Genomic DNA, 57,671 nt, shown 5'->3' with positions numbered 1-57,671 from the left:
CCTGGGGCTGACACCAGCCGAGGCGGTATTTGAAGGCACCTCCGGCATAACGACCACTGGCGCAACCGTGCTCACCGGCCTCGACACCATGGACCAGGATCTCCTGCTGTGGCGTTCGATACTGCAGTGGATTGGTGGTATCGGAATTATCGGCATGTTCGTTGCCGTGATGCCGTTCTTGCGCGTAGGGGGCATGCGGTTGTTCGCAACAGAGTCGTCCGAATGGACAGACAAGGCTCTGCCTCGAATGAAAACACTCAGTCGCGGCCTGCTTTTTGTCTACGTCGGGTTTACGGTGATTGCCGTAACCACATACTCGTTCTCCGGAATGAGCCTTTTTGACGCCTTCAACCATGGCCTGACCAGCATAGCCACCGGGGGGTTCTCCACCTCGGATTTGTCCATGGGCAAGTTTGATTCAAACCTGATCCTGCTGCAGGCAACGCTGTTCATGATGATTGGCAGCCTGCCTTTTTTCCTGTTTGTACGCGAGTTGCACGGCCAGCATGGGGTGCTTTTTCGTGACCAACAGGTACGCCTGTTTCTGACCATTTTGCTGGTTATTCCTGCACTGCTAACCGTTTATCGCTGGTATGTGTCCCCTGCGGAATTTGATCTGATAAACGGCTACGTATCTACCCTGTTCAATGTGACTTCGGTGGTCACAACAACCGGCTATGCTTCCGAGGATTACTCCGCCTGGGGCCCCCTGGCTTTCGTTCTGTTCTTCTTCCTTATGTTTGTGGGCGGGTGTTCCGGATCTACGGCCGGCGGGATGAAGATTTTCCGGTTTCAGCTTTCGCTCATCGTATTGCGGGAACAGCTGATGCGGCTGCTGCACCCCAGGGCCGTATTCACCCGGAACTATAACGGCCGCGCAGTGAGTGATGAAATCATCTCCTCAATGATCGCTTACACATTCATTTTTTTGCTGTGCCTGCTCATTATTACGATCTCTCTGGCAGCGCTGCAGCTCGACTTCATCACCAGCCTGTCAGGAGCTCTGACGGTTCTCACTAACGTGGGGCCCGCCCTCGGTGGCACCATTGGCCCGGCCGGCACGTTCGCGCCACTGCCCGAAACTGCCAAATGGATTCTGTCTGTGGGTATGTTGATGGGGCGTCTGGAGATTCTCAGTGTGGTGATTGTGCTTTCACCGGCGTTCTGGCGCAGCTGATACTTATTTCAGCCACAGTACGGCGGAATTTTCCAGCGGCAGATTCAGGCGCTCATCCCTGACCCGCAGGCGCGGAGTGTAGTGCCCGTCAGGGCGTGACGGTACCCTGCACTCATACAGGTAACTGTGGGCTGATCCGGCGAGAGGGTGCTTCATGGCCATTTCGGTGACCATTCCCGGCCCATATGTGGAAGCCTCCGCCACTAGTTCCACGGTAACACGCTGCTCATCAACACCATCCAGATAGACTTCTACGGTGTAGGTCTGGCCGCCCTCCGACTCACTGGCATTGATGGCGCTGAACCTCAGTCTTGGCCAATGCCTGAGGATTTCCCGGTACTCGGACACGATGGCTGCCGCTGTTTCCGGGGTACGCTGCTTCCCCTGCTCCATCATCGGCAAATAGAACCCTTCAACATACTCGCGCACCATCCGGTTGGCCGAATAAGTCGCGGTCAGCTGGTCCATGCTGGCCCGGATTCGCTGCAACCATTGTCGGGGGATGCCCTCGTTGTCGACACCGTAGAAAGCGGGGATAACCTCAAGCTCCAGCAGATCAAAGAGTTCGTCGGCATCTGACAGATCGTGTTCGCCTGAGTTGCCAAGCTCCTCGAAGGTGGCTCCGGGGCGGATGGCCCAGCCAACATCGCTATTCCATGCCTCGGCCCACCAGCCATCGTACTGGGAAAGATTCAGCCCGCCGTTGACTAGCACCTTCATACCACTGGTGCCACAAGCCTCCCAGGGATGCCGCGGGCAGTTCAGCCATACGTCCACGCCCTGTATCAGTTGGCTGGCAACGCCAAGATCGTAGTCTTCGATAAAAACCACCTTGCCTTCCACATCCGGGCGGCGGGAAAACGCCTTCCATTGTCGGATCATGTCCTTGCCACGGTGGTCATAGGGGTGGGCCTTGCCTGCCAGCACAATCTGCAAGGGTCTGTCCCGGCTGGCCAGCAATCCCAGGAGCCTTTGCTGGTCTTTGAGCAGCAGGTCTGGCCGCTTGTATTCGGTGAATCGTCTGGCAAACCCCAGGGTCAGGGTTTCATTATCCAGTAACAGTCCGCAGGCCGATGCGTGATTATTGCCAGGGTTCTGCTCGCAATGCTGGCCCGCCAGACGACGTCGCAGGTAACGAACCAGACGGCTCCGCTGTAGGCGCCGCATTTGCCAAAGCTCCTCGTCCGACACGTCATTCATCGGGCATGAAAGCTGTAACGGGCGCCGCCACCGGTCTTTGCCGCACGCTCGTGTCCAGAGCGCATCGGCTTCCGGAGAATCCCAACTGGGCGTGTGGACACCGTTGGTGACGAATTCTGCCGGAATATCCTCGGCCGGCCACCGGGGAAAAAGCGATTGGAGGATGTTCTGAGAGACTTTCTGATGGATTCGGCTGACGCCGTTGACTCGCCCGCTCATGCTCAACGCCAGAAACGCCATATTCAGGCTGTGATCGCTGTTTTCAGTCCCGGGTGCTGCACTTGAAGTGCCAAGCTTTACCAGTTCTTCAACGGTGAGATCTCTGGTTTCGAGCCAGGGGCCCAGGTAAAGCCGAAGGAGAGATGCGGAAAAGTGGTCGAATCCAGAGGCCACTGAGGTGTGGGTAGTGAACAGATTGGTCGCCCTGGTGGCCGTGCGGGCGGTCTGAAAATCCGTGTTCTGCTGCTCCTGCCAGCTGAAGGCACGCTCAATCAGCGCCAGAGCGCAGTGGCCTTCGTTGAGATGACAAAGCGCAGGCTGAATATCCAGTTGCCTGAGCAGGCGCCACCCGCCGATCCCGAGTACCATCTCCTGCTGCAGGCGCTTTTCCGGATCACCGGTATAGAGCTCGCTGGTAATCCCCCGGTCCCCGGGTTCGTTTCGCGGGTCGTTACTGTCAAGCAGCAGCAACTGGCACCGGCCCACTTGCGCCTTCCAGGCCCGCAGCCGCACAGGTCTGCCCGGAAAGGGAACAACCACCCTCACCCACTGGCCGTCTTCGTCCCTCAGCGGCGAAACAGGAAGCATGGTGGGATCGTTGTACGGATAGAACTCCAGCTGCTCGCCATCGGTGCTGATGGCCTGGCGGAAATACCCCTGCTGATACAGCAATCCAACAGCGGTCACGGGTATGCCGAGATCACTGGCCGCTTTGAGATAGTCGCCGGCGAGAACGCCAAGCCCGCCACTATAAAGTGGAAGGGACTCACAGAGCCCGTATTCCATGCAGAAATAGGCAATCCCCTGATCGAGATCACCGGGGCAGTCGTCGGAATACCAGGTATTGGCGTGTACGAATTCGTGGTGGGCGTTAATCTGCTCTTCGTAGCGGTTCTGGAACGCCGGGTCCTCGGCCAACTCCTGCAGCCTGTCATCGGAAACACTGTTCAGTACCAGCCAGGCGTTGCGGGTGGCTTCCCAGGTTTCTTCGTCCAGAGCACACCACAGCTCGTCACTGCCGTGGTGCCAGGTCCACCGGAGATCCAGGGCGAGCGCAAACAGCCCGCTCAGGGATTCCGGCAAAGATCGCGGCGAGTAGGCTGCCAGAGGCATAAATGAGGCCCAATCAGGTCTGAGAGACTATCTTATCTTTCAGTCTGTCCATGGACCTCTTCTCCTTGATGTGTCAGTAGGCTTGCTGACGAACGGGAAAGTAGTTCACCGGCCTATGGTGTTTGTTCAACCATTGAATGAGTGACGATACGGTGAAGCTGTCGTTTTCAACCCCCTCGAAATCGACACCGATGCCCTTGTCTGACTTGCGGACAACATGGGCCGTAAGCCGGCGAAACTGCTTTTCATGTTTGTCCGGAAAGCGGAATTCGAGCTCCAGAGTCTGGTTCAATTGAACGTCGGTGTAGTCTGTGGCAATGAAAAGCCCTCGTCTTGACGCATCCCGGATTTGACCGGTCGCCACGGGCATTCCACGTTTGTAAACCAGCAGGCCTAGCTTTCCATGTATGCGTTTACTGAGTCTGTGTTCCATGTTCCCCCCCGAGTGACTCATAAAGAACGCTGATTGTTGAAACTGCCTGTTACTTATAGCGGAGTATTGCTTACACCTATTTGATGTTGGTCAAAAAACGACCAGACTTCACGGCAAGCGGCGATGCCGCTGCACCAATTCACCAATTCTGTTTGACAGGCCCTGGCTGCAAAGTTTCCACTCCAGCTGCCATATCCAGTTGTTTACTACGGTTCCCGGTGTGTTGAATCTGGCCTCTGTTCCCAGCCCCAGAAAATCCTGCATGGGAACAATAGCCAGCGAGCAGACGGACCGGAAAGCGGCTTCTATCACCGGCCAGGGCATGTCGTCGCCCGAGACGCTCAGGTACGCATTAACGTAGCGCCGCGTGTGATCATCAAGGCTCTGGTACCAGCCAAGCGTGGTGTCATTATCGTGGGTTCCTGTGTAAACAAGATCCCGTGGGTGGTGATTGTGCAACAGGTGCGGGTTATCTGCGCTGCCGTCAAAGCCAAATTGCATGACCGTCATCCCCGGCAACTGGAACCGTTTACGCAGCTGTTCCACATCATCGCTGATAATGCCCAGGTTCTCGGCAACCAACGGCAAATCCGGAAAACGGTTGAAACAGGCTTGAAGGAAGTGTTCGGCCGGCCCGGGCACCCAGTATCCGAACCGCGGTTCCGGTGTCTTTGCCGGGATCTCCCAGTAGGCCTGTAGTCCACGGAAGTGATCGATGCGAATCAGATCGAACAGCTGGCGCTGGCTTTCAAGCCGCTGTAACCACCACCGGTAGCCTTCCAGGGCCATGGCTTCCCAGTTATAAAGTGGATTTCCCCAGTGCTGACCTTCGGGAGAGAAATAATCCGGGGGAACCCCGGCGATCACCGTGGGCTCGCCTCGGTCATCAAGCTTGAACAGGCGCCGGTTGGCCCAGACGTCGGCACTGTCGTGGGCCACGAAAATGGGGATGTCGCCAAACAGCAATACGCCTCTTCGTCGGGCATAGCCCCGCAGGGACTGCCATTGGTGGTGGAACAGAAACTGCTCGAAGCGGAGCCTGGCAAGCCGGGACTGGCTTTGGTCAATAAAGTCCTGCAGCGCGCCGACATCACGGTCTCTCAGGGGTTCCGGCCACTGAAGCCAGCTCTGAGACGACTGGACTTCGCGAATGCCACAAAAAAGGCAGAAATCGTCCAGCCAGTAACCATTGGTTTCGCGGAAACGTTGGTAGCCAGCCAGGTCAAACCCGTTGACCCCCTTCCCTTCATTGTTAAAGAAACGTTGTGCTGCCAGGACAAACAGCTGGTGCCGGGTAAGGGTAGCTGGCAGCACCAGTTCCTCCTCAGTCAGCAGGCCATCGTCCACAAGTTCAGACAGGTCAATAAAGTGCGGATTGCCAGCGTGGGCACTGAGGGACTGGTAGGGAGAGAGATCCGGGTGCGTTGGCCCGATAGGCAGTGTTTGCCAGATGCTCAGGCCGCTGTCCGCGAGAAAATCGACAAAGGTGCGGGCGCTTGCACCGAGCACGCCCCAGGCACCTGGCAGACAGGTCGGGTGTAACAAAACGCCGGCCCGGCGGGTACTGAATAGATCCTCGGTGCTGCTGGAAGTCATGCCGGTTTATCCGCTTCGTGCCCGGGCCGCATGGCCCCGCCGCGCGCCGGTTCTCCGCTGCCCTGGCTCAGCTGCTGGAATACGGACGGCGGTGCCGGAAAACCAATCATCTCGTAAAGGTTGACCAGATGCCGGCGGTACAGGTGCTCGAAATCGCTGACAATCTGGGCCGGGTTATAATCCCCGAACCACCAGAACCAGTCTGAGCCCTCGCAGATGGCCAGCTGTTTTCTCGCGGACTCTTTCTGCTCTGCATTGAGGCCACCGCTATCCATCACCCGGTCGTAATGGATCTTGGCCTCACAGAGCAGGTCCCAGGCGCGGTTTTTATCCGGGTCTCCAATCCAGGTGGAGAAGGTGCCGTAAATCCAGCTTCCGGCCACCAGGTGAGGCAAGCGGATCGGTTCGGATACCGTGTGCCCGATCAGATCGCTGTAGGTGGTCAGTTTCAGCTGCGGGTGGTGCGCAAGTACCCGGTACAACTCATTCAGAAAATGAAAGCCGTTCTCCGGGTAGTATTCCCAGGCGTTTTCGCCATCCATAATGACGGAGATAACCGGGCTGGAGTGGCCCCTGGCCTGCCGGGTGATGTTCTCCATGTGATGCACCAGGTCGCCAACCGCATCCTCGGCATGCCAGTCCGCGTAGTTAAAGCCGATCAGGTCAGACAGACCATCGTCCCGAAAGAACACCGTCACCGGGGATTCACCGAAGGCGTATGGCTGATGGATGCCCGTATCTGGCAGCTCGGGGTTCTGTTCCCTGGCCAGATTGAGGCTATTGTGGACCACGGAATCACCGCTGGCGGTCCAGCGGAAGTTGTATTCACCAAGCAGATCCAGGGTGGCTTGACTCAAGCCTCCTTCGGAAGCCCAGCAACCGTCGGGTTCAATGCCGAAAAATCGCTGGAAAACCGCTTTTGCCTGTTGCAGCTGCCAGCCAGTGCGTTCGCTTCCGCCAGGGTAATCTTTGTGAACGGGTAAGATGATCTCCGGCATTGCTTCCCGGGCCGATTCCAGTTCCAGCAGCAACGGCAGCATCGCGTGTGTATAGGGGCTCATGGAGAGCTCTACCTGTCCTTTTTCGGCCAGGCGGCGGTATCTTGGCCCAATGCCGGACAATACATCGAAAATCACATCCAGCAGGGCCCTGCGGTCGTCCATGGTGAAGTTATAGCCTTTCTCCTGAAGGCTCTGAATGCAATGGTTGTCACGGCGGATGGTTTCACCCATCCAGCCCAGGTGATACCAGACCAGCAGGTCCGACAGGAACCGGCCGGAGATGTACCTCTGCAATTCCGGTTTTTCCCGGTAGACATCGGCCAGCTCTGCCAGTTGCGTGAAAGCCGGGTAGCGCCCGATAATCCGGTCGGCATTGGCGCGCAGGCATTTCTCCATCAGTCCCAGAAAGGCGGGCGTACCTGGCTGCGGCAGTTCCTCTGCGACCAGAGCGGCCAACAGTGGGTCACCGATGCCCCCCGCACCATGGCGCCATCGCTCAATCTGAATCAGGTAGGTTTCGATCTGCTCAAGCAGGATCGGCGCAAAGTTGACCACTGCCCTTGCCTCAGGCTCATGTTCCAGGTGCGCAGCCATGTCGCTGTAATCCTTGATGGTGTGCAGGTACACCCAGGGAAACAGAAACTGACCTGTATGCATGTCCTGATAGGATGGCTGGTGCATGTGCCAGCACAGCACGACCGGAGTTCGGGTATCAGAGGCCATGGGGGTAATCCTGCCCGAGCATCTCGGGCGTGATCAGCACAATACCTTTTGGAGAAACGTGAAACCGCTTTCGGTCTTCTGCTTCATCGAAACCGATGCGTGTACCTTCCGGAATGCGGCAGCCACGATCAATCAGGGCATTACGGATGTGGCAGTGGCGACCAACGTCCACGTCCGGGTAGATTACCGAATCTAAGATATCACTGTAAGAATGCACTCTAACCTGTGAGAAAAGCAGAGAATGTTTCACAACGGCACCGGAAACAATGCAGCCGCCTGCGACCATCGAATCCACCGCCATTCCCCGGCGATTTTCGTCATCAAATATGAACTTGGCGGGAGGTAACTGTTCCTGGTAGGTCCATATCGGCCAGTGGGAATCGTAGAGATTCAGTTCGGGGCTGATGCCGATCAGTTCCAGATTGGCTTGCCAGAGCGCATCAATGGTACCTACATCCCGCCAGTAGGCAGGCTTGTTATGCACCGGGTCGCGGAATGGGAATGCCACCACCCGCAGACGCCTGATCACTGAGGGAATAATATCCTTACCAAAATCGTGGGAAGTGTCGCCGGCCATCTCGTGATCGCGCATCAGTTCATCGAACAGCACCTGGGTGCTGAACACATAGATACCCATCGAAGCCAGTGCCTTACCGGGTTGGCCGGGCATGGGTTTCGGGTTCTCCGGCTTTTCAATGAACTCGGTGATTCTGAGCTCGTCGTCTACGGACATGACTCCGAACGCCGAGGCCTCAGCAATAGGGACTTCAATACAGCCGACGGTGATATCGGCGTCGTTTTCGACATGGGCGGCCAGCATGGTGCCATAGTCCATCTTGTAGATATGGTCGCCAGCGAGAATCAGGACATATTCCGGCTTATGGCTGCGGATGATGTCGAGGTTTTGCAGAACCGCATCTGCGGTGCCCTCGTACCAGGAGGTTTCGATGCGCTGTTGTGCCGGTAACAGTTCAACAAATTCATCAAGCTCACCGCGAAGAAATCCCCAGCCCCGCTGAATGTGCCGAATCAGGGAATGAGATTTGTACTGGGTGACTACCCCGACCTGGCCGATGCCGGAATTGATGCAGTTCGAGAGTGGAAAATCGATGATCCGGAACTTGCCGCCAAAAGGGACTGCCGGCTTGGCACGCCACTTGGTGAGGTCGTGGAGACGTGAACCCCGACCTCCGGCAAGTACCAGCGCAAGAGTTTGACGAGTAAGACGACTGACGAAACGTTTGGCCGTATGCATAGCTGCTTCCCTGAAAAAAACCGCGCGCATGAGTTGCACTCGAAACGCAAGGCTCTGCCATGTATTTGACGCCTGTGATGATATTAGAACACTATCACGGAATTATGACGTAAAATTGCTGTGAGTCATTTTTAAAACAGGCTCTGTAACGTCCAATGGAGTTCCACCTGGTCAGGGGAAAGCAAGGTCTATGGACAGCCCAACGCTCAGCGAGTTCGACCTCCATCTGTTTGCCGAAGGCCGGCATTGGCACATCTATAACGTACTGGGCGCCCATGTTTGCAAAAGCCGTGGGGTTGAAGGCGTAAGATTTGCGGTCTGGGCCCCACACGCCCAGGCAGTCAGCGTCGTCGGAGAGTTCAATCACTGGGATTCCGGCACCCACCCGATGAGCCTGCATGACAGCACGGGTGTCTGGTCCTGTTTTATCCCGGGCATCAGTACCGGGACCCTTTACAAGTTCTCCATTACTACCGAGGACGGCCGTCAGCTGTTAAAAACCGATCCCTACGGCCAGGCCTTCGAATTGAGGCCCGCTACCGCAGCGATTGTGACCGAACGCGGCCATTTCCGCTGGGGTGATGGCGACTGGCTGGCCCGGCGTGCCCAATGGAACTGGCAGGACTCCCCCATTTCAATTTACGAAGTTCACGCTGCTTCCTGGCGCCATCACGGCTCCGGACGATGGCTGACCTATCGCGAGCTTGCCGACCAGCTGATTCCTTACGCGGTCGAACTGGGCTTCACTCACATTGAGCTGTTGCCGGTCACCGAGCACCCGCTGGACGAATCCTGGGGATATCAGACCACCGGTTACTACGCGCCTACGAGTCGCTTTGGCACACCGGATGACATGCGCTATCTGGTTGACCAGTGCCACCGGAACAACCTTGGCGTGATTCTGGACTGGGTTCCGGGGCACTTCCCCACCGACGAGCACGCTCTCGCGCTGTTCGATGGCAGTGCCCTGTACGAGCATGAAGACCCGCGCCAGGGCCGGCACCAGGACTGGGGAACACTGATCTACAACTACGGCCGGCATGAAGTCAGGAACTTTCTCATCGGCAGTGCCCTGTTCTGGCTGGATGCCTTTCATATTGATGGATTACGAGTGGATGCCGTGGCCTCAATGCTCTACCTCAACTATTCCCGCAAGGAAGGCGAGTGGCTGCCGAACGTCCATGGCGGCCATGAGAATCTCGAGGCAATCGAGTTTTTGCGCGAACTGAACCGTGTCTGCCAGAGCCGGTTTCCGGGAACCCTGGTATGCGCTGAGGAATCCACCTCCTGGCCGCGGGTTACCCGCCCGCCGGAAATTGGCGGCCTTGGCTTTAACCTGAAATGGAACATGGGCTGGATGCACGACACCCTGGATTACCTGCAGCAGGATCCTGTGTTCCGTCAATACCACCACGACAAACTGACCTTTGGCCTGGTCTATGCGTTTACAGAGAATTTTCTGCTACCACTGTCCCACGACGAGGTCGTGCACGGTAAAAGCAGCCTGATCAATAAAATGACCGGGGACGAGTGGCAGCAGCGCGCTTCATTACGCTTGTTGCTTACCTACATGTACAGCTACCCCGGCGCCAAGCTGCTGTTCATGGGCGGCGAATTCGGCCAGCGCCGGGAATGGAGCGAATCCAGGGAGCTTGATTGGTCATTGCTGGCCTATCCGGAACATCAGGGTCTCAAGCGTCTGGTGCAGGACCTGAACGGCCTTTACCGTCGAGAGGTATCACTACACGGTGAGTGTTTCCGGCCAGAAGGGTTTGACTGGATTGATTGCCATGACTCGCCCCAGTCCGTGATCAGCTTTCTGCGCACAGCCAAGGGTGAAACCTCGGTCATTGTGGTCAATTTCACGCCGATGCCACGGCACCATTACCGCATAGGGCTGCCTCAGGGTGGCACCTGGCAGGAGATTTTCAGTTCCGATTCCGAGTATTACGGTGGCAGCAACCTGGGCAACCCCTTGCCCATGCCTGCGGACGAAAAGCCCTGGATGAACCGGAACTGGTCGCTGGAGCTGACCTTGCCACCACTGGGCGCGATCATTCTGAGGCCGGCGGTATGACCCGGGTTCTGTTCGCCACCAGTGAAGTCTACCCACTGGTGAAAACTGGCGGACTTGCAGATGTGTCTGCCAGCCTGCCCGAAGCACTCTGTAAGCTTGGATACGATGTCCATATTCTTTTGCCGGGTTATCCGGCCGCTATCAAAGCTGCCAGAGAAGCGGGTTCTCGCAGGAAAACCCGCTTCCGGATCGGGCAATACGAAGTCAGCCTGTGGCAGACCCGGCTTCCGGGAACGGCGGTCACGCTCTGGCTGGTGGACTGCCCGCCATTGTTCGACCGCCCCGGCAACCCCTATCAAAATGAAAACGGCCAGGACTGGTGGGACAACGCCCATCGGTTCGAGCTGTTTGGCCGGGTCGGTGCCATGATGGCCGTTGGCGAAGCCGGGGTGAACTGGCGGCCGGACCTGGTGCACTGCAACGACTGGCAGGCAGGGCTGATTCCGGTATTTCTCGAGCATTACCCCCATCGGCCGGGCACGGTATTCACCATCCACAACCTCGCTTATCAGGGCATTTTCTCACACGAAACCTTTCGGGCCCTGGGTTTGCCCGATTCACTCTGGCGCTGGGACCAGCTGGAATTTTACGGCCAGCTGTCCTTTATTAAAGGTGGCCTTGTTTTCAGCGATCGCATTACCACCGTCAGCCCGGAATATGCAAGGGAGATCCAGTCGGCGGAATTCGGTCATGGTCTTGACGGGGTTCTCAGACACCGGGCCCACAGGCTGACCGGGATACTCAATGGTATTGATACCCGCGTCTGGAACCCCGAGGAGGATCCGGAACTTGCGTTCCATTACGGCCGCGATCACCTTAAAAACAAAACCCAGTGCCAGGCCCAGCTGCAACAGGAACTTGGCCTGGAGGTCAACGGCGGCCCCCTGCTGGGATTTATTGGCCGCCTGGTGGAACAGAAGGGCGTGGATTGGCTGATTGCAGTCATGCCCGAGTTACTGAGTCGCGGCTGCCAGTTCGTAGTGCTCGGCTCGGGCGAGGCGCGTTATGAGGAACCGTTAAGACGGCTGGCCCGGCAATGGCCCGGCCAGATGTCCCTGACACTGGGTTACGACGAAGGGCTTTCCCACCGCATAACCGCCGGATGCGATATTTTCCTGATGCCCTCCCGGTTCGAGCCTTGCGGTCTGAACCAGATGTACAGCCTGCGCTACGGCACCATTCCGGTGGTACACGCCGTTGGAGGGCTATCTGACACCGTGAATGACCCTCTGGAGGCAGGCATCGGTAAAGCCAACGGTTTCCGGTTCATCAAGGCCGATGAGCAGGCCCTGTTGGCGACGATAAACCGGGCACTGGAGAGTTTCAGGAACCGGAAGTCGTGGCGCCGGCTCCAGGAGAATGGTATGGCAGCAGACTACTCCTGGAAACAACGCGCCCGGAGCTACGGCGACCTGTATCAGAGCATTCTCAAAGAACGTGACATCTAACGGCTGGATCAGCGCGAACGTGTGCCCGCCCGGAGGCAATTGATATGCATAAAGCGACGGAATTCCGCCTTGAGGCCCACCCACTTATCCCCGAGGTCCTTGAGCGTCTTGAAGAGCTGGCCAACGATCTGTTCTACAGCTGGGATCACGGGGTTCGTAGTCTGTTTGCCAGGATTGACCTGCGGCTATGGCAGAAGGTTGAGCATAACCCGAAACTGTTTCTCAGACGGGTCGCCCAGGACCAGCTTGATGAGGCGGCGGAAGACCGGGCTTTTCTGGCCGAATACCGACGGGTACTGAGCAGTTACGATGCCTATCTGGAGGCGGGCCCCGGGCCTGAGGTGACGGAAATACTGGATCCGGAAACGGCACTGGTGGCCTATTTCTGCGCCGAATTCGGCTTTCACGAAAGTTTTCCGATCTACTCCGGGGGGCTTGGCATTCTCGCTGGGGATCACTGCAAGGCCGCCAGTGACCTCGCACTGCCCTTCGTGGCCGTCGGCCTGCTGTACCAACAGGGCTACTTCGTACAGAGCATCGACGCCCTGGGCCAGCAGATCGCCCGGTATCAGTCCCATTCGAGTGACGAACTGCCAATAACGCCCGTTGAAAAGGATGGCGAGATACTCAAGGTCTCGGTGCCCTTCCCCGGCCGTGACGTCGTTGCGCGGGTCTGGGAGGCGCGGATCGGCCATATCCGCTTGTACCTGCTGGACAGTCACACCGAGGAAAACAGCCCTGAAGACCGGGAGCTGACACTACAGCTTTATGGCGGGGACGAGACCACACGGATCAGTCAGGAGATGCTGCTGGGCATCGGCGGGACACGAGTGCTTGAAGCTCTGGGGCTAAAACCGACAGCCTGGCACATCAACGAAGGCCACGCCGCGTTTCAGATACTGGAGCGATGCCGACAGGTTATGGCGACCGGGCTCGGCTTCGAAGCCGCCCTGGAGGCGGTTGCCGGCGCAACCCTGTTTACCACCCATACGCCGGTAGCCGCCGGCCACGATATCTTTCCGAGAAGCCTGGTTCACCATGAACTGGGGCGGTACCTGGAAGAGTCCGGCCTGGACTTCGAGAAAGTATTTGCCCTGGGCGCCAAGGACGATGACGACACCTTCAACATGACTGGCCTTGGCCTGCGCGGCTCCCGCTTCCACAACGGTGTCAGCAGGATTCACGGCGGTGTGGCGTCCCGGATGGAGGGCGATATCTGGCCCCAGGTGCCACCGGAGGAAAATCCGCTGGGCTACATTACCAATGGCGTGCATGTACCTACTTTTCTGGCGCCGGAATGGTCAAGCCTGTTCGACATCCAGGCCCCTACCTGGAAGAGCGAACTGCGAAACCCGGATTTCTGGGAATTTATCAACCGGATTCCGGATTATCACTACTGGAGCGTTCACAAGGCACTCAAACAACAGATGGGTGAATTCATTGTTCGCTGCCTGAAACGTCAGCACAAACGCAACGGCATCGGCCATTCGGTGACAGAGCGGATGACCCGGCCATTGGTCTCCACGGAAAAGGACACTCTGGTAATAGGTTTTGCACGGAGGTTTGCCACTTACAAGCGCGCTACCCTGATTTTTTCCGATCTTGACCGGCTGGAGCAGATTATCACCAACGCGGATCGCCCCGTTGTGCTGGTCTTTGCTGGAAAGGCACATCCCCGAGACAACCCGGGCCAGCATCTGATCAAGGTCATTCATGACCTGTCCATGCATCCCTCCCTGATGGGGCACCTCATCCTGCTGGAGGACTACGACCAGGCCATGGCCAGGCGACTGCTCAGCGGCGTGGATGTGTGGCTCAATACGCCTGAATACCCCAAGGAAGCCAGCGGCACCTCCGGTGAGAAAGCCGCCCTGAATGGGGCGCTGAATTTGAGCGTTCTGGATGGTTGGTGGGGTGAAGGTTACGACGGCAAGAATGGCTGGGGCATTCCGCCCAGGGATACCGAACTGGATGCCGAATTCCGTAATCAGGAGGAAGCGCGTGACCTCCTGGATCTGCTGGAATTCGAGGTGGTACCGCTATACTACGAGCGCGCCTCCCAAGGTTATTCAAAGGGCTGGGTGAAACGTTCCAAGGCTTCCATGAAAACCATTACCCCGAGGTTCAACAGCCAGCGGATGGTGATGGATTACGTCAACAATTATTACCAGACTGCTTCCAGACAGGGGGCCCGACTGATGGCCGACGGCGGCGAGATGGCCGCAGGGCTTGCAGACTGGAAAGCAAGGGTTCGGGAAGCCTGGCCTGGGGTCGAGATTAATGTTGTCGGGTGTGTCGAGTGCCGTTGCCCGCACGATGGTGCTGTAGAGCTCAGGGTGGAAGCATGGCTCAATGGCCTGAGCGCTGCTGATGTGCGCGTGGAGTGCCTGGTCAGCCCGGAATGTACCGGAACGCATAAAAACCCAGGCCCCCCGAGCTTTTTCCTTGAGCAGGAAAGCGAGGCGGACGGCCGGACCGTTTTCGCCACGCAGGTCCAGCCATCCTACCCCGGGCTGCAGACCCTCAGGCTAAGAATGTACCCATACCATGAGGCACTGACCCACCCCCTGGAGATGGGTGCCATGCTCTGGGTCTGAGCCCTTGCATGGCAAGGCGTTACAGAACGTGTGTGCGGATAAAACGGCCAATATCCTGTACTTCCTCAAGGCACACGCTGTGCTCCATGGGGAAGGTCTGATAGGAGGGCTTGAAGCCGAGTTCCTCAAGCTGCTCCACGCTCAGCCTCCCGAGTGACTCCGGCACCATCGGATCATGGGTGCCATGATAGATGTTGATGGGGATGCCGCGATTGGCATCGGAAATTTCAACGGTTTTCGCGGTCGCAAAGTAAGTGGACAACGCCAGAATGCCACCCAGGCGCTTCGGGTAGCTCAACCCCAGTTCGTAGGCCACTGCGCCACCCTGGGAGAAACCAGCGATAATGATGTTCTCGCTGTTTACACCGCGTTCAATTTCCCGGTCCACCAGTTTGGCGACGGCGTCGGATGACGCCATCAACTGGTTCGTATCCACTATCCGGTCGATGTCCATGGCCTTGATGTCGTACCAGGCTGGCATGGTCATGCCACCATTAATGGTCACAGGCATATTGGGCGCGTGGGGAAAGATGAAACGAACTGCGGCATCTTCCGGCAGTCCAAGTTCCGGCACCACCGGCTCAAAATCGTGGCCACTGGCACCCAGGCCATGAAGCCAGATAACCGCTGCGGTCGGATTGGGTCTGGTTTCCAGTTCAATGTATTCGAGCTCTTTCACAAAATACCTCGGGTATCAGGAATGTTCTGATGATGAATTCATCTGACCATTGTGTGCTTCCAGGGCCGTTATTACAGGGTTGGCGTACATATCCAGCAGGTACGGGCGGATGGCCGGGTCGCACGCGTCGAGCCTTCGTTCCATTTCTGCTTCGGCCGCTTCGATTTCCGCCGCTGACCAGGCCTCTGCTGTTACCACCGCATCGCTCACGGTATCCCTGGTGGCGTGTGAATCCGGGTGAATGCCCCTTTGCTGGTACGCCACCAGGTTTGAGGTATGCAGATGGTAGTTGGCGTGCATCTCACGGTCTATCCGCGCTGCCAGATCTTTCGGGTTGTCTTCCGCGTCAGCAATGGGGGCACCGAAATGCACATGCACGTGCCCTTTGAAGCCGGTCAGGCCCTTCATGATCTGATCCGTATCCTCTCCTTCCCGCTTGATGTACTCGCCTGTCCGGGCGCGCGTCTCCAGTGCGCGAGCCTTGTCCACATCGCAAGGGTCGTACTCATAGGCAATGGACACCGGAACAATATGCAGCCGGTTCATGGCCTCACCAAATGCCAGCCCGCTTTTCTTCTTGCTCATGTAGAACATTTTGATGATGGCGGGATCTGTAAAATCAAGACCATTCTTGGCGCGGCCTTCCCGCTGTGCAATCCAGATGCTTTCGTTATTGTCGATGCTGTGATTGATAAAGGACGAGAGCATGATATAGGCGTCGCGCATTTCCCGCGGGCTGGTCATATTTCGGCGCACCACAAAGCTTTTGTTAAGCCTCATCAATTCCGCGAAAACACGGTTGGCCAACAGGTTGTCGCCAATGGCAATCCGGGTGGTCTTGAAGCCGTTGGCAAACAACAGGTAGTTCACCACCATGGGGTCGAAGACGATATCCCGGTGGTTGGAGATAAACAGATGGGCACTGTGTTTGTTCAGATTCTCCAGTCCGCTGTGGGTGACACGGGTAGTCGTGTTGTCCACCAGTTCGCCGACATAGCCTGACAGCCTGGCCTGGAGATCATCAATGCGGGCAATGCCGGCAAAGTGACTGACCAGCCAGCGTTTTACCCATATCCGGAGTATGGAAGGCGCCCATTTCGCCAGCGTAGGCGATTTGAAGCGGCCAATCATATCCAGAAATCCCGGGTCCCGGACCAGTTTGTTGATCGCATTTCCGGTTTCGTCGTCCGAATAGGGACGGATGGCATCAAATTCCTGCATGGAGATCCTGTTTGTTGGGTGCAGAAAAAAGCCGCATTGTAGCCGTTAAAAGGTTTGTTTGTCTCCGCCGATTCCGTGACGGGATTCTGGTATCATGCACAGCCTGCCAGAACGGCACATTTTTACCGTCAACCAACACCGCCGGCCAAGTCATGGATTTTGCAGAACTAAGCACAGTGCGCCCCCGTGTTTCAGATCAGGACCCGGAAGAAGTCCTGCATCGCATATTCGGCTACGAGACCTTCAGACCACTGCAGGGTGACATTATCCGTGAGGTGGTCAACGGCGGTGATGCGCTGGTGTTGATGCCCACCGGTGGCGGTAAATCACTGTGTTACCAGGTGCCGGCCCTTGTTCGTGCCGGGACGGCGATTGTGATATCTCCGCTGATTGCATTGATGCAGGATCAGGTGGCCGCCTTGAGAGAACTGGGCGTGCGGGCAGCTTTCCTGAACTCCACGATGGATTTCGAGCAGGCCCGTGATACCGAAAACGCCCTGATGACCGGGGAGCTGGACCTGCTGTACTGCGCACCGGAGCGCTTAATCCAGCCGCGCACCCTGGATTTGCTGCATCACGCCTCCATTTCCCTGTTTGCAATTGATGAGGCGCACTGCGTATCCCAGTGGGGCCACGATTTCCGTTCCGACTATCTTGAATTAAGCCGCCTGGCCCATGAATTCCCCGGTATACCCCGCATCGCACTGACGGCCACGGCAGATGAGCGAACCCGCAAGGAAATTGCTGAAAGGTTGTCACTGACCGAAGCCCGCCACTTTATCAGCGGGTTCGACCGCCCCAATATTCAGTATCGCATTGCACCTAAAACCAACGCTAACAAGCAATTACTCGACTTTATTAAAGCAGAACATGATGGTGACTGCGGCATCGTCTATTGCCTCTCCCGCAACAAGGTAGACGCAACGGCGAAGATGCTCAGCGACAAAGGCTACACCGCACTGCCCTACCACGCCGGTCTGAATGCCGGAGACCGGTCGCGGCATCAGGAGCGATTCCTGCGTGAAGACGGTGTGATCATCGTAGCCACCATCGCCTTCGGCATGGGGATCGACAAGCCGGATGTGCGGTTTGTTGCCCATCTGGACCTGCCCAAAAGCCTGGAGGCCTACTATCAGGAAACCGGCCGTGCCGGCCGTGACGGAAAGCCCTCGACTGCCTGGATGGTCTACGGCCTGCAGGATGTCATCAAGCTGCGCCAGATGCTTGAAGGTTCCATGGGTAACGACCATTTCAAGCGCGTCGAGCGCCAGAAGCTGGACGCCATGCTGGGCCTGTGCGAGGTGACGAGTTGCCGCCGCCAGGTACTTCTGCGCTATTTTGGCGATACCCTGGAGCAACCCTGTGGTAACTGCGATACCTGCCTGAATCCGCCGGAAACCTGGGATGGCAAGCTTGCCGTCCAGAAAGCCCTTTCCTGCGTGTTCAGAACCGGACAGCGGTTTGGTGTTACCTACCTTATAGACGTTCTGCGGGGCGCAGAGAACGAACGCATTCTCCAGTTCGGGCATCAGGCCGTGTCCACCTACGGCATAGGCACCGAGTTGTCGGCCAACGACTGGAAATCGGTGTTCCGGCAACTGGTGGCCAACGGCTACCTCAGGGCAGATCCGGAAGGTTACGGTGCGCTCCAGCTCACAGAGGAATGCCGGCCATTGCTCAAAGGCGAAGTGCCGATCCAGTTGCGTAAGGACCCGGTGGTCAAATCCTCCGGAGGTCGCAATTCCTCAGGCACATCGGGACGTCGCAAGATTGCCGACCAGATAACCGACAAGGCTGGATGGGAGGCTTTACGGGCCTGTCGTAAGGCTCTGGCGGAAGAAAAAGGCGTGCCGCCCTACGTGATCTTCCACGATGCCACGCTGTTCGAGATTCTGGAAAAACGCCCGAACAGTCTGGCTGAAATGGCCGAGATCAACGGTGTGGGTGCTGCAAAGCTGGAGAAATACGGAGATACCTTCCTGGCCGCCCTGCGGGAGCTGGACGGCCTGTGATTCGATGAATTACGAAGCCTTGAATCCCTTCTTGCGAACCCGGTACTGGGCAACAGACGTTGCCACGTGATTGCCCTGTTGGTCGTACAGAGTGCCCTCCAGTGCAAACGCAGCCCGGCCGGTCTGATCTGCTTCGGCCTTGATGGCTTCAACCGTCGCTTTATCCAGCGAAAACTCCACAAACACATCCGAATTGGCCGGCTGCAGGAATTGCAGGGTCATCTCTTTGAGGATCGGGGTATAAGCCGGGCCCAGATCGAACAGGGTGAGCACGCCACCGGGTATTTCAGCCACCAGAAAATAAGCGCCGGCATAAAGGCTGCCAAAGTGGTTCTTGTTACCTTTCAGACGTATTTTCGCTTTTACGAAACCGGGCCGCACTTCTTCTACGCTGAAACCATTGCGGGGCGCGAACGGGATCGAAAGCCCGATAATCCGGTTTACAGCTGCATAGCCACTGGTTTTTCGCAGCCAGGCCAGCGGCTGTGTAATGCGGGCTTTCGGGTCGGACGCAGATACCCATTGTCCCGTCGCTCCGATCAGATTATCGATTAACGCCATGTTTTGCTCTCTCCTGAAGACCTCTATTTCCGGCAGGCCGGACCAACAGGCGTAGATAATTACAGCTCGGCGAAAGCATCCGCAACTATTTTTGCCGATTTCGGTCAGCAATTCCTGTTACGTCCGGGAAATTCGCCTAAACTGCTCTGGTGTCGCAGAAAGCCGGGGCAAGGAGAGTGCGAATGAATGCAGGAGGCAGCGCCCGATGAAATCGGGACGTACGGGTTGGATGTTGGGTCTGGTGTATTTGTGCTGCGGCGCCGGTGTCGTATTGTCTGCCGAGCGGCCCGCCTCCATCGGCGCGGCCAATGTATCCCCACACAACGAGTACCGCCTGTGGTATCGAAACTACGACAGCCCTCCGATCCGTGCCCTGGTTTCTCTGGCGTTCGAAAAAACCCCTGAATACGGCTCCTTCACAATAACCCGTAGCCCTGAAATGGCACAGGGTCGGGTTGTCCGGGAACTGGAACAGCCGGCATCCACACTTGTTGATATTGCCAATGTCGCCACATCCGATGAGCGCGAGGGCAACCTCCGTGCCATCCCCCTTCCTATTGACGGCGGGTTACTGGGGTTCAGGGTCTGTGTGGTACTGCAGGAATCACTGCCAATGTTTGAAGGCATCAACAGCATTTCAGACCTGCAGAAAGCCGGAATCCGGGTAGGCCAGGGTACCCACTGGCCGGATACCGAGATACTCGAGGCCAATGGCGTCACGGTCATTACCCACTCACGGTACGAAATTCTTTTCCGGATGCTGGAGAATCATCGGTTCGAGTGTTTCGCGCGAGGGGTCAGCGAAGTGCTGTTTGATCTGGAGATGCAGGGCAACACGAATCTGGCCATCGAACCGGACTTGCTGATTGCCTACCCCATGCCATCCTACTTTTTTGTCAGCCGCCGTGACCACGAAACCGCCCAGCGTTTACAGCTGGGCATGGAGCGGGCCATCCATGACGGCAGTTTTGGCAAGTACCTGGACCATTTCTACGGCAGGGCAATGAAAGCACTGGACCTCGGAGAGCGAAAAATGCTCGTACTGAACAACCCATACCTGACCGAGGAGTCCCTGGCCATTGGCCGCCACACCCTCATGAATCTGCAGCGGCGCATCAATAACCTGTCTTCGTCAGACGAAGCCGGCTCAGACTTTGAACCTTGAAACGTTCTGGCTGAGGGCTGCTCCGATCGATTCTATCTGCCCACTGTAAACGTCGTTTTCACTGGCAGCCTTGGCAGCCTCCTGCCCCTCATCTGCAATGCGGGTGATGGACGAATTCAGCTCTTCGGTGACCGATGTCTGCTCCTCTGAAGCGGTCGCAATCTGGGACGTCATCTGGCTAATAGACGTAATGGCATCTGCAATCCGGTTGAGCGCTTCCATGGCATCCTGGGCCTTTTCCATACTGACATTGGATACAGCCGTTGATGCCTTCATAACGTCAACCGCATTGTTGGCACCACTCTGCAGACGTTCAATCATGTTGTTGATTTCTTTAGTGCTGTCCTGGGTGCGGCGGGCCAGATTACGCACTTCGTCTGCCACCACCGCAAATCCGCGGCCCGCGTCCCCTGCCCTTGCTGCTTCAATTGCGGCGTTCAGAGCCAACAGGTTGGTCTGCTCGGCAATACCCTGAATCACTTCCAGCACCGAGGTAATTTCGGTCACGTCTTTGCCGAGCTTGTCGATAACTTCAGCGGCAGCGTTGATCTCTTTGGACAGTTTCTGCACAGCGTCCCTGGATGCGGCAACCGTTTCCAGCGAATCGCGGGAGTCAGAGTCGGCGGTGTTGGCAGCGTCTGCGGTTTGCTGGGCGCTTTGGGCAATCTCGCCGGCCGCGGCGGACATTTCGTTGATGGCGGTGGCCACCATATCAACTTCAGCCTGCTGTTTTTCAACACTGCCGCGGCTTGTGCTGGCGGTCTCCCGCAGGGAGGCTACGTTTTCCCCAAGCTCTGCAGTGCCCTGCTGAACGTCCCGGACAACGTTCTGGATGTTTTCGACAAAGCTGTTGAACTCCCGGGCCAGTGTGCCGAATTCGTCACTGGCGCTATCATCCAGGCGCTTGGTCAGATCGGCCTCGCCACTGGCGATGGACGACATGGCGCGATTCAGCTTTCTGACCGGGGCCATCAGTACACGTATACCGAAATGCAGAACAACCAGCGATACCAGCAGACCAATAACCGCAATGATCAGCCCGGTCACCCGGGCCGCCTGTACCGGCGCGTTGATTTTGTCTTCATTGATAAAGGTGCCGAGATACCAGTCAACGCCACGTGCATCGGCAATGGGGTGAAAACTGGCCGTCCAGCTGACTTCGTCTGACTCATAGCGGTGGGTGTCACCGCCAAGCTGCGGTGCTTCCCCCAGCAGCCCGCTGATGTCCTTGCCTACCAGGCTCTGGTCCGGGTGAAAAAGAACGGTACCGTCATCACTGATCAGCGCGGCATAGCCGGTATCAGCCAGGGTAATGGCAGAGAGGGCCTGCTCGATGGTTTTCAGTGCAATATCGCCACCGATCACGCCTTCATAGTCGCCGCGCTTCACCGGCGCCAGGGTGGAAATGATGGTTCCGCCCGTGCCTGCATCCAGGTAGGGTTCAGTGAAGGAGGCAGTTCCCGTCTGTTTCGCCTGCTTGAACCAGGGGCGGGTACGGGGATCGAAGTCATCCGGAAGCGTGGCTTCCGAGGCATCGTCCTTCATCAGCATATAGCCGTCATCCCGGCCGACATACACGTCGATAAACCCACCCCCGGTTGTGGCTGCAGCCAGTATCACCCGGGCCTCCTGATCGGTAGTGACGGATTCCAGTGCCTTTGCGGTCGCTTCGGTCATGGTCAGGCGGGTGTTGAGCCAATCAGCGATACTGGACGTACTCTGGGCCACTGTATCTTCGATCAACGCATCCACATAGGTGTCCGTGGTGCTCTGCAGCCTCATGTTTCCGCTGATGGTGAAGGCCCCCATGACCAGTACAAGCAGTATTCCGAAAGCGATGAGCAACTTCTGGCCGAAACTCAGGTTCATTATCCGGGTCCTTTTGATTCATTCTACACAGGGAGTGCGAGCCTACCGCCTTCGCACACTGTGTTCTGTATAGTTTTGTTTTCGGCTTTTGCTGCGAAGTCTTTAGCGCGATCTGATAAAATAGGAACTTTAGTCAACGCATCCTGTCTGCGTATTTTTCCCTGAATCCAACCGGAGCCGCCGTATATGGCCCATGAAGAACTGCATCTTAACCTTCGGAACCTCACCATTGATGACTACCCCCAGCTCCAGAAGCTGATGGACAGGGTTTACGATGATATCGGCGGTGCCTGGCCAGAAGACACGATCAAGGCGCTGGTTGAGCAGTTCCCGGACGGCCAGATATGCATAGAGGAATCCGGCGAACTGATCGCCATAGCGTTGACGGTCTGCGTCAAGTATGAGCGTTTCAGTAATCCCCACACCTACGACGACCTGATTCTGCGTAACGAAAAGCTCTGGCATAACGACAAGGGCGATTCCCTGTACGGGCTGGACGTGTTTATTCACCCTGATTATCGCGGTTATCGCCTTGGGCGCAGGCTTTACGAAGCCCGCAAGGAGCTCTGCCGCTCGATGAACCTGCGCGCCATCCTGGCGGGCGGTCGGATACCGGGGTACCACAAGTATTCCGACCGGGACTCGCCCGAGGAATACATCCAGCGGGTGGATCGTAAGGACATCTACGACCCGATTCTGAGCTTCCAGCTGTCCAATGACTTCCAGGTTACCCGGTTGATGCACAAATACCTGCCGGAAGACGAGAAGTCACTGGGTTACGCGACCCTGCTGGAGTGGCGGAACATTCTCTACACCCCACCCTCGCCGGTTCTGAATGTCAAGAAAACCCAGGTACGGCTGGGTGCCGTGCAGTGGCAGATGCGTGAATTCACGTCCGTGGATGAGGTTCTCGAGCAAGTCGAGTATTTCGTCGATGCGCTGTCGGATTACAAAAGCGATTTTGCGCTGTTTCCGGAGTTCTTCAACGCTCCATTGATGGGCCTGACGGACCAGATGGACCAGACCCGTGCCATCCGTTTCCTGGCCGGTTTTACCGAGCAGTTCCGCAACCAGATGTCGGAAATGGCGGTCAGCTACAACATCAATATCATCACCGGTTCCATGCCACTGCTGGAAAACGACCGGGTGTACAACGTGTCCTACCTTTGCCACCGGGATGGTCGTGTGGATGAGCAGCGAAAAATCCACATCACACCCCATGAGCGGCGTGACTGGGTTATCGAAGGTGGTGAGAAGTTCCAGGTGTTCGAGACAGATGCCGGCCGCGTTGCCATCATGATCTGCTACGACATTGAGTTTCCGGAACTCGGGCGTCTGGCCGCCAGTGATGAAGTGGACATCATCCTTGTGCCCTTCTGGACGGACACCAAGAACGGCTATCTGCGGGTTCGCCACTGCGCCCAGGCCAGGGCCATTGAAAACGAGTGTTACGTGGTAATCACCGGCAGTGTGGGTAACCTGCCCAAGGTGGAAAATCTCGACGTTCAATATGCCCAATCCTCTGTGTTCTCGCCATCGGACTTTGCCTTTCCCCACGATGCAGTCATGGCAGAAACCACACCGAACACCGAGATGATCATGTTTTCGGACATGGATCTGGAGAAACTCAAGCTGGTGCGGAACGAAGGATCCGTCACCAACCTGAAGGACCGCCGCACCGATATATACGCGCTCAATACGATACAAAAGGACCAAAATAATCCAGACAGTTGAAGAACTGTCTGAGAGATTTATCGTATGACACTGAGCACGTTGCCAAACAGCCCGAGTGTGGCTATTGTTTAACCATGTACCGTCAGGTCGCTTCCACGGAACAAACCAGAGATTACTTGTAAATGAACGAAGCACTACCGGACCTTGTTGCACAGTTTCATGTCAAACGAGGCCTGTTCCGCCGTGAACGGGTTGAGGCGGCTCTGTTCGAGCTCGACAACTTTGGCTGTGTGATGAAAACCGACAAAGTGTTCAACCCGGGCGATACGGTTGTTCTCGACCTGATCATGGAAATGCCTTTTGATAACATCCGGGCCGATGGCATATCCGGCCTTGTCACCGAACGTAGAAAACACTGCAGCAATTTCTTCTATTCCATTGATTTCGTGCAAATTAATGATCAGACGTCACCGGCTCTGACAGACAAGCTCAAGCGAATCCGGGATGTGGTAAGAAAAAAACAGTTACTGAAATCCAGACGTTCATCCGGGCCTTCCTCCGGGCTCCGGCAAATGGCCTGAAATCACAAGCGCTCACCAAACAAACCGCACTGTAAGGAGACAATCCTCATGGCCAAGAAAGCCAACAAGCAAAATGTTGATAAAGTTGTGAAGAAAGTTAACAAAGAGTTTGACAAGACGTCATCAAGAATCGAAAAGCTGATAGACGATGCCCTCAAGCAGTTCGACGGTCTTCAGAACCAGATTCAGGAGCCCGTGCGCAAACTGCTGAAAGAACTGGATGAACTTCGTGACCGTGAGATGAAGCGTTTCAGCGACGAGTATGAGCGCCGCCTGGGAGAGTTCCACGAGTTGCAGAACAACGTTCTGGACCGACTTGGCATGGCCAGCAAAGACGCCAAAGGGGAAGCGAAGAAAGCCGCGAATAAAACGGCCAAGAAGTCACCCTCCTCTACTGCAAAAGCGGCGCCCAAAAAAGCGGCGAAAAAGACAGCAACGGCTAAAAAAGCCGCCAAGCCCAAGGCAGCCACTACCGCTGAAAGTCCGGCTTCTGCTGCAAAAGCTGCTCCCAAAAAGGCCGCTACCACGGCAAGAAAACCGGCTGCAACAAAGCCAAAAGACAAGAGCGATCTGACACAGGTCAAAGGCATTGGCCCAGCCACCGCCCGGAAAATGAAAGAAGCGGGCATCACCTCGGTTGACCAGATTGCCAACCCATCCGAAGCCGATCAGGAAAAACTGCAGGCATTTTCCAACGTGAAGGGCTTCAGCACCTTCAGTGATGAGGCCAAGAAAGTCATTTGATGCAACAATCCGAGCAGCCTGTATTACGGGACATCGTCCTGGTTGGCGGCGGGCACAGCCACGTCGGGGTTCTCAAGCGTTTCGCCATGAATCCCGTACCGGGTGTCCGCCTCACCCTCATCTGCCGAGACACCCATACGCCTTACTCCGGCATGTTGCCCGGCTACGTGGCCGGGCACTATACCTATGACGACGTCCATATTGACCTGAGCAAGCTGGCCGAGTTTGCCGGCGCCCGGTTCTACCGGGACGAAGCCATTGGCATTGACCGTAACAGCAAGCGGGTCAATTGTCGGTCCCGGCCCGATGTACCTTACGACATTCTGTCAGTGAACATCGGCTCTTCGCCCCGAGTTCTGGACGTGGATGGTGCGCAAGAGCATGCCGTACCGGTCAAGCCGATCAATGGTTTCAATAACCGCTGGTTGTCGTTGCTCTCCCGGCTGGAGAACCACGAAGGACCGATGTCGGTAGCGGTGGTCGGTGCCGGCGCCGGCGGTGTGGAGCTGACCCTCGCCATGCAGTTCCGGCTCCGTAATGAACTTGAGAAACGGGGCCATGACCCGGACCAATTGCACTTTCACCTCTTCGATGCGGAAAGCCAGATACTGCCCACTCACAATCAAAAGGTGCGTGCGGTCTTTGCCGACAAGCTCGCAAGCCGCGGGGTAAAAGTTCATCTGGGGGCGGCGGTCTCGAAAGTCGATGCAGGCCACCTGACCACAGAATCTGGTGACTCACACGCGGTGGATGAGGTGCTCTGGGTAACCCGGGCCGGCGGCCCGCAGTGGCTGGAGGATACCGGACTGGCCCTGGACGACGGTGGCTTTATCCGGGTAAAGGACACCCTGCAGACAGAAACCGACGACGACATTTTTGCCGTTGGGGATATCGCCAATGTTGTTAATCATCCCCGTGAAAAAGCCGGCGTATTTGCCGTCCGTCAGGGCCGCCCGCTGGCAGACAACCTCAAGCGCTACGCCCTCGGCAAGGCTGTCAAACCCTTCAGCCCTCAGAAAAAATGGCTGGCACTTATCAGTACAGGCGACAAGTTTGCCGTAGCGTCCCGCGGGGATATGTCCTTTGCCGGCAAGTGGGTATGGCGCTGGAAGAACCAGATCGATAAGCGCTTCATGGCGAAGTTCAACGACCTTCCGGCCATGGAAGAGAATTCTGCCCTGCCCGACACCGGTGCGGCGCAGAATGCCGAAGAAGCATCCCAGGCTATATCTGCGGTTGCCATGCGGTGTGGCGGATGCGGTGCCAAAGTCGGCAGCACGGTACTGTCACGGGCACTGGGTGAGCTGCGCCCCATCGAGCGGGATGACATTCTGATCGGCCTGCATGCGCCGGACGACGCTGCTGTGCTGACGGTGCCGCCGGGCAAGGCCGTAGTGCATACGGTCGACTTCTTCCGTGCGTTTATTGATGACCCCTACGTGTTTGGCAAGGTTGCGGCCAATCACGCACTGGGTGACGTCTTTGCCATGGGTGCTGAAGCCCAGAGCGCTACGGCCGTCGCGACCGTACCCTATGGCATTGAGTCCAAGGTGGAAGACGTCGTTTACCAGATGATGTCTGGCGCGGTGGAAGTGCTCAACGAAGCAGGTTGCGCCCTGGTGGGTGGCCATACCGGTGAAGGCCGTGAACTGGCCCTGGGCTTTGCTGTCAACGGCCTGATCGATCCCGGCGAGGTTATGAGCAAAGGCGGCCTGCGGGCCGGAGATGTGCTCATTCTGACCAAACCTATCGGTACCGGCACCCTGTTCGCCGCCCACGCAAAACTGGAAGCGAAGGGTCGCTGGATTGATGCGGCACTGGCGTCAATGGTGCAGTCCAACAAGGAAGCTGCCCAGTGCCTGCGCCGTTATGGTTCGAAAGCCTGCACGGACGTGACCGGTTTTGGTCTGCTTGGGCATCTTGTGGAAATGACCCGGCCATCCGGCGTAGACGCAGAGCTGGACCTGGGGGCGATTCCAATTCTGCCCGGCGCCGAAGAAACCGCAGCAGCGGGCATTCTCAGCTCGCTGCAGCCTGCCAACATCCGGCTGCGGCGCGGTATCCGCGATCAGGAGAAGTGGGTGAAGCACCCTCGCTATCCGTTGATCTTCGATCCCCAGACGGCGGGTGGCCTGTTGGCCAGCGTGCCGGCCGATCAGGCTGAAGCCTGTGTCAGCGAACTCAAATCGTTGGGGTACCCGCATACAGCGATCATTGGCCGGGTACAGCCCCAGGATGAGACGGGCCCGATTGAGCCGATTACTCTGAGGGATTGAGCCGGGTACGCCCGGCTACTGCCTTTTCAATCGCTGCCAATAATGAAGCCTGCTCCGACTGCGGGGTAAAACTGCCTGCCAACGCCTTGACGCGATCCTCCAGCTCCCCCAGAAATTCCGGGGATTGCTCCACTCGCAGTAACAGTCTGGCCAGATCGGTGTCATTACCCACACGGAAATACCCAGGGTAATCGTCGCCCAGCAGGCCAATATTGCCAGAGATATCCGAGGCGATGACGGGCAGGCCCGCGCGGCAGGCCTCAGAGACAACATTGGCGCCCCCTTCCATCACTGAGCTGATCACCATCGCACGGGAGTGGCTCATCAGTTCCTGGATGGCGGGTTTATCCACCTCCCCGAGCCATTGGAAACGGGGGTTTGCCTCCTGTTCAGCAAGGGCTTTTTGTTCCCACTCCATTGTGTGGGCCTTGCCGGCATTGATCACTCGAATGGCGGAGGCCTCTGGCAACTGTCTGGCCGCCAACGCAGCGCGAAGGGGGTCTTTTTCGTCGCGGAGGTGGCCGATAACGCAGATATCAAAATCCTGTTTCAGGCCTGATGCCCTCGCAGGTTGGTCCGCTGACTGGAGAACAGTCGTCAGCTTCCGGGTAAAGCGTTCGGGGATATCCTGACCAACCCGATGATGAAGCCCGACAAGGCAGTCGGCCTGCGTCATGGAATCGTGGGTAACGTCAGGAAAGCGGAGTTGATAGTCATAAATGTCGGTGCCAGTTAACACGACAATCAAAGGGGTATACGGATGCCGGGCCCGGAAACGCGCAACAGCCTCGTGGCTTCTCCAGGCGTGCAGCGCAATGAGCAGGTCACAAGGCTCACCATGGTATTCCGTGACAATGTTCACCTGGTGCCCGGCATTTTCCAGCAGCTGGCTCCAGCGCTCTGCCGTTGCCCGATTTCCTGCCCTGGAGCCCGGAGGTGCTGGCGTTATCAGGGTAATGTTCATGGGTGAAGGGCTCCGGAAAATTTCGTCATTTTTGATGGATATCCATAACCTGTTTAGCCGATTGAATCGTATAGATGTTCAGAGTTGAGGTAAATCACGTTATCCTCACCCGCTGAATCAACGATCAAACACAAGGAAATTGAAATGCGACTGAATCTGATACGGAAATTGGCTGCAGCCAGCTTACTGGTGTTTATTGCTTCTGCGACAGCTTCGGCTCAAACGCTGGTATTTACAGCAATCCCCGATGAGGACGAAACCAAACTGGTAGAGCGATTCAAGGGCATCGCAGACTACCTGTCCGGGGAGCTGGACGTAGACGTTCGCTATATTCCGGTGAAGTCCTACGCCGCCGCGATTTCGGCGTTCCGAAACAATCAGGTCCAACTGGCCTGGTTCGGAGGCCTTTCAGGCGTACAGGCCCGGGAACTGGTTCCAGGCTCCGAAGCGATTGCCCAGGGCGTTGAAGACAAAGCGTTCTACTCTCACTTTATTGCCCATAAAAGTACCGGGCTCGATGAAATGGAAAGCCTTTCGGACGAGCTCCGCGGCAAAACCTTTACCTTTGGCTCCAAAGGTTCCACTTCCGGCCGCCTTATTCCGGAATACTATGTTCGCGAAGCCTTTGGGGAAAGCCCTGAGGAAGTTTTTGGCCGCGTTGGATTCAGCGGTAACCACACCCGCACGCTTCGTCTTGTTGAGGCGGGCACCTACGACGTCGGCGCAATCAATTTCTCGGTCTGGGACAAGGAAATGGAGAGCAACAATATTGATACGGATGCTGTTAAAGTCATCTGGACAACCCCTTCCTACCCTAACTATCAGTGGACCATTCGTGGCGACGTCAACGAACGTTTCGGCGAAGGGTTTTCACAGCGCGTTCAGGAAGCACTGCTGGCAATGGATGACCCTGAGCTCCTGGAGAGCTTTCCTCGCAGTGGTTTCATTCCGGTTTCAAATGACGCCTACGAACCAATTCGGGTTGTCGGTAAGCAGATCGGAATCATCGATTAATGTCAGGATTTGATCTGAATGGCCTGACAGCATCGTTTGACGGAGAGCGGGTTATCGGCCCGCTCTCCCTGAATGTGAAAAAGGGCGAAAAAGTCGCCTTGGTCGGTCGTAGTGGTGCTGGCAAATCCACGCTGATACGACTTGTGTACCAGGAAGTCGAAAGTCTGGCATCTCTGGTGCCCCAGGATCTCGGGCTGGTGAACGCCTTGCCGGTGTTCCATAACGTGTACATGGGCCGCCTGGATGCGAATCCCACCTGGTACAACGTTGTTACGCTGATGCGCCCATTTGCAAAGGACCGTCGCGAAGTGAAAGACCTTCTATCCGAGCTCGGGATGCCGGAAAAGGTATGGATTCCCGCGGCCTCGTTGTCTGGCGGACAGCGACAGAGGGTTGCCATTGCCCGGGCACTTTACCGAAAGTCCGGTCTGTTACTTGCCGATGAGCCGGTATCGGCGCTGGACGGTCCTATGGCTCACCAGATTATGCGGCTACTGAAGGAGCGTTTCGAAACCAGCGTAATTGCACTTCACGATGTGGAGCTGGCGTTGGCCTATTGCACACGGATTGTCGGCATCCAGGATGGGCAGGTTGCTCTGGATGAGTTCAGCGAAAAGCTGACCCCGGCAGATATCATGCCGCTTTACTGAACCAGACCCTCTATCTATGTTGTCTTCACCAACCGTGAGAACCAGTCTGATCTTTACCGCCATTGCCTTGGTGGGTCTGGTCTTTGCGGACATTGCCATCACCGCGGCCAACCCCTGGAAAGACCTGGGGCGCTTCTTCCTCGGTGTGGTCACTCCCGATTTTTTCAGTACCGAAGGGCTGGCAACCGCCCTGCTCCGTACCGTTGCCTTTGCGTTTGTGGGTGTGGCCCTGGGCAGTGTGTGCGGATTCCTGTTGGCGCTGGTTTACCGAGCCTACCCGGTACGGATTTTCTGTGCTTTTATACGGGCCATCCATGAACTCTTCTGGGCTCTGATTTTCCTGCAGTTTTTTGGTTTCCATCCGCTGACGGGCGTACTGGCCATTGCCATTCCCTATTCCGGCATTTTTGCCAAGGTTTATTCCGAGATTCTCGAAGAAGCAGACCCGGAGCCGGGGCGCCTGCTGCCTCCAGGAACCGGCGTGATCTCAGCCTTTCTATACGCCCGAATTCCGGATTGCTGGGTGCAGATGCGCACCTATACTGCCTATCGCCTTGAGTGCGGCCTGCGGTCCAGTGCCATTCTTGGCTTCGTGGGTTTGCCAACACTCGGGTTTTACCTGGAATCTGCATTCTCCCAGGGGCATTACTCCGACGCCGGCGCCATGCTGATCCTGTTTTATGTGCTCATTGCCACCCTGCCGCTCTGGGTCAAGCCCAAGCTGCTACCGGTGTACATCCTTGGTGCACCCTTTTTCCTGGGCGACGGCATGCCCATTATCTGGGGCAACGTCACCCGGTTCTTTACCGAAGATATTGTGCCTTCCCCCCTGAAAAACGAAGAGGGCTGGGCAGGAATGGGTGCCTGGCTCGGTGATCTGTTTGTCACGCAGGCTCTGCCCGGTATCTGGAATACGGTGTTACTCACCCAGATCGCACTGGTTGCCACCGGTCTCATTGCCCTGCTGGCATTTCCGTTGATTTCCACCCACTTTGGCGGCCCGGTGCGTCGTACGAGTGGCCACGTGTTCCTGGTGATCCTGCGTTCAACACCGGAATACATTCTTGCCTACATTCTGCTGCAGCTGTGGGGGCCTTCAATGCTGCCTGCCGTGGTAGCGCTTGCGCTGCACAATGGCGGTATTATCGGCCATCTGATTGGCCGCCAGTCCAGCTTCATCCGTCTGCGGCCAGATGCGCCCACAGGTCTCAACCGATACACCTACGAGCTTGTACCCCGGGTTTACCGATCGTTTCTTGCATTCCTGTTCTACCGGTGGGAAATCATCATGCGGGAAACAGCGATTCTGGGCATTCTGGGCATCTACACGCTCGGCTTTTATGTCGACAGCGCCATCCAGAACATCCAGTTCGACAAAGCGATGGTGCTTATCCTGATTACCGCCTCGCTGAACATCGGTGTTGATATCCTCGGCCGGTATATTCGCAAGAAGCTGGCGCTGCAAACCATGCCGACCTGTTAGTTACTCCAGTGGATACCACGTCACAGTTCCACCATTTGCAGACCAGATTTAACCCGGTTCCCTTCGTGTCCCGGGATACATTTGGTTACAATCCGGATTAATGATGTAACAGTCACCCTCAGGCAATCCGGAGCGCTTATGACAACCAGCATCGTTTTACTGATTGAAGTCGCGCTCATTGCGTTGTTGTTGCTGCTTGCCTTCCGGATGCTCACGCTGGTGCGACATGATCCCTTCGTGCCGGCGGCACCCACCACTCATCCGGAATTTTCATCACCTGCCCCGACGCGGCAGCCGTTCGGTCCCAACCGTGTGGATGCTGGCCACGGCCTTGCCAGTCGCGGACTGGACAAATGCGGGTTGATTACCCAGTTGCATATATTGTTGAGCATTCAGGAAAGGGATTGTCGGGAGAAAGGACTGGAGCTTGATACAGCCCCGAACGCCGTAAAGGAATACGTGACTGCCTGGCTGTATGGTGCTGCATGCGCGCTGTGTGACAAGTCACAACGTCATTCGGGTGCGCAGGTCAATCTGGTGAGCCAACTGGCCAGCCGAAAAATCGGGCTGCGACAGCCTGAAGCAGTCCAGGCACTGTCAACGCTGACGGGCAGTGCCACCTTGCTGGCCTGTTTCCGTTACGGCGTGGGTGGTGCGGAGTACTGGAGCGAACACCGCTACGTTCTCCGGGACCACAGCCTCTACAGTGCTATTACGTCAAACGCGTTTGTCTGAGTTGCGGCTCATTGAGATGCGGGCTGGCGATTCTTCCAGTGTCCAGCGTGTGCCAAGATCCTGTGCTTCAGCGGTTTCCGGGGCATCGGCCGGAGCGCCGGTGATAGCCGGCCTGGAAAAGCTGTCGTCTTCCTGTCGCTCCATGCTGTCTACATCCACAGACCGGACGATGTAGCTCTTGCCGTCACACTCCACCCTGGAGCGATGAGTCAAGCCAAAAATAAAACGACAATAATCCAGCTTCAACTGGAGCAGATCCTGTTCCGCTTTCTGGATTTTTCTGAGCAGAACCTTTTGTACACTATCGCCATAATCCATATGTGCTTCCCTGGACAATCGTTGCAGTTCGATGATTTTACACAATCCTGACCGACTGTCATCCCATCGTCAGGCCCGACCCTCTGCTTTGAAGGTCAGCTTCACGGGCATATCAAGTTCTGCCTCCATGCCTGTCTGCAAGTCGATTCTCCAGGTCATTTCCGGATCCGTCGTACAGAAAGGCGCGGTAAATCGTGCCTCCCAAAGCTGGCCGCTACCATCCTGCGCTACCCCTGCCCTGGTCATCGGTACCGGATATTCTCCCAGGTACATGGACTCGCCTCGTAGCACAGCCATCAGCCGTGGCGGGTTCATGTTTGTTTTTACCGACAGGCGATATTCAGTACCCTCTTCCTGAGCACCATCTTTTACCAGATGAGCGTCCCAGTGATTGCCCTGTTGGGTCCATCGACACGTATCATTGAGCACATCACACCCGACAATGCCCTGATCAGACCGGCTATCGGCATCCAACATGAGCCAGCGTGGCCCGAAAACGCCAAGGGCAACCACCGCTGACATGGCAATTACAGCCACTAGCGCTTTCAACACAACCATCCCTCCAAGGTTAATGACGCATTATGGAGATTATTGCTGCCAAGGCAAAGCTTTCTAATTCAGTGCCGGTCGTGAGAAAATACCGCGCTTTAACTCTCCGCAGATTCACCACCAACAGGATAAGCCCGTGCAACCGGACATCTCCGTAAAGCACCTCAACAAAACCTATGCTGATGGTTTCAGTGCCCTCAAGGACATCAACCTTGATATTGAACCGGGAGAAATTTTTGCGCTCCTGGGACCCAACGGAGCCGGCAAGACCACGCTGATCAGCATCATCTGTGGCATCGTGAACCTTTCTGACGGGGAGGTAAAAGCCGCAGGGTTCGACATCGTCAAGGATTACCGCAAGGCCCGGGAAAGCATCGGCCTGGTGCCCCAGGAACTTAACACGGATTCCTTTGAAACCGTCTGGGATGCCGTTTCTTTCAGTCGCGGCCTTTTCGGCAAAGCGCCGGCACCGGACCACATCGAAAAAGTTCTGAAGGACCTGTCCCTCTGGGACAAACGCAATAACCGGATCATGTCTTTGTCCGGTGGCATGAAGCGCCGTGTAATGATCGCCAAGGCCCTGTCACACGAACCCCGCATCCTGTTCCTCGACGAACCAACGGCAGGCGTGGACGTAGAGCTGAGGCGCGATATGTGGGAAATGGTGCGCAAGCTGAGGGAAGACGGCGTTACCATCATCCTCACCACCCACTACATCGAGGAAGCCGAGGAAATGGCTGACCGCATCGGTGTTATCCGCCAGGGTGAAATCATCCTTGTGGAGGACAAGTCGCAGTTGATGAGCAAGCTGGGCAAAAAGGAACTGCGCCTGCATCTGCAGAGCCCGCTCGAGCAGATGCCCGGGCAACTGGCTCTCGAGCCTGTAGAGCTGTCAGAAGACGGCTACGAGCTGATCTACACGTTTGACTCCCAACAGGAGCAGGCCGGCGTGGCGAACCTGCTGCGAACACTGGGCGACCTGGGCATTGAGTACCGTGACCTCCAGACCAGGGAAAGCTCCCTGGAAGAGATTTTCGTGGGCCTGGTCAATGAATAACGCGGGAGTGATGCAATGAACCTGTACGGTGTCCGTGCAATCTACAATTTTGAAATGGCCCGCATGCGCCGCACCCTGATGCAGAGCGTGGCCTCACCGGTTATCTCCACATCGCTGTATTTCGTGGTGTTCGGCTCTGCCATAGGCAGCCGCATGGGTGATATCGACAATATCAGCTACGGAGCCTTCATCATTCCAGGGCTGGTGATGCTGTCCCTGCTGATGCAGAGCATCTCCAACGCCTCTTTCGGTATCTACATGCCGAAATTCTCCGGCACCATCTATGAGTTGCTGTCCGCACCGGTCTCCTATCTGGAGGTGGTGCTTGGCTATGTCGGGGCTGCCGCCACCAAGTCGGTGATACTCGGCGTAATCATATTGATAACGGCCAGGCTGTTTGTGGATTACGACGTGCTGCATCCGTTCTGGATGTTCGCGTTCCTGGTGTTGACCGCCATCACTTTCAGCCTGTTTGGTTTTATTATCGGGATCTGGGCAGACGGCTTTGAAAAGCTCCAGATCGTGCCGCTGATGATAGTTACCCCACTGGTTTTTCTGGGTGGTACTTTCTACTCCATCGATATGCTGCCGGAAGTCTGGCAAACCATCAGTCTGTTCAACCCGGTGGTGTATCTGATCAGTGGTTTCCGCTGGGCATTCTACGGTGTGTCGGATGTGCACGTGGGCATCAGTGTGGGCATGACCCTGCTGTTCCTCACTGCGTGCATGGTCGCGATATGGTGGATCTTCAAAACCGGCTACCGGCTGCGTTCCTGATGGCCAGGCAAACACCGGCGCGCAGCATGAGGGCCCTGCTTCCAGTCATGGCCCTGGTGTTCTCCGGGTGTCTGGCCGCCCTTCCCGACAATCAATCGCTTCCGGTGAAACAGGCTTGCCTGATATCTGCGGAGCGGGCTATCCCCATCACTCTCGAGATTGCCAGGAGCCCTGAAGAACGCAGCCGCGGGCTGATGGAAAGAGAAAGGCTTGAGCCGGATGCCGGAATGCTGTTTGTATACAGTAACGAGCGAAGGGCGGACCATGGCTTCTGGATGTATCGCACACTGATTCCGCTGGACATTGCCTATCTGGATCGCCAGGGCACCATCCAGGCCATACGCCAGATGGCACCCTGCCCGTCAGACCAGGGCCGGGATTGCCCCACTTACCGGGCCGGGGTTCCTTTCTACCTGGCCCTTGAAATGAACCAGGGATATTTTCAAAGCCGGAAAATTCAGGTGGGAGACCGGCTTTCCCTGGAGCCGTCAGACTGTCACTAGCGCGGTCTATTTGTCTTTCCAGTCCGGCTTGCGCTTGTCCAGGAATGCACAGATACCTTCCTGAGCGTCCGCAGCCTGCATGTTCTTCGCCATCACTTCCGAGGTGAAGTCGTAGGCCTCCGCCAATCCCATTTCCAGTTGCTGGTAGAACGCCTCTTTGCCGATCTGAAGGGTGCGACCCGATTTACTCGCTATGGTGACAGCCAGGTCGCGTACCGTTTCATCCAGCGCCTGCTCATCCACCACCCGGTTCACCAGCCCGATTTGCTCCGCTCTGTGCGCACTGACCATCTCGCCAGTCAGCAGCATCTCCATGGCGTGCTTGCGGGACACATTGCGTGAAAGTGCCACCATGGGCGTGGAGCAGAACAGGCCAATATTCACACCAGGAGTGGCAAATCGGGCTGTATCCGCGGCTACGGCCAGGTCACAACTGGCTACCAGCTGGCACCCCGCCGCGGTGGCGACACCGGCCACACGGGCAATCACCGGCTTTGGCAGGTTTACAATTTGCTGCATTACCTTGCTGCACAGGTTAAACAGGTCCAGCTGGAATTGATGGCTATCGAGCTGACCACGAATCTCCTTGAGATCATGGCCGGCGCAGAACACCCGGCCACTGGCAGCAAGTACAACTACGCGCGTTTCCGCATCCCCCGCCAGTTCTTCGAGCTGATCCGACAGCGCCTGCAACATGGCCATGGACAGGCTATTGCGATTCTCCGGCTGATTGAGCGTCAGGGTGGTAATGCCATTGTCGTTGGCAATCGTAATCATCTCTTCCGCAGTCATGGTGACATCACTCCTCTCTTTCTTACCAGTATTCAGCAGTGGTCCCCGTTCGTCGAGCCGACTTTCGTCGGGACTCACAAATATGACAGCCCCTGATGTCCATGGGGCCAACGCGCAGCCGCTGAGCATTATGGTTTTATGTCAACAGATCGTGACAAAACAGCACAAATCACAACAAAAAGAGGTAACCATGAGACTCATCAAGCAGGCATTGCCCTTCGCAGTCGCAATAGCCATCACCGGCTGCGGTGGCAGCAGCGATGGCTCCATAACCAATACCCAACCTTCTGATGAAGCGGACACCGTAGCGGGTTCCGGACAGGAAACGGTAACCGAACGGGACACCATCCGTGTCCTTTCAAACCGCCCCGATCTGATTAATGGTGGGGATGCCCTGGTCGAAGTGGCCTCAGACAATATCGAGGGTGCCAGAATCCAGCTCAATGGCAAAGACATCAGTGACACCCTGACCACTGTGAGAGACGGTGTGCTTCGCGGCCTGATCACTGGCCTGGAGCTGGGTGAGAACGAACTGAAGGTTACCCTCGGAAAAAGCGGTGTGCTGCGCAAAACCATCATCAATCACCCCAAGGGTGGCCCGGTATTTTCCGGGCCCCAGGTTCAGCCCTGGAACTGCACAAATGCCAATGCAGTGGACGAGAAGTGCAATCAGCCAGCGGAGTTCGAGCTGAAATATGTGCCGCAGTCGAAGTTCGATCTGTTTGCAGAAAGCTTTGACCCCCAATCCCCCGGATTGCCCGGAGCATTCCTGCCCTACGATCCCGGGAACCCGCCGCCCTCCGGAGATATTGCCCGGGTTACCACTGATGAAGGTGTTACGGTCCCCTACATCGTGAGGGTTGAGAGAGGGGTAATGAACCGCGACCGCTATCAGGTCATGGCCCTGTTTCAACCGGACCAGGAATGGACAGCCGTGTCGCCACAGGAACAGTGGAATGGCAAGATCCTGATTCACCACGGCGGAAATGTCGGCGTCAGCTACGGCATGGGGAACCCGCCGAATGGTGACATCGCCGGCACGGCTCCCGAAGGAGCGGAAACCCTGCTGGGAGACAGTATCTCCGTTGCCCTGGCTCGCGGCTTTGTGACCCTGTCCACCGCCCAGGCGAACCTTGGCCATAACGTCAACCTGGTTACCGCAGCAGAATCCCTGGTCATGGCGAAGGAGCATGTTGTCGAGCAGTATGGACCGGTGCGCTACACCATCGGCACAGGCTGTTCCGGCGGTGCCATCGCCCAGCAGCACATCGCTAACGCCTACCCGGGTGTCTACCAGGGCCTGATCGTGCAGTGTTCCTATCCGGATGTCTGGACCACCGCGACGCAATTCGCCGATTACAACTTGCTGAACGAGTACCTGGGCAACCAGGTATCTGAAGATCCGGCAGACTTGTTGGCTTTCGTCGAAAGCCTGCTGTCCTCGCCCATACTGGCGGTTCAGTGGCCAGCCCTTTACGGCCACTTGCCCCTCAACCCGATCGTTTCCGACCTGGCGTTCTTCCCCTCCGCCGAACCGGATCAGGAAAACTGCCCGGGCCTGGCGGGCCAGGCCGTCGTCTATGACCCGGAGACCCGCCCCGATGGCCTGCGCTGCGGTCTGACTGATTACATGGCCAGCCAGTTCGGTGAACGCTTGCCAGCGGCCTGGTCCCCTAATGAGCAGCTGCTCTCGCGGGGATTCACCGGCATCCCACTGGACAATACCGGCGTCCAGTACGGCCTTAAAGCATTGCAGGACGGTGTCATCACTGGTGACCAGTTCCTGGCGGTCAACCGCGATATCGGCGGTCTGGATATTGATATCAACTACCAGCCGGAACGCACAGCCGCCGACCTTGAAGCACTGGAGAATTCCTATCGCACCGGCGCCATCAATACCGCTGAAAACCTTGCCAATGTGCCCATCATCGATCTCCGCGGCCCGGACCCCGGCATTGCCCACGATGCCTTTCACTCCTGGCAGGTACGGGCGAGGCTGGAACAGACTCAGGGCCACGCTCGCAATCATGTGATCTGGTACGGGGCATTCCCCCTGGCAGGCGACACCATATTCACCACCGAAGCCCTGCTCGTGATGGACCAGTGGCTCACCGGTATCGAAGCCGATCAGGAAGAGGTTCCGGTGCCGAACAAAGTCCTCGCCAACAAGCCGGTTACCGCCAGGGACCGCTGTCTGTCACTATTGGCTCCGTTCTCGGCGGAAGGCCCCAAGGCGCCCTATACCGGCAACCTGCTTTACCCGGAACCGCAAGTGTCCGGGCTGAACCCGGAACAGATACCCACCTTCCCTGCCGAACTGGGCCAGATACTGGATGTTGCCACCGGGCAGGTGTGTGGCCTGAACCTGGGTGAACTGGGGCTACCCGATATCATCACCGATCCACTGCAGCCCATTGCCGACGACGTTGTGGAGGCCCAGAAGCTGGTGGTCCAGACTCGCTTCGGGACGCCACGCACCGTCGCAGGTGACGCCATCACGACAATGAACAACAAGTGCCAGCTTAAACCCGTGGACCCGGCAGACTACCCGGTGAACATCCTGAACGGTGTTTATACCGCTGAAGGTTTCGCACAAAAGGTTGCGGAGATCTTTCCCGAAGGCGTCTGTGATTACACAAAGCCGCCTGTTGGCCAGGGACCCACACTGACGTGGCTGCAGTATGGCGATGAGCACATCGTGAGCACGGGCGGCGAACCTTTGCCCCCGGGGACGGGGACAGTTGCAGGCTGGGCTTCACCGGCATTCGGGGTCGACCTGAACCCGAGATCGGACCTGTAATCCCTTGAATCCGCTCTCATGATGTATCCTGTACATCATGAGAGACCTAAAAAGACAACGTCGGGAACTGGAAAAACAACTCGCTACAGCCACTTCCTATGCGGAATGGCACGCTACGGCCGAGCAACTGGATGAGCTTGAAGGCACGCTGGCGTGGCGGGCGGAAGGCGGCTGCGAGCTGCTTCACGAAAAACTGATTCGCGAACACATCGACGCCATGGTGCACTGCCGTAAAAAAGGTGACACCCGTGGCCTTACCCGCGTGCTGCAGGAAAGCCTGTACCGGCACCTGGGTGAAATTGCCAATCCGGACCTCTACGCCATCGCCTGGACAGGCACCAAGTATCTGGTCACAGAATTTCTGGATGAAGTGGAACGCTCCATGTACTTCATCTGCGAGCATGACATGCCGGGCATCACCGAACAGCAGAAACTCCGCCTGTTCCGGGATGCCGAACGCGTATACGGCCGCCCGGCCCTGATGCTCAGTGGTGGAGCCGCTTTCGGCATCTACCACATCGGTGTTACCCGTGCGCTCTGGGAACAGGACCTGCTACCGGACGTGATTGCCGGTTCCAGCATGGGCGCCATCGTGGCCGGGGCGATCTGTACCCGAAACAACGAAGAGCTCGAACGTTTTTTCAACGAGCCCGGGGAGATCCACCTCGACGCATTCCGCTGGCTGGAGCCCAGCCGTATCTGGCGAAAACGCCACGCCATGGACCAGACCCAACTGCTTCATCACATCCACACCAACATCGGCAGTACCAGTTTTCGTGAGGCCGCGGAGCACAGCGGGCGCACACTCAACATTTCGGTGTCGCCCACCCGAACCCGACAGAAACCCAGATTACTGAACAGCCTTGCCTCACCAGAAGTGCTGGTCGATTCTGCCATTCTGGCTTCCTGTGCGGTCCCTGGCATTTATCCGCCAGTGACACTCCAGGCCCGGGACAATGACAAGGGTAAAAACGGCAAGAAACCTTACATGCCAACAGAACGCTGGATTGACGGCAGTGTACACGGGGACCTGCCCCTCCTGCGCATGGCCCGGCTTCATAATGTAAACCGGACCATCGTCAGCCAGGCCAATCCTCACGTGCTGCCGTTTATCAGCCACCATCACGAACGTGGCCCGGGGGCATCCGCCAAACAGGCAGCGGCTTCAATCCTGCATGCCCAGGTCGCGACCACGCTGCAACTGACCCGGAACAGCTGGTCCTCAACCATACTCCGGCCATTGCTGGAGCAGGCCCATGCCATGGCAACGCAAACCTATCTGGGGGACATCAATATCCAGTTCCCCTTCCGCCCATTGCTGTATCGCAAGGTGCTCACCAACCCCGGCCGCGAGGACCTGGAAATGTTTATCCGGCTTGGTGAGCAGGCCACCTGGCCACGCCTGGCGATGATCCGCGACCAGACCCGCATCAGCCGCACCTTCAGCAACTGTATCGCCAGGCTGGAAAAGGCCTGCACCGCCAACGACACAGCCGGGGAGTAGCCGCTTGCAGACTACCCGGATCAAAGGCCTGACCATCGCCGCCCTGGGCGTGTTGTTCATTGTCCCGGACGCGCTACTGGTCAAGATCACCTCGGTAGAGCCGGTGGTATTCCTGTTCTGGCGTGGCCTGCTGCTGGCCATCAGCTTCCTGGTCATCAGCTGGCTCAGGTACCGTTCGCGCCTGACCACCGAAATCAGGCGCTGCGGCTGGAAGGGACTGTTCTGCGCCGGAGCTTTCGCGATAAGCACGTTAGGGTTCGTTGTAGGCATGAAGAACACGGCTGCCGGCAACGTCCTGGTTATTCTCAACACGGCCCCGGTGATCGCAGCGCTTATTGCGTGGCTGGTGTGGAAGGAAACCCTGCCCTGGCGAACCTGGGTTGTCATCCTGGTGTGCGTGACCGGCGCAACCTTCATGGCCATCGGCGAATGGGGTAAAGGCGACCCCCTGGGGCTGATGATGGCCGGTATTGCTGCCACTGCCCTCGCCTCCAACCTCAATGTGGCCCGCTCCCGGCCCGACTGCGACATGAGTGTGATGCTGATGTTTGGTGCCCTGGCTCTGGCCATCGTGGCGGCGGTCATGGGTGGAGCACAGGCGCTCTCGCCAAGGGACGGGTTTTTCATTGCCCTGCTCTGTCTGGTTTTCCTGCCAATGGCCTGCATCCTCATCCAGATTGGCCCACGTTACATACCGGCGGCGGAAGTCAGCCTGATGCTGCTACTGGAAACCGTGCTGGGGTCTTTCCTGGTGTGGTTGTTTCTGGATGAGGTGCCGCCAAACCTCAGCCTGATTGGCGGCGTGATTGTCTTCTCGGCACTGGCTACCCATGGCTGGATAGAAGTAAAACGCTACCGGAAAGCCCGGGTGGTTGTTGATTAGCGGGAACCCGGCGCGCGAAGATAACCTTTAAGCCACAACAAGGAACCCTACAATGACCAACGTACCGACTCTCACCGATGCACTGCTTACCCTGGAAAACCGGGTAGCCACCCTCACCCTGAACCGTCACGATCTGCGCAACGCACTGACAGGCTCCAGCCTGATCGAGGACATCGTGACCACTGCCGACTGGGTCAACCAGTGCGATGAGGTATCGGTACTGGTGGTCACTGGTGCCGGCTCCGCCTTCAGCGCCGGCGGTAACATTCGTGACATGGCCAATCGCAGCGGAGATTTCGCAGGTGATGTGGCCGAGTGCGCAGACCGCTACCGCAAGGGTATTCAGCGAATTCCCCTGGCCCTTCAGGACGTGGAAGTGCCGATCATCGCCGCCGTAAACGGCCCCGCCATCGGCGCAGGATTCGATCTGGCGAACATGGCCGATATCCGCATCGCCTCGGAAAACGCCAGGTTCGGCGAAACCTTCCTTAACCTCGGCATCATTCCCGGAGACGGCGGCGCCTGGTTCATGCAACGCCTGATCGGCTACCAACGCGCCTTTGAGCTGACACTCACCGGCCGCATCATTGACGCCAAAGAAGCCAAAGAGCTGGGCATTGTGCTGGACGTGGTATCGGCCGACGAACTGCTCAACACAGCAAATGCCATGGCAAACCGCATCGCCAGCCAGCCCCCGAAGGCCACCCGATTAACAAAACGCCTGATGAAAATGGCACCGCGTATGGAGCTGAAAGATTTTCTGGATGTGTGCGCGAATTTTCAGGGCATGTGCCACAACGAGCCGGAGCATCTGGAGGCGGTTAACCGGATGCTGGAGGCTATGGCCAGGAAGTGAGCATGTCTGGAGCCGGCACCCGCAAATCGCCCGATTCAACTCAAATCTGTTGAATCATTAACGTGCCTCTCAATCTGACTCAGGTGCGGGTACCGTTGTTTACAATTTACAAATGTTATCAGGTATATCCGATTACCTTGTACCGGCAAAATAGAACGCGATTTTGCCATTGCTTGCGGCAAATTCAATACTCCCCTCCCCCTCACTACCTGCGGGAGTGAAAGTACCGATGCCAAGGTAATCCCCATCTCTTTCCTCGCCTGTGGCTTCGGGCAGATCAGTGCAACCTGACGCTTCGTAGGAGAGTTCATAGATATTGACTTCAGCAACCGGAATCGTGACCTGTCCCTCGAGAATACATCCTCTGTCGACGCCGTTTATACCGCCGTCGACGTCTATCATAATTTGAGGGTCTGACCCGGCGCTGGCCTCGTGTGTACCTGCAATTTGATCAAACCTCAGACTTTGATTGCTAGCTGAGTTATCTCGCGTAATCTTGATTTCCTCTACAAGGGCCCCGGTATCCAGTAACGCAGACACATTTTGATCTGGAGGCACAACGCCCACGATAGTAGCCTTCTTGTCAGCGCTCTCCGGCGTGCGAACCCACTCGTCAAAGAGCTCGTATTCAACCACAGGACCCTCAATGTAAGAGCCCTCTGAGTCAGAAAGACCGTCATAAATTAAAGTGCCCGAAGTAACACGGTCACCAAAGGGGAAAGTGAAATTGCCCGTCGCGCTCAATAACATGGGCCCAACGAGAGGTTCCCTCTCATCCGTGTAAGTCACCACAACTGAATAAACACCGGCTTTGAGAATTGCATCGGCTCCGACGAAGTGGTCTTGAACCTCTTTTCCCACAAAGTCGTCACTACCGCTTGAAGTATCTTCAGGCGTTCCGCCGCCGGTGTTTTCTTGACTTATAACAGTAGTGCTACTAGAGCCGCCACCTCCACAGGCGGCCAACGAAAGCGTGACGAAGACCAGGGAAAATCTTGTTAACGTGTTTCCGGGGAGCTTTAACATCCTGTTTCCTTATTATTGGACTATTGGCTTTGGCCAATACCCCCTTCCGTAAAAGTAATGCGATTGCCTTTCACTTATTGCTATATCAAAGAGGCTAGGCTCACTGGTTTCCGAGTTCTGTACGCTATCGAACATAGCCGGGAATTATTGGCCGGAGTCCGGCCCTGCAATATTGGAATAAGGCCAGTTGCAGAACGCCAGAGTGCGCAACCGCACAGACCTTATTCACGTATGGGTACAGGGTGTTTGGGAAATTCTGCTGGTCCATGCCAAGGGAAGCTTGAGCGGCCGGAATGCCGCAGGGAGGCCGTCACGATGACCGAGGGATGTAAAGAGGAGAGGAACGCCATAATCGAGGCGCTGCCGGACGAGGAAGGCCGCCGGTTTACAGCCCTGTGTCACAGAACCGAGCTCAGACAGGGGGACGTTCTGTGGGAGTCGAATCAGGACTTGCAAGCGGCCTATTTTCCGACGTCGGGGGTCATTTCACTGGCTATGACACTTGATAACCGTTCGCCGCTCGAGTTGGGCCTGGTCGGTCGCGACGGCATGCTCGGATCTACGGTGTCACTGGGCATCCTGGCGGCGCCTATGCGCGCGGAGGTGCAGGTGGCCGGCACGGCCCTGATGATGGCGACGGCGCAGTTGCAACAGGAACTGCGTGCCAACTCGCATCTGCTGGAGTCAGTGCATCACTACGAGTTCCGGCTTATGATGCAAACCCTCCAGACCGCTGCCTGCATGCATTTCCACGAGATAGAACCCCGCCTGGCTCGGTGGCTGCTGATGACCCGGGACCTGAGCCTCTCCGATACGATCCACCTCACCCACTGCCAGCTCGCCCATGCGCTGGGAGTGCGCCGAAGCGGCATAACCCATGCTGTCGGCTCCCTTCACCGGCGGGGCCTGATCAGCCACTCCCGTGGTGTGATCCGCATTCTTGATCATGCCGGTCTTGAGAGCGCAGCCTGCCGCTGCCACGCCACCCTCACCAACAGGTACCGCGTGGTGTTCGGGACGGACATTGAGCAATGGCCCCCGGAGCCCTGGCACATCAATCATCAACCCGCAGACACCAGATGAATAATATTTGACGGACTCGATACCCAGAACGCCTGGAAGCCATCCGGCAGGGGTTCGATTTCATCGCGACGATCACAGCCCTGCTCAGCCAGATATTCAGATGCCAGCTCGATATTGTCGGTGACTATCTCCAGCCATATCTCCGCCTGGCTGATCCGTGCTTCACAATCCAGCCATAACACCTTGTCCCCGAACTCGAACCGGGGCGTGGTGTCGCTGCCGATGGCAGTAAGTTCCCTGAGTTCTACAACATCGCGATAGAAACCAACGGTGCTTTCGTACTCATGTGTCGGTATTTTCATGGCGATATTCTTGCCGGGTCTGAATTCGGGTTTCATGGTGGGCACCTGCTCTTTTGAGTGGATCAGGGGAAGCGCTTGCGGTTGTTCCATTCACTTATTTTAGACCATTCGGAGATGGGCCGGAGGGACAGAGTGGCGCAGGTAGAGGGACTGTCATGTCAAGATATGGATAGTATTGGGCGTGAGTGCCTGGATAAAAGCCAGTCGTAGAAACTGGGACACTCATTAGCCAGCCAGAGTCAATGGGCCATACTAATCCCTTATGATGTCTTTTAAGACAGAGTCCCGTACTAACTGAAGCCAGAGCTTGGCGGTAGCGGCTAAGGAACAGCGAATTGCCCATGAACCAGGACAACACAACACACCATCGCGTCGCCCCAAAACTCGCATCGTTGGCGGTCCTACTGCTGGCAACCGTGGTGATGTACGTAAGCCAGGGATTAACTCATACGCTGGTTCCGCTTCGGCTCGCCAGTGGCTCCATCTCGGGCTTTGTCACGGCTTGTTATTTCTTGGGATTCGGCCTGGGCGCTTTTCTCGGGCCGCTGCTTATCCGGCGCGTCGGCCATATCCGCGCATTTGGCGGCCTGTTGGGTATTGTCATCTTTGCCGTGCTGTCCCTCGCGCTGATCGACTCCCTCTGGTTCTGGGGAATAATCCGACTACTGCATGGCGCCAGTATTGCCGCCGTAGCAGTTGTGGTTGAAGCCTGGTTGGTTAGTGCCTCCGGCCCCGAGGCACGCGGACGGGTGCTTGCGGTCTACACCCTCGCAGTTTACGGAGGCATTGGCATTGGGCCACTGTTTCTGACCTTCTTGCCAGACACGCTCTGGCAACCATTCAGCGTCGCGGCTATCGCCCTATGCCTGGCAGCGGTGCCAGTACTGTTCTGGCGCACCGACACGCCGGTAATCCCCCCCCGTGCTCCCGCCAACTGGCGACGCATGATAAACGTCTCGCCAGTGAGTCTGGCAACGGCCACTGCGGCCGGCTTTTCGGGAGGTGCCCTTACCGCACTGGGGCCGATCTACGCGGTCTCGTTGGGCTTGGACACGTCCAACGTCGCGCTTATGATGAGCGTGCCCGTTATTCTCGGCCTGATTCTGCAATGGCCCGTGGGAATGCTATCGGACCGTTACGAGCGCCGTCGGGTAATGTCCAGCGCGACCTTGGTCAGCGCCAGTTTCGCACTCATGCTCATCTGGGGCCAGAGCCTGGGATTGGCCGCGATTTACATCCTGCTGGCGGGCCTCCACGGTGTTCTGTACGCACTTTACCCCCTTGCCCTCGCCCATGCCAACGACCGCGTTGGAACGCCCACCGATACCGCTGATATCGGTGCCGGGCTACTGTTGGGCTATGGCATAGGTGCGGCGGCGGGACCCGCTGTTGCCGGCGGCGTTGCCATTGCCATGGGGCCGTTATCTGGCTTCCTGGTAGCCATGGTAGCTCTGGCGCTGACGGGCTCCTACATCCTAGTGGATGTTCACCGCCATTCCCGGGTCGCCATCGTCGATAAGGGCGCTTACACCAATCTGCCTTCCTCAACCCCGGAGGTGTTTGAGCTGGAGCCGCGAACCGTCCCCGATCCAGTGACTAAAACCTACCTGACTACCACCCGCACCGATGAGTCAAAGGACCCGAATGTATGATGGTAGGGGGAAAGTCCACATTACACTTCTGGTCAGCCCGATATTCTGGTTGTGCATATACTCTTATGGTTATCCATCCTGACCACAGGAGGTTTGGACATGCCGACTCCCAGCCGCGAGGAGCTTCTGGATGAGCACCAACCCGATGCGGTGCGCGCACGGCTGGCAAAGCCGATGCGAGCTTCAACGTTGCCTGATGCTGTACTCGGAGGTATTGATGGTTGTGTCACTACCTTTGCGGTGATATCCGGTGCTTTCGGTGCGGGCTTCTCGCCACAAGTTGCATTAGTCCTGGGTTTCGCCAACCTGGCTGCTGATGGCTTCAGTATGGCGGTGAGCAACTATGAGGCTGGCCAGGCACAGTTGGCTCAGATTGCGAGCGCTAAACAGGTCGAACATCAACATATTGCCTTGATACCGGAAGGCGAGCGAGAAGAGATTCGCCAGCTGTTCCACGCCAAGGGATTTGAGGGGGAGCTGCTTGAACAGGTGGTCGAAGCCCTATGTCACGATCCAGAGGTATGGGTCTCCACCATGTTACGAGAAGAGTATGGGCTTTCTGCTGCTGGATTAAGTCCTTTGCGATCAGCTCTGACTACGTTCGCTGCGTTCCTTTTGATCGGAACTTTGCCCCTGTTGCCCTATGCTCTGCCAGGGTTCAGTACCACAACTCAATTCCTGGCAAGTCTTGGTCTCGCAGGGCTGGTGTTTTTAGGTATCGGCATGCTTAAGAGCGCGGTATATGGTGTGCCAGTTTGGCGTTCAGGACTGCGTACATTGTTAATGGGTACCGCAGCGGCCGGATTAGCTTTTGCTACCGGCTATTTCGCACAAGGGTTCCTAGGTGACTGAAACGATTGAGAGATCAAACAGAAAACACTATAACCGATTGATGACGATGGTGCCCGGAGCCGGAATCGAACCGGCACGACCTAACGGTCGAGAGATTTTAAGTCTCTTGTGTCTACCTATTCCACCATCCGGGCATTCGGAGGGAGTTTTGAAGGGCAGGATTGTATAAGGCCGCGTTCGGTAACGCAATTCAGATTCTGCTTCGCCCCGAAACCTGGTGTCAGGCATCCACAGGTTTCACCGCCCTGCCCTTATAGATGTAACCGGCGATTTTCGGCGCTTTGGGAATGTAAAGGTTTTCCAGCTCCAGGATCTCGAAACCGGCGTGCCGGATCAGGTCGGCGATGTGACGGTTCAGGTGGCAGCCACCGGCAAACTTCTTCCAACCCGGAGTAATCCGGTGTTGCCATTTGCGGGTGTTGTCATGGGGAGATTCTCCGTGCTCCAGGAACAGGAGTTCGCCACCGGGTTTCAGTACCCGCCACATCTGCTGCAAAGCGGTGTGCCAGTCCGGAATGGTGCACAGGGTGAAAGTGAGCAGTACGGTGTCCACGGAGTGATCTTCCAGGGGGATTTTTTCTCCGGGCAGGTCCAGCCACTCCACTTTGATGGGAGACCGGGCGAGGTTCGGCTGGGCCTTGCTGCGCATACCATCTGAAGGCTCAAGGCCGTACACCATGTCGACATGGTCGGGGTTATAGAATTCCATGTTGATGGCAGAGCCCATGCCCACCTCCAGTACCCGACCTTTGGCGTGTGGAACTACCTGGCTGCGAAGTTTCATCACCTGGCCCATTGAGCAGGCGCGGTCTATGATGTGTGGCAGTATCCGGTTCTCGTAAAAGCTCATTGGCTTCACCATACTTGTGCTATATCAAGAGGTGCGACAATCTGACCTATCGGTTTTGTCACCAGGTTTAGTAGCATGACAATGATCTGCCGGTAATAACAACATAACAATTTTAGCTAAGGCAGCGGCTGAACGGGTTCGCTGGGCCCGTTCGTTATGATGTAAACGTTACCGGAGGGTTCCCATGGAACTAGATCCTCTTATCCTATCGCGAATCCAGTTCGCGTTCGTGGTGTCATTTCACGCCATTTTCCCAGTGTTTACCATCGGGCTTGCCTCTTACATCGCTGTCCTTGAGGGCCTGGCCTTCAAGACAAAAAATCCTTCCTGGGTAAAACTTTCTGCCTTCTGGACCAGGGTATTTGCGGTGGTCTTCGGCATGGGCGTGGTGTCGGGCATTGTGATGTCTTTCCAGTTCGGCACCAACTGGAGCAATTTCGCCCAGGCCACTGCCAATTTCCTGGGACCTATGCTGAGTTATGAGGTGGTAACGGCCTTCTTCCTGGAAGCGGCGTTCCTTGGTGTGCTGCTGTTCGGCCGTGACAAGGTGCCCCCCGGCGTTCATCTGTTCGCGGCAGTCATGGTAGCAACGGGCACCTTTATTTCTTCGTTCTGGATTCTCTCCGCCAACAGCTGGATGCATACTCCGGCCGGCACCGAATTCCGGGATGGTGTGTTCTTTGTGACTTCCTGGAGCGAGGCGATCTTCAATCCCTCCTTCCCCTACCGCTTTACCCACATGGTACTGGCCTCCTTCCTGACCGGTGGTTTTGTGGTGGCAGGTGTGAGTGCCTGGTACCTGCTTAAAGGCCGCGAAGTTGAAGCAAACCGCAAAGCGCTGTCCATGTGCCTTTGGCTGCTGTTGGTTATTGCTCCGACCCAGGCGGTGGTAGGCGACTTTCATGGCCTCAACACCATGGAGCACCAGCCCATGAAGGTGGCAGCCATGGAAGGTAACTGGGAAACCTCCCGTAATGTGCCGCTGCTGCTGTTTGCCATTCCGGATCAGGCCAACCAGACCAACCGTTTCGAGATTGCAATCCCCAGTCTGGCCAGCTTCATTCTTACCCACGAATGGGATGGGGAAGTGCCCGGGCTGAATGAAGTGGCGGCAGAGGAGCAGCCGCCGGTAGCTATTGTGTTCTGGTCGTTCCGGGTGATGGTTGGCCTGGGTCTGTTGATGATTGTGTTTGCCTTTGCGGGCCTGGTACTTCGCGCTGGTGGACGTTACTGGCAAACACCATGGTTCCTGCAGGGTTTGAGGCTCATGAGCCTGACACCCTTTGTCGCGGTGCTGGCCGGCTGGTTTGTAACGGAGATAGGCCGTGCGCCCTGGCTGGTACAGGGGCTGATGAACCACAGTGAGGCTGTTACGCCCTCACTGACAGGCGGTATGGCGCTGTTTTCACTGATTGGGTACTTCGTGGTCTATGCGTTGGTGTTCAGTGCCGGTGTCTACTATCTGATGCGGGTGTTGTATGTGGGAATGGAAGACAGCGATATCGATAAGGAGTACGGGTCCGACCGGCCCAAGCGCCCCTTCTCTGCCGCTCACGTGCCGTTCGACATCGATGATAACGGCACTCACAAGCCACTGAACCAGGGAGGTCACTGATTATGGGCATGCTTGATCTGGTTCTGATCTGGGCGTTTATTATCGGTTTCGGCATCATCATGTATGTGGTGATGGATGGCTTTGATCTTGGCATGGGCATTCTCTTTCCTTTCGCACCGACGGAAGAGGACAGGGACACCATGATGAATAGCGTAGCGCCGGTCTGGGATGGTAACGAAACATGGTTGGTGCTGGGCGGTGCCGGACTTCTGGCCGCATTTCCCCTGGTTTACACCACCATTTTGCCGGCGCTGTACATCGGTGTGTTCCTTTTGCTGGCAGGCCTGATCTTCCGGGGTATCGCATTCGAGTTCCGCTTCAAGGCCAGTACTTCCCGCTATCTCTGGAACTGGGCCTTTGCGGGTGGCTCAACCCTGGCGGCGTTTGCCCAGGGCGCAGTGGTTGGTGCCTATATTCAGGGCTTTGAAGTAACCGACGGGGTTTACACCGGTGGTGCGCTGGACTGGCTGAGTCCGTTCACGATTCTGACCGGTTTCGGCCTGCTCGCCGGCTATGCCCTGCTGGGCTCCACCTGGCTGATCATGAAAACCGAAGGTCGGCTTCAGGAGTGGGCGTACAGGATTACCATCCCGTTGTTGCTCGGCGTGTTGGGCGTGTTCGTCATCATCAGTATCTGGACACCGTTCGTGGACGAGATGGTCAAGGACCGCTGGTTCTCCAATATCACCGTGATCTGGATACTGCCGGCACTGACTCTGATCTGCGCCTTCCAGATTTTCCGGTCAGTGCGTAACCGCTTTGAGGGTATGCCCTTTGTGGCAACTCTGGGACTGTTCATATTCACCTACCTGGGGTTGATTGTCAGTCGCTGGCCTTACGTGGTGCCGCCAGACATTACCCTTTGGGACGCGGCGTCCGCCTACGATTCCCAGTTGTTCTTATTGATTGGTCTGGTGTTTGTCATTCCGGTTGTGCTTGCTTACACCGCCTGGACCTACTGGGTATTCCGCGGCAAGGTCCGCGCCGGCGAGGGTTACCACTAAGTGACAGAGCCGGTCACTGCCCGTAGCTGGCTGGAGGGGCTTGCTGCCCATGGCCGCCCGCTGATACTGGCGACGGTATCGGCGGGCGTGGTAGCAGGCATTGCTACCATTGCGCAAATGGCTTTCCTCGCAGCAATTGTCCACCAGGGCATCGCTGCGAAGGTGCCCGTTGAAGAGCTCTCCCTGTTGTTCACTGGCGCTGTTGCCGCAATCCTGATCAGAGGCATTGCTCAGGGACTTCAGGCCCGGTTTGCGGCACGTTGCAGCCGTAAGGTGCGCAGTGAGGTGCGCCACCAGATCAATCGCAGCTGGCAAAAAGCCGGACCTGTTGCCATCGGCCAGATTTCGGCGGGCACCCTGGCTCGTGAGTGGCTCGACCATACCGACGCCCTCCATGGCTACTTCGCCCGCTTCCTGCCCCAGATGATTCTGGCTGTGATCGTGCCGTTACTGGTTCTGGTGGTGGTATTCTCGCTGGACTGGCTCGCGGGGGTGTTCCTGATGCTGTCTGCTCCCCTCATTCCCTTGTTCATGGCGCTGGTGGGCATGGGTGCCGAAAAGCTTAACCAACAGCATTTCCAGACCATCGGCCGGCTGTCGGGTCAGTTCCTGGACAAGGTTCGGGGGCTGACAACCTTGCAGTTATTCGGTCAGACGGACCCGGCAGCAGAAACCTTGCGTAAACGCTCCGACGATTATCGCCGCGTCACCATGAAAACCCTGAGGATTGCTTTTCTGTCCTCAGCGGTACTTGAGTTCTTTGCTTCGGTCGCCATCGCCGTCGTGGCCATTTATATCGGCTTTGGCCTGTTGGGCTATATCACCTACGGGCCAGCGGAAGACCTCACGCTGTTCTCGGGTTTGCTGGTGTTGTTACTGGCACCGGAGTTCTTCCAGCCGTTGCGCCTGTTATCCCAGCACTATCACGACCGTGCAGCGGCCATGGGCGCTGGTGCGGAGATTGTAGAAAGGCTTTATGGGGTTGATGAACCCAGGGCCCCGGCGCAAAGCACCCCTCATCCACAATCGCCAGATGCGATTACCGCGCGGGATCTGACTCTCGCCTACGATACCGGGCGTCCGATACTGGATCAGGTGTCGCTGGAGATCCAAAAAGGCGAAGTGATCGCGCTCACCGGCCCTTCCGGGGGTGGCAAGTCGTCCTTGCTGTACCTGGTGGCAGGCTATATGCAACCGGACCAGGGCCGCATAACGGTCTTCGGGGCCGCGCCCGGGGAACAGTCTTTCGGGTGGCTCGGGCAGTCTCCGTTTCTGGTGCACGGTACCTGGGCGGACAACCTTCGGCTGACAACCCCGGACGCCACCGACATTGCCATAGAAACCGCCTTACGCCAGGTTGGCCTCGGGGGCCTGCTCAACAGCCGGGAACGGGGCATCTACAGCCGAATCACCGAGGATGGCCAGGGCCTCTCCGGCGGCCAGGCACGCAGGCTGAGCCTGGCGCGCGTATTTGTTGCCAATTATGACCTGATTCTGCTCGACGAGCCCACAGCAGGCCTGGACAGCGATAGTGAGATCTACATTCTTGAAGCGCTCCACAAACTGGCACTGGCGGGTAAAACGCTGATCTTTGCCACCCATCATCAGGCCCTGCTCACCCTGGCGAACCGCACCTTGCTGGTAACCGGGGGAGGCGTGCACGATGCGTGAGCTGTGGCCCTGGCTGGCCCTGATCATCCGGCGTCCGGGCCGACTGGTGACAGGCGGATTGCTGATATTGGCTACCTTGCTGTCAGGTATGGGGCTGCTGGCGTTGTCAGGGTGGTTTATTACCGCCACCGCCCTCACCGGCCTGTTGCTGGCGGCCGGAGTACAGGCGTCGCTCAACCTGTATGTTCCCGGTGGCGGCATACGCTTCTTTGCAGTGGCTCGCACGGTTGCCCGTTATGCCGAGCGGGTTTATAACCACGATACCGTGCTGCGCCTGTTGACGGATATCCGGGTGGCCCTGTTTGAGCGGCTTTGTCTCTCCGCACGACACCGCAGGAACACCTTACAGGGCCCTCAGTGGCTGTCACGGCTTACCAATGACGTCGATGCCCTGGATACTCTGTACCTTCGCCTGATAGCGCCTGCGGCCCTTGCGGCGCTGGTAACCGTCATACTGGTAGTCGTTGCCGGTGTGTTCTATAGCCGGGATATCGCCATAGCCCTGGTGATCACACTGTTGCCGGCGTTTCTGGTGGCGACGGTTGTGGTTTACCTGCGCACCCGCCATCTGGTTTACCGGCAAACCGACGTTCGCGAACGAGTGCGGACTGACGTGATCGAGCACATCGAAGGCTTTGCCGAACTGACGGCGGCAGGCCGCACCGGCAAACACGCCGCCCTTTGCCTGCGCCAGGCTGACCAGATTGCCCGCAGTGACTCCCGGGCTGATACTCGCTCCGGCTGGAACCTGGGGCTGGCGCAGGTAATGGTGAACCTGGCTGTTGTTCTGGCTCTGTGGATGGGGCTTGATCTGTTCCAGCAGGGCACTGTTACCGGGCCGGTGGTGGTGTTGCTGCCAGTGGCTCTTCTGGGGCTGCTGGAGATCTATTCTGTACTTCCGGATGCCTTTGCCAGGCTGGGCGGAACGCTTGCCTCTGCGGCCAGGCTGAACCGTGACTGTTCGGCAGAATCTTCCAGCGCAACCGAGCCCGGTCAATGTCCGGTAGACGATCGCCATGCGCTGGAACTGGAACAGGTGACCATCCGGTTTGGAGATCACTCTCCGGTACTCAGCCGTTTCGATCTCTCGGTACTGGCCGGTGAATGGGTCAACATTATTGGCGGTTCCGGTGCCGGAAAATCATCGCTGGCCGAGGTCATGGCCGGCCTCGAGAAACCTGCCTCGGGCCGCGCTCGCCGCCGGCCACCAGCGTATCTTACGCAACAGACTGTGCTGTTCGAGGACACACTGAAAGCGAACCTGCTGATTGGCAGGCCGGATGCCTCTGATGCGGAACTCTGGCGGATTCTGAACCTGGTGGAAATGGCAGATCGCTTCACTCACGAACCGGCACAGCTCAACACCTGGCTTGGTTCGATGGGCAGTCAGCTTTCAGGGGGGGAAGCCCGGCGAATTGTTCTGGCGCGAGTACTACTGAACGAGGCACCACTGGTGATTCTGGACGAGCCGTTTACTGGCGTAGATGCGGCCACGAGGGACAGGATTGCAGCCGGGATGAAGCAGTGGCTGTCAGGGAAAACGGTTATCGCGCTGGGGCACGCGCCGGAGGCTCTACCCGCCTCCGACCGCACCATCCGGCTCAGCTGATGCCGGTTCAGCTGGTTTCCAGTACCTCGAACGTCAGGCCGGCCTTGGTGGTCAGACGCTCGAAGAGTTTGCCATCCAGCAGTGACGATGGTGTCCAGAAACCACCCTGCTTGTCACCTTCAACATCAAACGCAAGGCACATTCCGGCTTCACCCAGCATCTTGCCGGTGGAGCCGTAACCCGGGTCGCGATCACCGGTCACCTTGGTCTTGATGGTCTTGCCGTCGGCCGTTTTACCCACGAAGCGCAGATCATAGAAACCGTTTTTCTGGGCTTCGGGGCTTGGGCCCTCACCCGGTTTAGGCACAAATTTCTCCACCACCCAGCGCGACGGCCTGAACGCGGACGCAGTGAAGAATCCGCCCAGAGCGCCGGTGATACCGTAGGCTGCAAGGCGGCCCTTCATGCCCCGCCCTGTCATCATGGCTTCGTCGTACGTGAACTCTTTGCCATAACGGGCGTTCTGCAAGGCGTTGGAGCGATGAACAACCCGTGTATTGATGGCCCCCATTACGAACGGCGCCAGCCAGACATTGAAATCCTTGTCGAACTCCGCCCCTTTCAGGCTGGGCTGACGGGTACTGGAGCGATGATCCGGTGGGCAGATAGAGAATGGATTTGCCAGCTCCTTGCGCAATTTCGGGTCCGCTGCAGCTTCTTTGGCCACGTTCATCATGCTGGCTACAGTGCCGCCCGAGAACTCACCCTTGGCAACCTTTACCCGCATGCGAACATCCTGGCAAGGCGTGCCAAAGGTCGCCTCCGACTGTTCCTGCAGGAACCAGACGCCCATGTCGGACGGAATGGAGTCGAAGCCACAACAGTGGACGATGCGAGCGCCAGAAGCCTTGGCTGTCTCCTCGTAGGTTTCCACCATTTTGCGGATCCACTGAACCTCACCGGTGAGGTCACAGTAATCGGTGCCGGTCTCAGCGCAGGTTTTCACCAGCGGCTCGCCATACAGGGCATACGGGCCCACCGTTGAAATCACCACGCGGGTCTGATCGCACATGGCTTTGAGCGCGCTTTCGTCGCTGGCATCCGCAACGATCATTGGCAGGTTTCCTGCCCCTTTGCCCAGGCTCTGTTTCAGGGTGCTCAGTTTGCTCTCGGAACGCCCGGCAATGGCCCAGCGAACGTCCTTGCCAACGCCATAGGATTCAAACAGGTAATTCGTCAGAATTTGCCCCACGAAACTGGTGGCACCGAATACCACGATATCGTAAGTGGTGTCAGTCTTTGTGCTCATTGGTTGTCCTTAATCCGTCAATATCCGTTATGAATTGCCAGCGCCGGACCGGGCAGTCTTCGCGCCCATCAGTACCAGGAAAAGTGCAACGCCCAGCCCCCAGAAGCCGTTAAGTATCAGGCCTCCGACCCAGGTCTGGGCAGACACCGCAAGACCCTTGAGGGGGAAGACAACCAGCATCGCGACGGCGGTTGGTCCGATGGCGCCTACTATTACATTACCCAACCAGAACTTAAAGCCATTCAGGCGCCCGAGAATGGCCCAGAGCACCAGGCCCCAAAGCCCGCCAAAGAATGCCAACGAAACCACAGCAGGCACTCCCAGGGGTGGTACCGGGTTCAGATTGAACGGCTCGGCTGGCACCATGCCTACGAAGTAAAACAGGGCAAGCAGCCCCTGGTGAAAAATCAGTGTTGCAAGAAAGCCACTGACGAACGCTTTTAACCAGATCATGTCATTATCCTTACGATTGTTTCCCTGGAAATTACGACAAAAACGTCGCACCGGCCAATCGATTTAACGGGTCGATACGGCACACTCTGTCAGAATTGATTTACCCGAACCCCGGAGGTTACCCCATTGAACACCCTGCTTCTGGTACTGAGCCTCATACTCGCCATTGTCAGCGGCTGGCTGTTCTGGCGAGTGCACCGTCAGCAAAAAGTCATCACGGAGGCGCTCGCCGAGAGCTATGGCCCTGATAATACACGGGATCCGGAAATGTTACTTACGCTCCGGGTGCGGGATCCGATTGCCCTGGCGAAACGGGAATCCAAATCGGCCCGCATGCTGGCCGATCGTCTTCCTGTCATGGTGCAACGGCTGGTTTACCAGGAAGTGATGAAGGAGCTGGAAATCGAACTGGCGGAACGGGAAATCGACGTGGAAATGAAGCTGGAATACCGATAAGAGCCACCAGGAGCCGCTATGGACGCAACCACCCTGCTCAGCCTGCTTGCTACTGCCGTCACTACCGGGCTCGTCGTTTTTGCCATCAGGCAGCACGCCCGTAACACTCATGACCTCAGAGTGCTCAGAGCAAAACAGATTTCAGCCCACAACCACCTGCAAAAAAGCCGCATGGACCTGATGGAAACCCGCAATCGCGCCCGGCTTCTGGAAGAAACCGTCAAGAACGGCACCAGTGCCGTGGAGAAAGTACACAGGACTATAACCACAACCACCTTCAGCCTCATCGACCGCTTCTCAACCAGTGAGGAACTACGGGAAAACGCTCGGCGGGCACGGCGGAGCCACGATCAGACCAGTGACAGGATCTATCGCACGGTTCATACCACCAACAAGGCCCTGCATATCCTGGCGGATTCGCTGTTTATTGGTAAGAAAGAGAAGAAACTGACTGAACGGAAAAACCTGAAAGATAAATAAGTTCAAGCCTATAAAAAAAGGCACCCTCAGGTGCCTTTTTTAGAAATCAGAAAGTTAGAGAACTTTCTTCAACTCTTCTTCAAGCTGCGGAACCGCTTCGAACAAGTCCGCGACCAGGCCATAATCCGCTACCTGGAAAATCGGCGCTTCCTCGTCCTTGTTGATCGCAACGATCACCTTGGAGTCAGACATGCCCGCCAGGTGCTGGATGGCACCGGAAATACCAACGGCGATGTACAGCTGTGGTGCAACGATCTTGCCGGTCTGACCGACCTGCATGTCGTTGGGCACGAAGCCGGCGTCTACCGCAGCACGTGAAGCGCCAACAGCAGCACCCATCAGATCGGCAATCTGCTCCAGCATCTTGAAGTTCTCGCCGTTCTGCATGCCACGACCACCGGAAACCACGATACCGGCGCTTGCCAGATCCGGACGGTCAGACTTGGCCAGCTCTTCGTTGACGAACTGGGACAGGCCGGCGTCTTTAACAACATCCAGGGTTTCAACTGTCGCAGAACCGCCTTCACCGGCAACCGGATCAAAGGCAGTCGGACGAACCGTGATCACCTTGATGCTGTCAGTGGATTTGACGGTGGCAATGGCGTTACCGGCGTAGATCGGGCGAACGAAGGTGTCTTCGGACTCCACACGCATGATGTCGGACACCTGGGCAACGTCCAGCAGCGCGGCAACGCGCGGCATGAAATCCTTGCCAACGGTACCAGCGGCGGCCAGGATATGGCTGTAACCTTTGCCTACCTCGGCAACCAGCTCACCCAGGTTCTCACCCAGAAAGTGGCCATACACGGCGTTGTCGGCGACCAGTACCTTGCTAACGCCTTCGGCTTTCGCCGCTGCTTCGC

Annotated in this window: 49 protein-coding genes and 1 tRNA gene (2 of these 50 only partly in view); 30 read left to right on the top strand and 20 right to left on the bottom strand. The window is 57.0% G+C overall.

Going from position 1 to position 57,671, the window contains the following annotated elements; translation table 11 throughout:
• Positions 1-1,177, top strand: the 3' portion of a protein-coding gene (locus QPL94_RS12860) for a TrkH family potassium uptake protein (RefSeq protein ID WP_285357782.1). 239 nt of this gene lie to the left of the window's left edge; only the last 1,177 of its 1,416 coding nucleotides appear in the window; the start codon falls outside the window, past its left edge; it ends in the stop codon at positions 1,175-1,177.
• Between the two features lie 3 nt (positions 1,178-1,180).
• Here the strand turns inward: QPL94_RS12860 and glgP (QPL94_RS12855) are convergent, their stop codons facing one another.
• From glgP (QPL94_RS12855) to glgC, 5 genes are all read right to left on the bottom strand, one after another.
• Positions 1,181-3,709 carry an alpha-glucan family phosphorylase gene (glgP, locus tag QPL94_RS12855; RefSeq protein ID WP_285357781.1) on the bottom strand — a complete coding sequence of 843 codons (2,529 nt, stop codon included), beginning with the start codon at positions 3,707-3,709 and terminating at the stop codon, positions 1,181-1,183.
• Between the two features lie 73 nt (positions 3,710-3,782).
• Positions 3,783-4,142, bottom strand: a complete 360-nt coding sequence (locus QPL94_RS12850; protein ID WP_285357779.1) for a PilZ domain-containing protein — start codon at positions 4,140-4,142, stop codon at positions 3,783-3,785.
• A 108-nt stretch (positions 4,143-4,250) separates the two neighbouring features.
• Positions 4,251-5,738 (bottom strand): 4-alpha-glucanotransferase, encoded by a 1,488-nt coding sequence (gene malQ / locus QPL94_RS12845; protein ID WP_285357777.1) that lies wholly within the window; start codon positions 5,736-5,738, stop codon positions 4,251-4,253.
• A complete protein-coding gene (locus tag QPL94_RS12840) occupies positions 5,735-7,462 on the bottom strand; it encodes a glycoside hydrolase family 57 protein (RefSeq protein WP_285357775.1) in 1,728 nt (575 codons plus the stop codon). The genes malQ and QPL94_RS12840 overlap by 4 nt, the downstream gene beginning before the upstream one ends.
• A complete protein-coding gene (gene glgC, locus QPL94_RS12835; RefSeq protein ID WP_285357773.1) occupies positions 7,452-8,717 on the bottom strand; it encodes a glucose-1-phosphate adenylyltransferase in 1,266 nt (421 codons plus the stop codon). The genes QPL94_RS12840 and glgC overlap by 11 nt, the downstream gene beginning before the upstream one ends.
• A gap of 190 nt (positions 8,718-8,907) precedes the next feature.
• Between glgC and glgB the strand changes: the two genes are divergently transcribed.
• From glgB to glgP (QPL94_RS12820), 3 genes are read left to right on the top strand one after another with little or no spacing between them, the layout of a single operon-like run.
• Positions 8,908-10,794: a 1,4-alpha-glucan branching protein GlgB gene (gene glgB, locus QPL94_RS12830; protein ID WP_285357772.1), complete on the top strand. Its 1,887-nt coding sequence runs from the start codon at positions 8,908-8,910 to the stop codon at positions 10,792-10,794.
• Positions 10,791-12,242: a glycogen synthase GlgA gene (glgA, locus tag QPL94_RS12825; RefSeq protein ID WP_285357771.1), complete on the top strand. Its 1,452-nt coding sequence runs from the start codon at positions 10,791-10,793 to the stop codon at positions 12,240-12,242. Before glgB ends, glgA begins: the two co-directional genes overlap by 4 nt.
• Before the next feature lie 44 nt (positions 12,243-12,286).
• Positions 12,287-14,839 carry an alpha-glucan family phosphorylase gene (gene glgP / locus QPL94_RS12820; RefSeq protein ID WP_285357770.1) on the top strand — a complete coding sequence of 851 codons (2,553 nt, stop codon included), beginning with the start codon at positions 12,287-12,289 and terminating at the stop codon, positions 14,837-14,839.
• 19 nt (positions 14,840-14,858) lie between these two features.
• On the opposite strand, the gene QPL94_RS12815 is transcribed toward glgP (QPL94_RS12820), so the two are convergent.
• Positions 14,859-15,518 (bottom strand): alpha/beta hydrolase, encoded by a 660-nt coding sequence (locus QPL94_RS12815; RefSeq protein ID WP_285357769.1) that lies wholly within the window; start codon positions 15,516-15,518, stop codon positions 14,859-14,861.
• A gap of 15 nt (positions 15,519-15,533) precedes the next feature.
• On the bottom strand, positions 15,534-16,739 hold the full coding sequence (locus QPL94_RS12810) for a 1-acyl-sn-glycerol-3-phosphate acyltransferase (protein WP_285357767.1): 1,206 nt from the start codon (positions 16,737-16,739) through the stop codon (positions 15,534-15,536).
• Positions 16,740-16,891: 152 nt separating this feature from the next.
• Here QPL94_RS12810 and recQ point away from each other — a divergent pair, with 152 nt between their 5' ends.
• A complete protein-coding gene (gene recQ, locus QPL94_RS12805; protein ID WP_285357766.1) occupies positions 16,892-18,751 on the top strand; it encodes a DNA helicase RecQ in 1,860 nt (619 codons plus the stop codon).
• A 9-nt stretch (positions 18,752-18,760) separates the two neighbouring features.
• On the opposite strand, the gene QPL94_RS12800 is transcribed toward recQ, so the two are convergent.
• Positions 18,761-19,312 carry a PaaI family thioesterase gene (locus tag QPL94_RS12800; protein WP_285357765.1) on the bottom strand — a complete coding sequence of 184 codons (552 nt, stop codon included), beginning with the start codon at positions 19,310-19,312 and terminating at the stop codon, positions 18,761-18,763.
• A 205-nt stretch (positions 19,313-19,517) separates the two neighbouring features.
• On the opposite strand from QPL94_RS12800, the gene QPL94_RS12795 reads away from it, so the two are divergent.
• Complete coding sequence (locus QPL94_RS12795) at positions 19,518-20,477, top strand: hypothetical protein (RefSeq protein ID WP_285357764.1); 960 nt, start codon at positions 19,518-19,520, stop codon at positions 20,475-20,477.
• Here QPL94_RS12795 and QPL94_RS12790 read toward each other — a convergent pair.
• On the bottom strand, positions 20,460-22,346 hold the full coding sequence (locus tag QPL94_RS12790) for a methyl-accepting chemotaxis protein (RefSeq protein ID WP_285357763.1): 1,887 nt from the start codon (positions 22,344-22,346) through the stop codon (positions 20,460-20,462). The two genes, QPL94_RS12795 and QPL94_RS12790, sit on opposite strands and share 18 nt — an antisense overlap.
• Positions 22,347-22,532: 186 nt before the next feature.
• On the opposite strand from QPL94_RS12790, the gene QPL94_RS12785 reads away from it, so the two are divergent.
• The 4 genes from QPL94_RS12785 (at position 22,533) to selD (ending at position 27,621) form a co-directional block, all read left to right on the top strand.
• A complete protein-coding gene (locus tag QPL94_RS12785) occupies positions 22,533-24,080 on the top strand; it encodes a bifunctional GNAT family N-acetyltransferase/carbon-nitrogen hydrolase family protein (protein ID WP_285357762.1) in 1,548 nt (515 codons plus the stop codon).
• Positions 24,081-24,202: 122 nt separating this feature from the next.
• Entirely contained in the window at positions 24,203-24,601 is a 399-nt protein-coding gene (locus QPL94_RS12780) for a hypothetical protein (protein WP_137434458.1), read from the top strand.
• A gap of 48 nt (positions 24,602-24,649) precedes the next feature.
• Positions 24,650-25,345, top strand: coding sequence for a helix-hairpin-helix domain-containing protein (locus QPL94_RS12775; protein ID WP_285357761.1), 696 nt, complete (start codon positions 24,650-24,652; stop codon positions 25,343-25,345).
• A complete protein-coding gene (gene selD, locus QPL94_RS12770) occupies positions 25,345-27,621 on the top strand; it encodes a selenide, water dikinase SelD (protein ID WP_285357760.1) in 2,277 nt (758 codons plus the stop codon). The genes QPL94_RS12775 and selD overlap by 1 nt, the downstream gene beginning before the upstream one ends.
• Here selD and senB read toward each other — a convergent pair.
• The gene (senB, locus tag QPL94_RS12765; RefSeq protein ID WP_285357758.1) at positions 27,605-28,585 is read right to left on the bottom strand and encodes a selenoneine biosynthesis selenosugar synthase SenB; all 981 of its coding nucleotides are present in this window, start codon (positions 28,583-28,585) and stop codon (positions 27,605-27,607) included. The two genes, selD and senB, sit on opposite strands and share 17 nt — an antisense overlap.
• A 144-nt stretch (positions 28,586-28,729) precedes the next feature.
• Between senB and QPL94_RS12760 the strand changes: the two genes are divergently transcribed.
• The 4 genes from QPL94_RS12760 (at position 28,730) to QPL94_RS12745 (ending at position 32,467) form a co-directional block, all read left to right on the top strand.
• Positions 28,730-29,599 (top strand): putative selenate ABC transporter substrate-binding protein, encoded by an 870-nt coding sequence (locus tag QPL94_RS12760; protein ID WP_285357757.1) that lies wholly within the window; start codon positions 28,730-28,732, stop codon positions 29,597-29,599.
• Positions 29,599-30,249 carry a phosphonate ABC transporter ATP-binding protein gene (locus QPL94_RS12755; protein ID WP_285357756.1) on the top strand — a complete coding sequence of 217 codons (651 nt, stop codon included), beginning with the start codon at positions 29,599-29,601 and terminating at the stop codon, positions 30,247-30,249. Before QPL94_RS12760 ends, QPL94_RS12755 begins: the two co-directional genes overlap by 1 nt.
• Positions 30,250-30,265: 16 nt before the next feature.
• Positions 30,266-31,732: a PhnE/PtxC family ABC transporter permease gene (locus QPL94_RS12750; protein ID WP_285357755.1), complete on the top strand. Its 1,467-nt coding sequence runs from the start codon at positions 30,266-30,268 to the stop codon at positions 31,730-31,732.
• A 138-nt stretch (positions 31,733-31,870) separates the two neighbouring features.
• Positions 31,871-32,467: a hypothetical protein gene (locus QPL94_RS12745; RefSeq protein WP_285357753.1), complete on the top strand. Its 597-nt coding sequence runs from the start codon at positions 31,871-31,873 to the stop codon at positions 32,465-32,467.
• On the opposite strand, the gene QPL94_RS12740 is transcribed toward QPL94_RS12745, so the two are convergent.
• Both QPL94_RS12740 and QPL94_RS12735 read right to left on the bottom strand, forming a co-directional pair.
• Entirely contained in the window at positions 32,450-32,785 is a 336-nt protein-coding gene (locus QPL94_RS12740; protein WP_285357752.1) for a hypothetical protein, read from the bottom strand. The two genes, QPL94_RS12745 and QPL94_RS12740, sit on opposite strands and share 18 nt — an antisense overlap.
• Positions 32,786-32,854: 69 nt before the next feature.
• The gene (locus QPL94_RS12735) at positions 32,855-33,337 is read right to left on the bottom strand and encodes a hypothetical protein (protein ID WP_285357750.1); all 483 of its coding nucleotides are present in this window, start codon (positions 33,335-33,337) and stop codon (positions 32,855-32,857) included.
• 133 nt (positions 33,338-33,470) lie between these two features.
• Here QPL94_RS12735 and QPL94_RS12730 point away from each other — a divergent pair, with 133 nt between their 5' ends.
• Genes QPL94_RS12730 through QPL94_RS12720 form a run of 3 tightly spaced genes read left to right on the top strand, consistent with a single transcriptional unit; the run spans position 33,471 to position 35,671 of the window.
• Complete coding sequence (locus QPL94_RS12730) at positions 33,471-34,391, top strand: ABC transporter ATP-binding protein (protein ID WP_285357748.1); 921 nt, start codon at positions 33,471-33,473, stop codon at positions 34,389-34,391.
• 15 nt (positions 34,392-34,406) lie between these two features.
• Positions 34,407-35,168, top strand: a complete 762-nt coding sequence (locus tag QPL94_RS12725) for an ABC transporter permease (protein WP_285357746.1) — start codon at positions 34,407-34,409, stop codon at positions 35,166-35,168.
• On the top strand, positions 35,129-35,671 hold the full coding sequence (locus tag QPL94_RS12720) for a DUF192 domain-containing protein (RefSeq protein WP_285357745.1): 543 nt from the start codon (positions 35,129-35,131) through the stop codon (positions 35,669-35,671). Before QPL94_RS12725 ends, QPL94_RS12720 begins: the two co-directional genes overlap by 40 nt.
• A gap of 6 nt (positions 35,672-35,677) precedes the next feature.
• Here the strand turns inward: QPL94_RS12720 and QPL94_RS12715 are convergent, their stop codons facing one another.
• Entirely contained in the window at positions 35,678-36,463 is a 786-nt protein-coding gene (locus QPL94_RS12715; RefSeq protein WP_285357744.1) for an enoyl-CoA hydratase, read from the bottom strand.
• 190 nt (positions 36,464-36,653) lie between these two features.
• Between QPL94_RS12715 and QPL94_RS12710 the strand changes: the two genes are divergently transcribed.
• From QPL94_RS12710 to QPL94_RS12695, 4 genes are read left to right on the top strand one after another with little or no spacing between them, the layout of a single operon-like run.
• A complete protein-coding gene (locus QPL94_RS12710; RefSeq protein ID WP_285357742.1) occupies positions 36,654-39,263 on the top strand; it encodes a DUF6351 family protein in 2,610 nt (869 codons plus the stop codon).
• A gap of 37 nt (positions 39,264-39,300) precedes the next feature.
• Positions 39,301-40,767 (top strand): patatin-like phospholipase family protein, encoded by a 1,467-nt coding sequence (locus QPL94_RS12705; RefSeq protein WP_285357739.1) that lies wholly within the window; start codon positions 39,301-39,303, stop codon positions 40,765-40,767.
• A gap of 4 nt (positions 40,768-40,771) precedes the next feature.
• The gene (locus QPL94_RS12700; RefSeq protein WP_285357737.1) at positions 40,772-41,650 is read left to right on the top strand and encodes a DMT family transporter; all 879 of its coding nucleotides are present in this window, start codon (positions 40,772-40,774) and stop codon (positions 41,648-41,650) included.
• A gap of 52 nt (positions 41,651-41,702) precedes the next feature.
• Positions 41,703-42,506: an enoyl-CoA hydratase-related protein gene (locus QPL94_RS12695; RefSeq protein WP_285357736.1), complete on the top strand. Its 804-nt coding sequence runs from the start codon at positions 41,703-41,705 to the stop codon at positions 42,504-42,506.
• Positions 42,507-42,638: 132 nt separating this feature from the next.
• Here the strand turns inward: QPL94_RS12695 and QPL94_RS12690 are convergent, their stop codons facing one another.
• Positions 42,639-43,532, bottom strand: a complete 894-nt coding sequence (locus QPL94_RS12690; RefSeq protein WP_285357734.1) for a hypothetical protein — start codon at positions 43,530-43,532, stop codon at positions 42,639-42,641.
• Positions 43,533-43,847: 315 nt separating this feature from the next.
• Between QPL94_RS12690 and QPL94_RS12685 the strand changes: the two genes are divergently transcribed.
• Positions 43,848-44,615: a Crp/Fnr family transcriptional regulator gene (locus QPL94_RS12685; protein ID WP_285357731.1), complete on the top strand. Its 768-nt coding sequence runs from the start codon at positions 43,848-43,850 to the stop codon at positions 44,613-44,615.
• Here the strand turns inward: QPL94_RS12685 and QPL94_RS12680 are convergent.
• On the bottom strand, positions 44,594-44,953 hold the full coding sequence (locus QPL94_RS12680) for a VOC family protein (protein WP_285357730.1): 360 nt from the start codon (positions 44,951-44,953) through the stop codon (positions 44,594-44,596). The genes QPL94_RS12685 and QPL94_RS12680 overlap by 22 nt on opposite strands.
• Before the next feature lie 305 nt (positions 44,954-45,258).
• On the opposite strand from QPL94_RS12680, the gene QPL94_RS12675 reads away from it, so the two are divergent.
• Together QPL94_RS12675 and QPL94_RS12670 are read left to right on the top strand one after the other, a co-directional pair.
• A complete protein-coding gene (locus tag QPL94_RS12675; RefSeq protein WP_285357729.1) occupies positions 45,259-46,569 on the top strand; it encodes an MFS transporter in 1,311 nt (436 codons plus the stop codon).
• Between the two features lie 99 nt (positions 46,570-46,668).
• Complete coding sequence (locus QPL94_RS12670; RefSeq protein WP_285357728.1) at positions 46,669-47,421, top strand: VIT1/CCC1 transporter family protein; 753 nt, start codon at positions 46,669-46,671, stop codon at positions 47,419-47,421.
• A 47-nt stretch (positions 47,422-47,468) separates the two neighbouring features.
• On the opposite strand, the gene QPL94_RS12665 is transcribed toward QPL94_RS12670, so the two are convergent.
• Both QPL94_RS12665 and QPL94_RS12660 read right to left on the bottom strand, forming a co-directional pair.
• Positions 47,469-47,555: transfer RNA gene (locus QPL94_RS12665), tRNA-Leu, on the bottom strand.
• 86 nt (positions 47,556-47,641) lie between these two features.
• On the bottom strand, positions 47,642-48,271 hold the full coding sequence (locus QPL94_RS12660; protein WP_285357727.1) for a class I SAM-dependent methyltransferase: 630 nt from the start codon (positions 48,269-48,271) through the stop codon (positions 47,642-47,644).
• A 184-nt stretch (positions 48,272-48,455) separates the two neighbouring features.
• Here QPL94_RS12660 and QPL94_RS12655 point away from each other — a divergent pair, with 184 nt between their 5' ends.
• Genes QPL94_RS12655 through cydC form a run of 4 tightly spaced genes read left to right on the top strand, consistent with a single transcriptional unit; the run spans position 48,456 to position 54,170 of the window.
• Positions 48,456-49,886 carry a cytochrome ubiquinol oxidase subunit I gene (locus tag QPL94_RS12655; RefSeq protein WP_285357725.1) on the top strand — a complete coding sequence of 477 codons (1,431 nt, stop codon included), beginning with the start codon at positions 48,456-48,458 and terminating at the stop codon, positions 49,884-49,886.
• Positions 49,887-49,888: 2 nt separating this feature from the next.
• Positions 49,889-50,890 carry a cytochrome d ubiquinol oxidase subunit II gene (cydB, locus tag QPL94_RS12650; RefSeq protein WP_285357723.1) on the top strand — a complete coding sequence of 334 codons (1,002 nt, stop codon included), beginning with the start codon at positions 49,889-49,891 and terminating at the stop codon, positions 50,888-50,890.
• The gene (gene cydD, locus QPL94_RS12645; protein ID WP_285357722.1) at positions 50,891-52,561 is read left to right on the top strand and encodes a thiol reductant ABC exporter subunit CydD; all 1,671 of its coding nucleotides are present in this window, start codon (positions 50,891-50,893) and stop codon (positions 52,559-52,561) included.
• Positions 52,554-54,170, top strand: a complete 1,617-nt coding sequence (gene cydC / locus QPL94_RS12640; protein WP_285357721.1) for a thiol reductant ABC exporter subunit CydC — start codon at positions 52,554-52,556, stop codon at positions 54,168-54,170. Before cydD ends, cydC begins: the two co-directional genes overlap by 8 nt.
• A 7-nt stretch (positions 54,171-54,177) precedes the next feature.
• On the opposite strand, the gene QPL94_RS12635 is transcribed toward cydC, so the two are convergent.
• Complete coding sequence (locus tag QPL94_RS12635; protein WP_285357719.1) at positions 54,178-55,419, bottom strand: saccharopine dehydrogenase family protein; 1,242 nt, start codon at positions 55,417-55,419, stop codon at positions 54,178-54,180.
• Positions 55,420-55,446: 27 nt separating this feature from the next.
• Positions 55,447-55,872, bottom strand: a complete 426-nt coding sequence (locus tag QPL94_RS12630; RefSeq protein ID WP_285357718.1) for a hypothetical protein — start codon at positions 55,870-55,872, stop codon at positions 55,447-55,449.
• Positions 55,873-55,998: 126 nt separating this feature from the next.
• Here QPL94_RS12630 and QPL94_RS12625 point away from each other — a divergent pair, with 126 nt between their 5' ends.
• Both QPL94_RS12625 and QPL94_RS12620 read left to right on the top strand, forming a co-directional pair.
• Positions 55,999-56,328, top strand: coding sequence for a hypothetical protein (locus QPL94_RS12625; RefSeq protein ID WP_285357717.1), 330 nt, complete (start codon positions 55,999-56,001; stop codon positions 56,326-56,328).
• Positions 56,329-56,346: 18 nt separating this feature from the next.
• A complete protein-coding gene (locus QPL94_RS12620) occupies positions 56,347-56,808 on the top strand; it encodes a hypothetical protein (RefSeq protein ID WP_285357716.1) in 462 nt (153 codons plus the stop codon).
• Between the two features lie 54 nt (positions 56,809-56,862).
• On the opposite strand, the gene QPL94_RS12615 is transcribed toward QPL94_RS12620, so the two are convergent.
• Positions 56,863-57,671: the 3' portion of an electron transfer flavoprotein subunit alpha/FixB family protein gene (locus tag QPL94_RS12615; protein WP_285357714.1), read on the bottom strand. 133 nt of this gene lie beyond the right edge of the window; 809 of the gene's 942 nt are visible here — the last part of the coding sequence; its start codon lies off the right edge, out of view — the gene reads right to left on this strand; the stop codon is at positions 56,863-56,865.

Source organism: Marinobacter sp. SS13-12, assembly GCF_030227115.1.
Classification (GTDB): domain Bacteria; phylum Pseudomonadota; class Gammaproteobacteria; order Pseudomonadales; family Oleiphilaceae; genus Marinobacter.
This window is presented reverse-complemented; position numbering and strand designations above follow the sequence as displayed.

Excerpts from the sequence above, each read along its gene's own strand:
- QPL94_RS12800 (WP_285357765.1), bottom strand. The coding sequence starts at position 19,312 with ATGGCGTTAATCGATAATCTGATCGGAGCGACGGGACAATGGGTATCT.
- QPL94_RS12750 (WP_285357755.1), top strand. The coding sequence starts at position 30,266 with ATGTTGTCTTCACCAACCGTGAGAACCAGTCTGATCTTTACCGCCATT.
- QPL94_RS12695 (WP_285357736.1), top strand. The coding sequence starts at position 41,703 with ATGACCAACGTACCGACTCTCACCGATGCACTGCTTACCCTGGAAAAC.
- QPL94_RS12850 (WP_285357779.1), bottom strand. The coding sequence starts at position 4,142 with ATGGAACACAGACTCAGTAAACGCATACATGGAAAGCTAGGCCTGCTG.
- QPL94_RS12635 (WP_285357719.1), bottom strand. The coding sequence starts at position 55,419 with ATGAGCACAAAGACTGACACCACTTACGATATCGTGGTATTCGGTGCC.
- QPL94_RS12620 (WP_285357716.1), top strand. The coding sequence starts at position 56,347 with ATGGACGCAACCACCCTGCTCAGCCTGCTTGCTACTGCCGTCACTACC.
- QPL94_RS12745 (WP_285357753.1), top strand. The coding sequence starts at position 31,871 with ATGACAACCAGCATCGTTTTACTGATTGAAGTCGCGCTCATTGCGTTG.
- QPL94_RS12790 (WP_285357763.1), bottom strand. The coding sequence starts at position 22,346 with ATGAACCTGAGTTTCGGCCAGAAGTTGCTCATCGCTTTCGGAATACTG.
- QPL94_RS12705 (WP_285357739.1), top strand. The coding sequence starts at position 39,301 with ATGAGAGACCTAAAAAGACAACGTCGGGAACTGGAAAAACAACTCGCT.
- QPL94_RS12680 (WP_285357730.1), bottom strand. The coding sequence starts at position 44,953 with ATGAAACCCGAATTCAGACCCGGCAAGAATATCGCCATGAAAATACCG.
- QPL94_RS12690 (WP_285357734.1), bottom strand. The coding sequence starts at position 43,532 with ATGTTAAAGCTCCCCGGAAACACGTTAACAAGATTTTCCCTGGTCTTC.
- QPL94_RS12795 (WP_285357764.1), top strand. The coding sequence starts at position 19,518 with ATGAAATCGGGACGTACGGGTTGGATGTTGGGTCTGGTGTATTTGTGC.
- QPL94_RS12710 (WP_285357742.1), top strand. The coding sequence starts at position 36,654 with ATGAGACTCATCAAGCAGGCATTGCCCTTCGCAGTCGCAATAGCCATC.
- QPL94_RS12740 (WP_285357752.1), bottom strand. The coding sequence starts at position 32,785 with ATGGATTATGGCGATAGTGTACAAAAGGTTCTGCTCAGAAAAATCCAG.
- QPL94_RS12675 (WP_285357729.1), top strand. The coding sequence starts at position 45,259 with ATGAACCAGGACAACACAACACACCATCGCGTCGCCCCAAAACTCGCA.
- glgB (WP_285357772.1), top strand. The coding sequence starts at position 8,908 with ATGGACAGCCCAACGCTCAGCGAGTTCGACCTCCATCTGTTTGCCGAA.
- QPL94_RS12810 (WP_285357767.1), bottom strand. The coding sequence starts at position 16,739 with ATGCAGGAATTTGATGCCATCCGTCCCTATTCGGACGACGAAACCGGA.
- glgC (WP_285357773.1), bottom strand. The coding sequence starts at position 8,717 with ATGCATACGGCCAAACGTTTCGTCAGTCGTCTTACTCGTCAAACTCTT.
- QPL94_RS12630 (WP_285357718.1), bottom strand. The coding sequence starts at position 55,872 with ATGATCTGGTTAAAAGCGTTCGTCAGTGGCTTTCTTGCAACACTGATT.
- QPL94_RS12685 (WP_285357731.1), top strand. The coding sequence starts at position 43,848 with ATGACCGAGGGATGTAAAGAGGAGAGGAACGCCATAATCGAGGCGCTG.
- QPL94_RS12780 (WP_137434458.1), top strand. The coding sequence starts at position 24,203 with ATGAACGAAGCACTACCGGACCTTGTTGCACAGTTTCATGTCAAACGA.
- QPL94_RS12720 (WP_285357745.1), top strand. The coding sequence starts at position 35,129 with ATGGTGGATCTTCAAAACCGGCTACCGGCTGCGTTCCTGATGGCCAGG.
- senB (WP_285357758.1), bottom strand. The coding sequence starts at position 28,585 with ATGAACATTACCCTGATAACGCCAGCACCTCCGGGCTCCAGGGCAGGA.
- glgP (WP_285357781.1), bottom strand. The coding sequence starts at position 3,709 with ATGCCTCTGGCAGCCTACTCGCCGCGATCTTTGCCGGAATCCCTGAGC.
- cydB (WP_285357723.1), top strand. The coding sequence starts at position 49,889 with ATGGGCATGCTTGATCTGGTTCTGATCTGGGCGTTTATTATCGGTTTC.
- malQ (WP_285357777.1), bottom strand. The coding sequence starts at position 5,738 with ATGACTTCCAGCAGCACCGAGGATCTATTCAGTACCCGCCGGGCCGGC.
- QPL94_RS12715 (WP_285357744.1), bottom strand. The coding sequence starts at position 36,463 with ATGACTGCGGAAGAGATGATTACGATTGCCAACGACAATGGCATTACC.
- QPL94_RS12760 (WP_285357757.1), top strand. The coding sequence starts at position 28,730 with ATGCGACTGAATCTGATACGGAAATTGGCTGCAGCCAGCTTACTGGTG.
- QPL94_RS12725 (WP_285357746.1), top strand. The coding sequence starts at position 34,407 with ATGAACCTGTACGGTGTCCGTGCAATCTACAATTTTGAAATGGCCCGC.
- QPL94_RS12655 (WP_285357725.1), top strand. The coding sequence starts at position 48,456 with ATGGAACTAGATCCTCTTATCCTATCGCGAATCCAGTTCGCGTTCGTG.
- selD (WP_285357760.1), top strand. The coding sequence starts at position 25,345 with ATGCAACAATCCGAGCAGCCTGTATTACGGGACATCGTCCTGGTTGGC.
- QPL94_RS12755 (WP_285357756.1), top strand. The coding sequence starts at position 29,599 with ATGTCAGGATTTGATCTGAATGGCCTGACAGCATCGTTTGACGGAGAG.
- glgP (WP_285357770.1), top strand. The coding sequence starts at position 12,287 with ATGCATAAAGCGACGGAATTCCGCCTTGAGGCCCACCCACTTATCCCC.
- QPL94_RS12670 (WP_285357728.1), top strand. The coding sequence starts at position 46,669 with ATGCCGACTCCCAGCCGCGAGGAGCTTCTGGATGAGCACCAACCCGAT.
- cydC (WP_285357721.1), top strand. The coding sequence starts at position 52,554 with ATGCGTGAGCTGTGGCCCTGGCTGGCCCTGATCATCCGGCGTCCGGGC.
- QPL94_RS12840 (WP_285357775.1), bottom strand. The coding sequence starts at position 7,462 with ATGGCCTCTGATACCCGAACTCCGGTCGTGCTGTGCTGGCACATGCAC.
- QPL94_RS12660 (WP_285357727.1), bottom strand. The coding sequence starts at position 48,271 with ATGAGCTTTTACGAGAACCGGATACTGCCACACATCATAGACCGCGCC.
- glgA (WP_285357771.1), top strand. The coding sequence starts at position 10,791 with ATGACCCGGGTTCTGTTCGCCACCAGTGAAGTCTACCCACTGGTGAAA.
- QPL94_RS12785 (WP_285357762.1), top strand. The coding sequence starts at position 22,533 with ATGGCCCATGAAGAACTGCATCTTAACCTTCGGAACCTCACCATTGAT.
- recQ (WP_285357766.1), top strand. The coding sequence starts at position 16,892 with ATGGATTTTGCAGAACTAAGCACAGTGCGCCCCCGTGTTTCAGATCAG.
- QPL94_RS12775 (WP_285357761.1), top strand. The coding sequence starts at position 24,650 with ATGGCCAAGAAAGCCAACAAGCAAAATGTTGATAAAGTTGTGAAGAAA.